A 57,671-nucleotide genomic window follows, 5' to 3' on the forward strand; every position below is an offset into this window, starting at 1 on the left:
CCGCCGCGTTGACTGGAGGGCATGCAGGTCCCCCCGCGCGCGATTCCCTTCCCCGGGACTTCCCCCCCGACGAAGCGAACCTAGACTCCGGGCTGCCATGGCCAGCGCTCCTCCCGCCCACGCGCACCCCCACCGCCGCCCGGTGCGGGAGTCCCTGCGCGAGTACGGCCGGGGCATCGCGGGCGGGCTGCTCTTCAGCCTGCCGCTGCTCTACACGATGGAGGTGTGGTGGGCGGGCTTCACCTCCCATCCCTTGAGCGTGCTGGGCTACCTCGTGGGCACGTACGTGCTGCTGCTCGGCTACAACCGCTACGGGGGCTTTCGCCGGGACGTGAGCTGGTTCGACGTCTTCACGGACTCGCTGGAGGAGCTGGGCATGGGGCTCGTCGTGTCCGCGGGCGTGCTGGTGCTCTGGTTCTTCGGCCGGTTCGCCGGCAACGGCCTGGGCGTCTGCATGGCGCAGGTGGTGGTGCTGGGGCTGGCGTCGACGCTCGGCGCGTCCGCGGGAAGGCTGCTCATCCAATCATGAAGCCCCCCTGGAACTGGCTGGAGGGCGTCGTCTTCACGTCCAGCTGCGTGCTCGTGGCGCTGGTGCTGGGCTACCTCGCGGTGGACACCTGGGCCCGGGGAGACAGCCCCCCGGACCTGACCGTCACCGTGGGCACGCCGGTGCGCGGCGCCAACGGGTGGCGGGTGCCCGTCACCGTGGCGAACCACGGCGACATCACGGCCGAGGAGGTCCTCGTGCGCGTGTCCCTGCGCGGCGAGGGCGCAGAGGAGGCGGAGTTCGTGCTGGCGTACGTGCCCCGTCATTCCCAGCGGGAGGGCTGGGTGGGCTTCCGCGAGGAGCCGCCGCCCGGCGGCATGGAAGCGCGCGCCGTGGGTTTCGCGACGCCCTGAGCCGTGCGCGGCGACCGCGCTGCTATCCTGGCCCCACATGCGAAAGCGGATGGGACCCAGGTGGCTGGCGGGCGCGGTCGTCGTGCTCGGACTGCTGCTCATGGCGCTCTTCCCGCGAGTGGACGAAGCGCCTGGGGAGCCGGCACCGCGAGCGCCCTCCTCGCGGGCGGGCACGTTGAACGCGTGGACCGCGGCGAAGCACTCCGTGCCCGCCCCCACCGGGAGCCTGCGCATCACCGGCGTGGTGCGCGATGCACAGGGGCCCGTCCCGGGCGTGCGCGTCACCGCCACCCGGGTGGACTCCGAGACGCTGTCGGAGCGGCCCTGCCCCGAGGCGCTTCGCGAGAGCCGCGCCTCCGGCGCACTCCGGCTGACCGCTTCCGAATGCACGGGAAGGGAGCTGGAGGTCACGCGACTCGTGGAGGCACGCGAAGGCGAAGCGCCTGTGTTCGCGGAGACGGTCTCCGCGCAGGACGGAACCTTCGCCCTGGAGGGACTGCCCGCCGGAGCCTTCACCCTCTGGGCCCTGGGTGAGCACGGCGCGGTGCTGCATCCGGAAGTCCCGGCGGGCAGCGAAGCCGTGGCGCTGGGGTTGGAGGAAGGCGTCCACATCTTCGGGAGCGTGACGGAGCCGATTGGCTCCCAGCCCATTTCCGGAGCGCGGGTGACGGTGGTGCACGAAGCCCACACCCGCTTCTTCGACGTGCTCGCGGACGAACAGGGACGCTTCCGCGTGGGTCCCCTTCCCCCGGGAAACTACCTGGAGGTCGCGAGCGCCCAGGGCTGGCGGGCAGGCGTCTTCGGTCATGAGGTCTGGCTCGACGCCGATGTGGAGGTGGCCCTCGAGCTTCACCCGATGCGCCAGTTGGAGGGCGTGGTGCTCACGCCCCAGGGACTGCCAGCGCCAGGGCTCACCGTGAACCTGTGGCCCCTTTTCGAGGGGGTGGACATCCGGACCGCCAGGACCGATGCCCGGGGACGCTTCACCTTCGAGGAGGTCCCGGCGGTCGAGCACCACTTCTGGGTCTGGAACCCGGAGCGGACCGCCTTCGGCGAGGCCACGACGGACAAGAAGACCTCGCAGGGGACCGTCATCCGGATGGAATCCGTTTCATTCCTGGAGGGCACCGTGCGGGATGAACAGGGCCGCCCGCTGGAGGGCGTGCGGTTGAGGGTGAACGGGCAGACCCTGGGCGACGCCCCGAATCAGGAAGCCCTCACCGACGAAGCAGGCCACTACCGGCTGGGGCCACTGCTGGCGTCCGCCCTGGACCTCTTTCTCACCCGCGCCCATTTCATTAACAAGGTGGAGTCCATCCCCCGGAGGGACGGCGTCGCAAGGACGTGGGACTTCACCCTGGCCCGCGCCCTGTCGGTCGAAGGCAGCGTGGTCGATACCGAAGGCAGGCCCCTCGCGGGGGTCGAGTTGAGGCTTTCACCGACCAGCGTCACCTCCAGCCGACACCGGGACGGGGCCTCCCAACTGGATGAGCACACCGTGTCGGACGAGGCAGGCCGCTTCCTGTTGGACACCGAGCAGGAAGGCCCGGGCCGGCTCTTCGCCAGGGCCACGGACTTCATCTCGACGGAGCTCGACGTGAAGGTGCCCTCAACGGAAGTCCGCGTGGTGCTTCAGCAAGGAGCCTCCGTGTCCGGCACCGTCGTGGATGCGAAGGGGCAACCCATGACGGACGTGACCCTCAAGCTCTGGGACACCACGCCGGCCAGCGGGGACGCACGCACCAGCACCGTGGACGGGCAGGGCGGCTTCTCGCTGCGAGGCCTGAAGGCCGGGCACCATGTGCTCGAGGCCTGGCGCAGGACTCCTGGCATGGCGCGGTCCACGTCGCGGCCCATCGAGCTGGAGGAGCACACCCAGGCCGTGGTGACGCTGCGCTTCGAGGAAGGTCGCACGCTCGAAGGAATGACGGTGGACACCTTCGGGCAACCGGTCCCGGGCGTCCTGGTCCGGGCCTGCCTGCCTTTGGACGACATTCCCCCGTGGCAGCTCGCCGTTGAAACGTGCGACCCGCGGAGCGGGGGCGGGGTGCGCTCCGGCCCGGACGGCCGCTTCGTCCTCAAGCACCTGGTGGCTCCGACATACCAGCTCGTCGCCTGGAAGGAGGACCAGGCCTTCGCCCCCGCGCGTTCACGGGGTGGAACGGCCGACGCGTCCTCGCTGCACGTGGTTCCAGGCGGGGCAGAGGTCCGGCTCGTTCTGGAGCGACGTTCGCGTCTCAAGGCACGCGTCGTGAGCGCCGACGGCAGGCCCCTGCCGTCTTCCATCTGGGTGCACCTCGACGGGCGCGAGAACGCCTCCGACGGCGTCTTCGACTTCGCGTTGCGGGACGCCACCACGTCTGTCGTGGTGAGCGCGGAGGGCTTCTTCGACCTTGAGAGGGACGTGGCGGTGAAGCCGGGTGAAGACGTGGACCTGGGCACCCTGGTGATGACCCGGAGCCGCAAGGCGCGCTTCATCGTTCGCGACGAAGCGAACCCGGGTTCCCTCGCGGGAGCCCCTGTCTCCGTGAGCCTGAGCTACGACGGCAACCCCCAACCCTTCAACAGCCCCGTTCCGCGCCCCTTCTTCGGCAGCCTCGACGCGGAGGGCGCGGTCGACCTGGACGGTCTGCCCTTCACGCCCATCGTCCTCACCGTCCAATTGCAACGGGACCAGCGCAGTCAGGACGTGGCCCTGGATGCCTCCCAGGAGGTCGTCACGGTGACGCTGCCCGCCCGTCCGCGTTGAGCACGCGCTTCGCGTTCACGGCTATCCTGGCCGCCGCATGCGCCAGGGGAATCGCCGGTGGGCACTCATCATCGCGGGCATCGTCGGACTGTTGCTCGTGACGTACGTCCTGCGCGGACACGGAGCCGCCTCGAACCGGGAGGCCCGTAGCGCCACCGCCGGGGCGTCTTCGGGCGGCTTCATCACCGGGCCGCGCGTCACACCCGTGCCCGGTGCGAGCCTGCGCATCATGGGGCTCGTGCGCGATGCCCGGGGCCCGGTCGCGGGGGTGAGCGTGTCCGCGTCGCGCGTGGAGCCGGAGGAGACGCTGTCGGAGCGCTCCTGTCCTCCGACCTACGAGTCCCCAAAGGCCCGGGCCCGACTGACGGATTGCTGGACCGACGCCCACGAGGAGCTGCTGGATCAGGTGAGCGCCCGGGAGGGAGAGGCGCGCATCCTCGCGGCGGCCACCACGGAGGAGGACGGTCGCTTCGTGCTCGACGGACTGCCGGAGGGCACCGTCACCCTCTGGGCCCTGGGACCCGAGGGCGCGGCGAAGCTCCCCGACGTGGCGGCGGGAAGGCAGGACGTGGTGCTGGCCCTGGAGGACGGGCGCGTCTTCGAGGGCATCGTCGTGCAGGACGTGCGCAGCCGGGAGCCCCTCGCGGGAGCCCGGGTGACCGTCTTCTCCCACGAGCACACGCGCTTCTTCCATGCGACCAGCGACGCCCGGGGCCGCTTCCACATCGGGCCGCTTCCGTCGGCCCGCTACGCGCTCCTCGCCACGGCCGACGGCAGGGGCCCGCGCATGTTCCAGGAAGCCAACCCGCTCGAATCCCAGGTGCTCCTCCTGCAGCGCCCTTCGCGCTACGCGGGCCAGGTGGTGTCCGCGCAGGGCACCCCCGCGCCCGGGATCCACGTCCGGTTGCTGTCGCCCTGGAACGACCTGGCCACCTACCGCACCACCACGGACGCGCAGGGGCGCTTCGACTTCAGGGTAGCGGGGAGCCACGAGAGCAAGCTCTTCGCGCAGACGGCGGCGCAGGACGCCTTCGCCATCGTCGACACCCGCCCCCGGGAGGACCTGGTGCTGACGCTCGAACCCGGGGTGCTCCTCCAGGGCACCGTGCGCGACGACGCGGGGAGGCCCATCGAGGGAGCGCGGCTCAGCGCGACCCGCATGATGGATGAAGAAGGCCTCTCCGAAACCACGCAGACCGTCACCGACGCAAGCGGGCACTACCAGTTGGGCCCCCTGCTCGCCGTGCGAACCCACGTGATGGCCCGGGCCGACCGACATCTCAAGGAGTCGACCACCCTCGACGTGGTCAGCGGGGACACGGAGCCGCTCGACTTCACACTCCCCCGCGCGGTCTCCGTGGAAGGCCTCCTCGTCGATGAAGAAGGCCAGCCGCTCGCCCACAAGGAGATCCGGCTTTGCCAGGGTCCGATGACGGACCCTCAAGCGGGGACCGTGCTGGCCGTGGCCCGCACGGACGAGGGCGGACGCTTCACCCTGGATGCGGAGACGGGAGGGCCCGGATGGCTCGACGTCTACGACTCGGACTTCCTGCCCGAGCGGCTCGCGGTCACCATCCCCTCCCAGGAGGTGCGGATGGTGATGCGCCGGGGCGCCAGCGTGTCCGTCACCGTGAGCAACGCCGCGGGAGCCCCGCTGGAAAGCCTGGAGGTGACGCTGTGGAAGCGCGACGCGCGCAATCGGAGCGCACGCACGGGAAGGACGGATGAGCAGGGTCGGGCCACGCTCCGGGGCCTGAAGCCCGGCCCCTATGTGGTGGAGGCCGTGAACCCGACGCGCGACGTGGATCAGCGCGCCTCGCGGCCGTTGGACATCGAGGAGGGAGTGAACCTGGAGGTGGCGCTGCGGATGGAGGAAGGGCGCACACTGCGGGGCACCGTCGTGGACACCCGGGGCCAGCCGCTCGCCAGAGCGGCCGTCCGCGCCCGTGTCCCGGATGGGGACACGCCCCACTACCGCGCCCATACCGACGACGACTACGACGTGGATGGCTTGGGGACGAATGAGGCCAAGGGCGTCCTCACCGACGATGAAGGCCGCTTCACGCTGCGGCACCTGAGCGGGCCCCGCCATGAGCTGTGGGTGGACCTGGAGGACCACCGCGTCGAACCCTCGCGCTGCCAGGGCGTCACCTCGCCCCGGAAGGACACGCTCCGGGTGGGGAGCGACGTGGACGAGGTCCGGCTGGTGCTGCGCCGCACGCCGCGCGTCCGGGGCCGCGTGGTCGCGGAGGGCGACGTGGCGCTCCCCACCTTCGCGGTGAATGGCGTGCACTCCCGGCTGCCCGACGGAAGGTTCGAGCTGGCGGTCAAGGAGCCGGGGGCCTGGAGGCTGCGGGTGGAGGCCCAGGACTTCGCGCCGCTGGAGCGCACCCTCCACCTGGACGACACCGACGTGGACCTGGGCCTCCTCACGTTGACGCGGGGCAGGACGGTGCGCGTGCTGCTGCGCGACGCGGAGACGGGCGCGCCGTTCAACGGGCGCGTGCGCGGCGACTCGGGGGCGCAGTTCACCTTGCCCGTCACGTACCGGGTCCGCGTGGAAGGCGCGCTCGAAGGCCCACCCTACCCGGGCAAGCGCAGGGTCGGGCCGGAGCAGGACGGAACCCTGGTGCTGAAGCACCTGCCCGCCACGGCGTTCACGGTCGAGCTGGACGTGCCCACGTTCCTGCCCCTGCGCGGGTCCGTGGGCGCGCAGGAGGAGACCTTCACGGCCTCGCTGAGCCGGGGCGCGCGGGTGTCGGGCCACGTCCGCGACGCGCAGGGCCGCCCCGCCCACGCGATGATCGTCTTCACGCGCCCCGATGGGACCCGGGACGAGCGCCATCCCCCTCCGGGTGACTTCAGCTTCGACTCCGTGGCCCCAGGCCTCTACACGGCGAGCGCCTATCCCGTCGAAGACTCCGACCCGACCTTCTTCCCCAACCAGACCGTGAACATTCCACCGGCCGGAGAGGTCACCCTCATGTTCGACGCGGCGGGAGCCAGCGTCACGCTCGCGCTGCGGACGGCGGGGGACATCGACACCGTCCTCCTGCTTCCAGGTCGGGTCCCCCTGCCCACCAGCGCGAAGGCCGCCGAGCGCCTGGAGATCCTCCAACATCCCTTCAAGCAATGGGAGGGGCTGTCGGTGCTCTACCGCCGCGTCCCCGCGGGCCACTACACGCTCCTCGGCCTGAACCGAGCGAAGGACCGGATCCACCGCGAGGAGCTGGACGTACCCGCCGAAGGCGCGCCGTCCCATGACGTGCGCCCGGTGTGGAGACCTCTGGCCCCCTGAGCGCCGCGGGCGTCCTGCCCGAAGCGACTGACGGCGTGACAGGGCGGCGGCTATCCTGTCGCGCATGGGGAAGCGCACCGCGGGGCTCTGGGCGTCAACAGGTGTGCTGGCCGTCGTCGTGCTCCTCGCCGTCCTCTTCTGGGGCAGCGGGGCCTCCCATTCCGAGCCTGCGCCGCCTTCGTCCGCGGTGTCCTCCGCATCCCGGATGCCGGCGCCGCACAGGCCGGTCATCACCACCGCGCCCCAGCCCGCCGGAAGCTCGCGCATCACCGGCCGCGTGCGCGATGCCCGGGGCCAGGTCGCGGGCGCGCGCGTCTCCGCGTCACAGCCGGAGCCCTGGCGGACCCTGTCGGAGCTGCCCTGCCCCGTCACCGTGGAGGGCCAGGAGGAGCTTCCCGTGGGGCTGCGCGACTGCGGCCTCGAATACCGGCGCATGCTGCTGGAGCTGGTAGGGGCGCGGCTGGGCGAAGCCCCCGTGTTCGCGGAGGTGACGACGGACGCGGAGGGCCGCTTCGTGCTGGAGGGCCTGCCCGAGGGCAGCGTCACGCTCTGGGCCCTGGCGGAGACAGGCGCGGGGGTGCTGCCCCACGTTCCCGTTGGCCGGGACGACGTGGTGATGGAGCTGGAGGAGGGGCGCTTCGTGAAAGGCAACGTCACGGCCCGCGACGGGACGACGCCCATTGCCGACGCCCGGGTGACGGTCATCGACCGCGAGCACACGCGCTTCTTCGACACCGTCGCGGATGCCCGGGGCACCTTCCATTTGGGCCCCCTGCCCCTGGGCCGCTACTCGGTCTTCATCTCCGCGGAGGGCTGGGCTCCGCGCTTCATCCAGGACCTGGACCAGGAGGGCCCGCTCGAACCCGTGACGCTCGCCCGCGCGTCCCGGCTCGCGGGCCGCGTGGTGGCCGTGGATGGAAGTCCCGCGGCGGGGCTCCGGGTCCTGCTCGATGGCGACAGCGAGCTGGCGACGGAGCAGCTCACCACGACCGACGGGGCCGGCCGGTTCTCCTTCGACGACGTGCCGGAGCTGCCGCATCAGCTCAACGTCGGCACGGTCCAACTGGGTGCGTACGCCACGCTCACCGTGTCACCGCCCGCGCAGGACGTGATGCTCCAGCTCCAGTCCGGCGTGTACGTCGACGGGACCGTGAGCGACGACACCGGCCGCCCCATCGCGGGGGCCAAGGTGAGCACCTTCCGGGAGGACGGAGGTCCGGCGTCCGCGGAGGCCACCACCGTGACGAGCGCATCGGGGCGCTACCGGCTGGGGCCCGTGCGCGCCGGGCCGCATGCGTTCAAGATCGAGGTGGCCCACCACCTGGACCTGGAGGTCGCGAACCAGTCCCTGGGCTGGGGACCGGGGCCGCTGGACTTCACGCTGTTTCGCGCGGCCTCCGCCGAGGGCACCGTCGTCGATGCGGAGGGCCAACCGATCGCGGGCATCTCCGTGGAGCTCCACTCCTGCGGCGACAGGGGCCGGGGCTGCTCGCCCGAGGACGTCACGCGGACGGACGCGGACGGACACTTCATCCTGGACGCACCGAAAGCAGGCTCCGGACGGATCATCGCCGAGGGCGACCCCTTCATCGCCAGTGCGCTCGAGGTCCAGGTTCCTGCCACGTCGCTGAGACTGGTGATGAACCGGGGTGCTTCGGTGTCGGGGCACGTCACGGATGCGCAGGGGCTGCCGGTGCGTCAGGCCTCCGTCCGACTGGTGCGGGAAGAAGAAGGCGACGACGCGGAGGGTGCGGAGACACGCCATGGCGTGACGGACGGCTCGGGCACCTTCCTCCTGCAGGGCCTCCTGCCCGGGCGCTACGTGCTGGAGGCGACCGTCTCCCGGGAGTGGATGAACGAGCGGGTCTCCCAGCGCATCGAACTCCAGGAGCGCGAGCGGTTGGACGTGACCCTTCGCCTGGAAGAGGGCCGCACCCTCTCCGGGGTGGCGGTGGATGGCTCGGGCCAGCCGCTCGCGAACGTCTTTATCTCCGCGACGGCGCCCGAGGACGACGACGCCTGGAACCAGTTCGACGAGGGTATCGGGAGCGTCCCGGGGCTCGCCGGCATCCGCTCGGGGCCGGACGGCCGCTTCACCCTGCGCCACCTGACGGCCCCTCGTTACGCGCTGGACGCGAGCCTGCCGGACCACGCCTTTCGCGCGGATCGCTCCCAGGGAGGCACCTTCGATAAGGAGGAGCAGCGATTCTGGGCGGAGGCCCAATCACAGCAGGTGCGGCTGGTGCTGGCGCGCCACGGCCACCTGAGGGGCAGGCTCGTGGATCCGGACGGCAAGGCCGTCACCGCCTTCAGGGTGATAGGGGACTTGAACTTCCGGGCCATGGAGCCGGAGACCCACGACGATGGCACCTTCGCCATCCCCGTCACCGGCTCTGGCACCCATGCCCTCACGCTGAACGCGCCCGGCTTCCCCCCCCTGCATCAGACCGCGACCTGGGAGGAAGGCCGGGACGTGGACCTGGGCACGCTGACCCTCCCCCGACCCTGGGCGTTGAGGCTCCACCTGCGGGACGAGGAGACCGGAGCCCCCGTCACCCAGACGAAGGGCCTCTACGCGCTGATCCGGGAGCCCGTCACGGGCGGAACCACCCGGCCCATGCGCATGCCCGCGCAGTCCGTCCTCTGCGAAGGGGTCCATGAGCTGCCCACCCTGCCGCCGCCGCCGTTCACCCTGGACCTGTCCATCGAAGGCTTCCTGCCCGTCAGCATCGAGGTGCGCTCCCAGGAGCCGCGCACGGTGTCCCTGGATCCCGCGGCGAGGGTGCGGCTGTGGGCACGGGACGCGAGCGGACAGCCCGTGCCCGCGCACTTCTTCCTGGCGCCCCAGGACCGGCGCCACCGGTCCTACGAAGCCACGTCGCCCTCGGGGAACGCCGTCCTGCGGGGGGTGGAGGCGGGAGACTACCTGCTGAAGACGCGCAAGACCGGCGGACGCGGCGGGAGCACCTTCCCAGTCCGGTCGGTGCGGATCCCCGAACGGGGAGAGGTGGACCTCACCGCCGAGGCCAGCGTGGCGCAGCCCTAACGGAAACACTGCGTCCGGTCCCGTTGAGACAGCGTCTGCCGCTCGCGGGTATCCTCGGGATGGGACAGCACAACGGGAGGGCGTTGATGCGCGAGGCGAACCACAGGTGGTGGCTGCCTGGCATCGGGGGCGTCATCGGGGTGCTGCTGCTGCTCGCGCTGCTGTACGGCTCGCGCGAGTCCGCGAACCCGGCCTCCCCCGCGTCCCCCTCCGCCGGGAAGTCGTCCGCCGGGCCCCGCGCCACGAAGCAGGCGGTGCGCGTGCTCGCCGAAGTCCGCGCATCACCGGCACCGTGACGAACGAACACGGTCCCGCGGCCGGCGTGCGCGTGTCCGCGTCGCGCACCGAGCCGGGAGAGACGCTGTCGGAGCTGCCCTGCCCCGCCGAGGCCACGGAGTCCTCCGGTCCCCGCGAGCGGTCCGGTGGCGGTCACGCTCGAGGCCTTGAAGGAAGGCAGCACCCTCCACCTGGGCATGGCGGGCGACATCGACTTCGCCCTGCTGATTCCAGGCCCGGTGCCCTTCCCGGAGTCCCTCCAGGCCGCGGCCTGGCTGCACCCGAAATCCCATCCCATGCAGTGGAGGGACGGCCCGCCCAGGGTCGCGACGTTCGAGCACCTCCCAGGGGGCCGCTACACCCTCTTCGCCGTGGACAGGGAAGGCAACCAACTCCACCGCGAGGAGCTGGAGGCCCCCACCGCGGGTGAGCACTCCCGGGACGTGCGCGTGGTGTGGCGTCCCCTCGGGCCCTGAGGCAAGCGGCCCGACGGGCGCCCTGGCTCAGGGGAAGAACGCGCTCCGGTCACACGTCAGGCTGCCGCCCGCGCGGTAGAGCAGGTCCTGGTAGACGATGGTGTTGCTGATGGGGGACGCGCTCGTCACCGTGGCCACGGTGACGCCGCCGCGCACGGCCCGGAAGCGCGGCGTGCCCTCCCGCAGCGGGATGCGGAAGGACTGGATGCCCGCGCCCACGTCCTTGCGCTGCACCGTGCCCGCCACCTCGATTTCGAGCGTCGCGGGCGCGGTGAGGAACGCCAGCAACTCAATCTCGTTCGCGGGCGTGGCCCCGTTGCGCACCTGGTAGACGGCGCGCTGCTTCGTCAGGTCCGGAGACGCGGTGGTCGCCTGGTTCCGGTGGAAGTAATACACCGCGTCCCGGGCGATGGCCGGCTGCACGCCCGTCTTGAACCACGCCGTGTAGTAGGCCGTCAGGTCGAACGGCGCCCACTGCGTGCCGTTGGACGGTGAGAACTCCGTGGCCTCCGAGTAGTCATTCCAGGTGATGAGCTGCACCCAGTCCGCGCCGCCCTGGATGGCCGCGTCCCACAGCGCCAGCAGCGCCTGGGAGTTGTTCGCCTCCGTGTAGACGAGGTCCTTGGGCCGCGAGTCCTGCACCGCCAGGGGCGCCATCCACTTCAAGCCCATGCCGTGCGCGGTGCCCGGGTTCGTCTTCTGCCCCGCCGCCCCCGACAGCGTGCGCGAGCCCCAGGTGGACGTGCCGTACAGGGGCACCTGCGCCTTCAGGCTCGTCGTCGCCGCCGCCCACGGCGACACGTACACCGGCCACAGCGCGGAAGGGATGCCGCGCGCGGCCAGGGCCTGGAGCGCGGAGGCCCACCACTGCGGCGTGCGCCGGTCCGCGGCGAACGGCGACAGCAGGAGCCGCCCGTCGTCCAGGTGGTACGTCGCCGGGTGCGCCGCCACCGACGCGATGGAGTTCACGAAGGCCGCCTGGGCCTCCGCGTCCGTGCCCTGGTACGTGGCCGTCATGTCCGGCATCAGCACGATGCGGAAGCCCGGGTCCACGGCGCTCGCGGCATCCAGCAGCTTGAGCAGCCGCGTCCAGTGCGTGCCCTGGTGGTTGAGGATGTCGTAGGTGAAGCCATCCAGGCCCAGCGCCGATGCGCGCCGCACCTCCACCTCGAAGTTCGCGCGCTCGTAATCCACGCCCGCCCCGCGGGGAGGCTGCGGCAGCGGACGCTGCTTGAGCAGCCCCCCGCAGTAGGCGAACTTGGAGTTCTCCCCCGTGGGCTGCAGGTAGTTGCGCGCGTAGTAGTCGACCGCCGGGTCCTTGTTGTCGAGCGACAGCGGATAGGGCGAGAAGTAGTGCGCGAAGACCTTCTTCGGTGACGCGCGCAGCGACGCCAGCGAAGGCATGTCCAGCGCGAAGCACGGCGTGGGCAGGGACGCCACGGTCGCCTTCAGCTCCAGGTCGAAGCCCAGGTCGGACGAGTTGAGCGTGGACTGGTGCACCTCCACCGCCAGCACGTTGGTGCCCGACACGAGCGAGCCCAGTGCAATGGAGGCGGTCAACCACGCCGTCTCATCCACCCCCGCGATGGTCAGGGGCGCCAGCGTCGTGGGCGTCACCGTGCCCGAGGGCAGGTTGGTGCGGAAGACCTCCGTGCCGTTCAGGTACACGATGGCGCCGTCGTCCCGCAGCAGCCGCAGCACGCCCGCGCTCACCCGCGACGCATCCGCCACGGTGAACGTCTTGCGGAACCACGTCGTCACGTGGCGGGCGGAGGCATTGGGGCCGTAGGACACCACGGTCGCCTCGTCCCCGTCGCCGTAGCCCAGCTGCGCGGCTCCCTGCGCCCACGCCGCGTCGGCGTACGCCACCGTCTTCCACTGCGCGCCCGGATCCACGCCGGTGTCCCGGTACTTCCACACGCTGCCCGCGGCCACCAGCGTGGTGGAGGTCCCCACCGCGGCCTGCGACGCCTCGGACACCCGTGCCTCTGACGGGACGGGCTCGGAAGGCTCAGCCGGACCGCAGCCTCCGACCAGGGCAACCCACAGCGATAGACATCCCACGCGAACGGAGGGTGACGACAGCAACGAAGACATGGAGCCTCGGGGGGAGGGGCGAAAAAGACAGACGGGGACCGCCTGCCCTTTATCTTCCCGAGGCATCAGGATGTTTCGGCCAAGCCCTGAATCACTGCTCTTTCCAGCCTTGACAGTGTTTTACATCCGATGCGACACGGGCCGCCCTTCCCAGGGGAAGGACGGCCCGGGACGGCTCAAGCGTCAGCCCCTGCTACGGGACGAGCTCCCACGCATCCGCCCAGGCGATGCCCGTGCCCGGCGCGTAGTAGGACGCCACGCCCTTGCACCAGCCGGAGTACGGGAAGGGCTTGCAGCGGTAGAGGCGGGAGTCCGTGCCCTCCACCAGCGTGCCGGCCGTGTAGCTGGAGAGGCCGGCCGGGTACTTGTACTGGGCCGTCTGCCCGGTGCCGCCGTCGGTGCCGCCGCCCGTGGAGGGCTTCTCGATGTCCACCTGGAACGTGTAGCCCGTCTCCTTCGCATACACGCGGTTGGCGAGCGCATCCTGGGCGGGGTTGATGCTGCCCGTCGTCTGGAGCACGCCCACCTGCACGCGGCTGGAGCCGGCGTTCACCTGCTGCGCCAGCCGGTAGACCCAGGTGGCAGCGGGGGTGGCCGCATCCAGCAGCAGCGGCCAGGACTCCGCGTCGCGGCCCGCGCCGTCGAAGAGGCGGAGCGTCACCTTGCTGCCCTTGGCCAGGTCCTCACGGGCCTGCACCTGGCCCAGCTCCTTCCAGGACACCGGCGGGGGCGGCGTGTCGCTGAACTTCACGTCGGTGCAGGCGTAGAAGGCCTCCGGGCTGTCCGCGCGCTGCCAGATGGCGAAGATGACGTGGGAGCCGGACCTGCCGGACGGGAAGGGGCAGTTGAGCCGGTAGCGGTTGTTCGTCGCGGAGACGTTCGTGACGTTGCAGAAGGGCGTGGCGTCCAGGTCCGACCACTTCAGGGGCAGCGCCGGGTTGTAGCCGGCCTTCGTCGCGAAGAGCTGGAAGTAGCCCGTGGCGTGCACCGCGGTGGCGTGGAAGACGAACTCGAACTTCCCGTTGGCGTCCGGGGTGATGAGCGTGGACGGCCAGTCCGTGCGCGCCAGGTCCAACCCCTTGTGACTCTCATTGGCGGCGCTGCACAGCTTGCCGTCGGGGAGGATTTCGCGGTGCCGGCCGTTGGCGGCGCCCTGCCGGACGCCGTTCCAGTCATACAGCGCCTGCGTACCTCCGGCCTGGACCGCGGCCTTGCAGGCCGCCGACCTGGGACTCTCCGGCCCTTCCTTGAAACAGCCGTACACGCGGCTGATGGGCACTTCCATGGAGCCGTGCGCCGCCGCCAGACTGGCGGACAGCAGGGAGACGGCGGCGAGCGACGCTGCGAGGGCCTTCTGGATTCCTGGGAACATCCCGACCTCCTTCTGTTCAATCCAGAGGGAGGCGGGGTGGAATCATTTCGGGTCAAACCCGGGCGCGGAAAAGACCAGGACGTCTCCTCCGCGCCCGCCTGCCGTCAGGCCAGCAGCTCCGTCAGCAGGCCCTTGGGCATCGTCGGGTCGCCGAAGTCATCCAGCGGGCCACCCGCCGCGTTGCGCAGGCCCACCGCGCTGCCAATGGTGTTGAGCAGCTTGTTGAGGTTGGGGTTGCCGCCGCCGGAGGCCGTCACCGCCACGCCCTGCTTGAGGTAGCCATTGCAGCTGCCCGCCAGGATGAAGGGGACGTTGCGCGCCGAGTGCGCGGGCCCGTTGCCCAGGTCGTTGAACCAGACGGACACGCCCTGGTCGACCAGCTTCTTCCCATCCGGCAGGGCATAGGCCGCCAGCCGGTCCAGCAGGTAGTTGAACGTCTGCGCGAACTGCGCATCCACCCGCGAGTGCAGCACGTCCGAGCCGGCGATGATGCCGCCCGACGCGTCGTGCGACGTCCGGCGGTGGGAGATGTAGTGGAAGTTCTCCATCAACTGCCCCGTCGCGGGGTCCCGGTAGCGCGTGGCGCTGTCGTTGCCGTTGCCCACCTGGATGGCCACCGAGCGCGTGGTGCCGCACGCCACCGCGAGCACCGCGATGTCCATGTGCAGGCGCACCGTGGCCAGCACCTCGCTGCCGTCCGTGCTGTTGTAGCCGGGCGCCTGCTGCTGGAGCCGCAGCTCCTCGTCCGCGCGGGCGCGGCAGGTCAACGCCACCTCCAGGTCGCGCACGTTGGACAGGTGCAGGTCCAGGCGCTCGTGGTCCGTGCGGCTCAGCTCCGGCCGCGACTGGAGCGCCTTGAGCTGGCCGGACACCAGGTCGTTGATGCTCTTCTGGCGCACGAGCAGCGCCTCGCGCGCCTCCGGCGTGAGGCCCCCGGGGCCGCCCACCATCGTCTGGTAGGCCACCCACGGGTCGTGCAGCGCGGCCCGGCGCGACGCGCTGCCTCGGTGGGAGATGCACGGGCCGCCCAGCCAGCCGCCGGACTGCCCCGCGTAGAGGTAGAGCGAGTCGCGCTTCTGCGGGTTCAGCTCCCGGCCGATGCGGTGGTCCAGCGACTCGCCGGACGCCTCGGAGTCGCCGCCCACGCCCTCCACGGCGGGGCCGCGCGCGGTGAGGGCCTGGAACGCGCCGCGCGCGTGGCCATCCCCGTAGTTGTAGTCCTTCATGTTGACGTTGCGCACCACCAGCAGGCGGGCGCGGTGGTCGGCCAGCTCCACCAGCGACTTGCCCGCGAGCGTCGCCGTGGTGAGGTTGCCCAGCGGCTCCGGCCAGAAGCGCTCCGGCTCGCTGCCCAGCTCCGACGTGCTCTGCGCGGCGGCCACGCCATCCGCCTGGCGCAGGAAGATGGCGAAGGGCAGCGCCCCGGGCTCCGCGGCCTGCGCCCTGCGGGGCAACAGCCCCTCCAGCACCGGCAGCCCCAACATGGCCCCACCCAGGCCCTGCAACATGCGTCGACGGCTCAGTTTCACGGCAGCTCCTCCGGGTGGCGGTTCACGAAGCCCACGCCCGTGACGACTTCGACGACCAGGTCCACGACGGACAGCTGGCCCGCCTGCGACAGCTTCCCCAGCCGCGACACCAGCGCCGAGTCCTCGTCGGCCGCCGGGCGTCCGCTCAGGAACTCCACCCAGTGGCGCGCGTAGCACTCGTGCACCGCCTGCGAGCTGGCGAGCACGTCCGACAGCTGCACGGCGTCGCGCACCGCGACCTTCTCCCCGCCGATGAACGGCGATGACGTGGCGTCCACCGGGTGCCCGTTGTCCGTCGTGCGGAAGCCGCCCACGGCGTCGAAGTTCTCGAAGGGGAAGCCCAGCGGGTTGATGAGGTTCGTGTGACAGGACGCGCACTGCGTGCCGGGCGCCTCCGTGTGGGAGGTGACGACCTCGCGGTTGGTGCGGCCATTGGGCGCGGGCAGCGCGGGGATGTTGGCCGGCGGCGCGCCAATCTTCTGGCACAGCAGGTGCTCCGACAGGTACACGCCCCGGTGGATGGGGTCCGGGTCCATGGACGTCGCGTGCGACGCGAGGAAGCCCACCTGCGTGAGCACTCCCCGGCGCTGCGTGGCGTCCAGCGTCGCCGGCACGAAGTCCGCGGTGAACGTCCCGGCGAGGCCGTAGACGCGCGCCAGCTCGTCGTTGACGAAGGTGTCGCGCGACGTGAGCAGGTCGCCGAAGCGGCCCTCCCGCTTGAAGACGACGTCCTCCACGAAGAGGGCGTTCTCCTTCGCGGCGGACTCGGCCAGCTTCGCGGTGACGTTGGGGAAGCGCGTGGTGTTGGGCCGGATGCTCGCGTAGCGGGGCACGTCGAAGACGACCTGGTGGTAGGCCCCCACCACGCCGCGCGCCCGCGCGTCCTTCATCATCCGCCGCGCCTGCTCCGCCACGCCCTCGCGCTTGCCCAGCGCGCCCTCGCGGGCGGCGGTGAACAGCGCCTCGTCCGGCATGGAGTCCCAGAGCGCGTAGCTCAGCCGCGACGCCACCTCATAGGCGTCCAGCGGCACCTTGCCGTCCGCGGCCTGGGTGCTCCGCTCCACGCGGTAGAGGAACAGGGGCGACTGGAGGAACCCCTCCAGCACCAGCCGCAGGCCCGCCTGGAACGGGGCCATGGTCGCGTAGGCCGTGGGGCCCTTGCGGTACAGGACCAGGTAGGACTCCACCTCGTCGGCCGTCAGCGGCCGGCGGTGCGCCCGCAGGCCGAAGGACTCCACGAACGCCTTGGCGCGCGCCTCGTCCGTGGTGGTGCCGGGGGGCAGGAGCTTGCCCAGCTTCGTCGCGTCCGTGGCCACCTGCCCGGCCAGGTCCGCCGCCGCGCGCTGGTACGCGCCCCACAGCGCCTCGTCCACCGACAGGGCGCGGGCGTCGTTGTCGAAGAGGAAGCCGCTCTGGGATGGATCCGCGCGGAAGCCCTGCGCCAGCGCCGTGGGCGCCGCGTCCAGCTTCAGCAGCTCCTTCACGCTGCTCAACCACTGCGGGTGCGTCAGCCGCGCGACGCGCACCGAGCGCGCCGGCTGCTCCACCCCCACGGGCGGATTGTTCGGGCCGCCGCCGCCCGGGCCCGGCTTCGCGCCCGGCTTCGCGGCATCCAATATCTGGCCTTCACAGGCCCCCAGCAGGCCCACGGAGACGGCGAGCAGCGCCGGGCTCCACCATCGTCGTCGTCGCGCCATCAAGCGTGCGCCTCCGTTCATTGGTGCTCATCCCAATGAGGAGACGTTGGAAAGTCAATCCGTACACCGGACAAACCGGACAGTCCCGTCACGCCGCCATTGAAAACAAATGTCGACACCGCATGCGGGGCGCCTATCCGGGGATGAGGAAGCGCGCGATGACGCGCTTGAGGCCCACGTCCCCGCCGAACTCCACCGTCACCTTGGCGTTGGGGCCGCTGCCATCCGTGGCGACGATGCGCCCGGAGCCGAACTGCTCATGGCGCACGCGCATGCCGCGCACGTCCCCGCTCACGGCCTCCATGTCGGAGGAGGCCTGTGAATAGCTGCGGTCGACGCGCGGGCCGGCTTCGTCCTCGTCCCAGGCGCGGCGGCGCGGGGCCATGGCGGCGGGGCGCGGGGGCGCGGGCAGGTCGTTCTCCTTGAAGCCGAAGAGCGCCTGCGGCACGTCCGCCAGGAAGCGGCTGGGCGGGTTGTACTTGAGCTCGCCGAAGAGGGAGCGGCACTGCGCCAGGCTCACGAAGAGCCGCTTGCGCGCGCGGGTGAAGCCCACGTAGCAGAGCCGGCGCTCCTCGGCCATCTCCTCGCCGCCGCCGGGCTCCTCGCTCTTGAGCGCGCGCGAGTGCGGGAAGACGCCGTCCTCCATGCCGGTGAGGAACACGGCGTCGAACTCCAGGCCCTTGGCCGCGTGCAGCGTCATCAGCGCCACGCGGCCATCCCCCACATCCGCGTCCGCTTCGCCCACCAGGCTGATCTGCTCCAGGAAGGCCTGCAGCGGAGGCACGTCGGCGGTGAGGGGCGCGGAGTCCACGCCCTCCGGGGCCTCCTCCTCGCGCGCCTCGGCGGCCATGGCGGAGGCCACCGCGTCGGACGCGCGCTTCAGGTCGAACTCCTGCGCGGCGCCCAGCAGTTCGCGGAGGTTCTCCGCCCGGGTGAGGGCCTCGTCGCTGCCGTCGGCGACGAGCGTCTCCACGAGCTTCGTCTCCTTGAGCATCTGATCCACCGCGCCCGCCGCGTCCTTCGCCGTCTGGGCGAAGGCGTTGAGCGACACGAGCAGCTGGTGGAAGCCGCCCAGCCGCTTCTGCGCCGTGGCGTTGAGGGAGGGGATGCGGTGGCGCTCGGCCAGGGCCTCGTAGAGGCTCAGGCCCTCCTGGTTCGCGAAGTCCGTCAGCCGCTCCTCGGTGGTGTCGCCAATGCCGCGCGCCGGCACGTTGAGCACGCGCACCAGGTCCGCATCCGAGCGCGGGTTCACCATCAGCCGCAGGTACGCGGAGGCGTCGCGCACCTCCGCCCGGTCATAGAAGCTGCGCCCGCTCACCAGCGTGTACGGCACGCGCCCCAGGCGCAGCGCCTCTTCCAGCACGCGGCTCTGCGCGTTGGTCCGGTAGAACACCGCCATGCTGGAGAACTTGATGAAGCCCTCGCGCTGGACGGCGAGGATGCGACGCGCGACCTCCTGCGCCTCCGCCCGCTCGTCGCGGTGGAGCATCAGCTCCAGGTTCTCCCCCTTGGGCCGCTCGCTCCAGAGCTTCTTCGCCATGCGGCGCGGGTTCTTGGAGATGACCTCGTGCGCCGCCGTGAGGATGTTCTGGTCGGAGCGGTAGTTCTGCTCCAGCCGCACCACCCTGGCGCCCGGGTACTGCTTCGGGAAGTTCAGGATGTTGTCCACGTCCGCGCCGCGCCAGCGGTAGATGGACTGGTCGTCGTCCCCCACCACCACCAGGTTCGCGGACGGGGGCGGGGCCAGCTGCCGCAGCAGCGCGTACTGCACGGGGTTGGTGTCCTGGAACTCGTCCACCAGGACGTGGGTGAAGCGCGTGCGGTAGCGCTCCAGCACCGCGGGCTGGTCGCTGAAGAGCTTCACGAGCAGCAGCAGCAGGTCCCCGAAGTCCACCGCGTTCGCCGCGCGCAAGAGCCGCTGGTAGGCCCGGTACACCTTCTGCACGATGTTGCCGCGCAGGTCGTCCTGCGCCACGCGCATGTCGTCCGGCAGGCGCGCGGCGTTCTTCTCCTGGTCGATGCGGTGCAAAATCTCCCGAGGCTGCATCACCGGATCCACGCCCGCGTCGCGCATGGCGCGCTTGACGACGTTCATCTGGTCGCCGTCGTCGTAGATGACGAACGAGCGCGTGAGGCCCACGTGCTCCGACTCGCGGCGGAGGATCATCGCCGCCGACGAGTGGAACGTGCTCACCACCAGGTCGTTCGCCTGGGCGCCCAGCAGCGCGAAGAGCCGCTCGCGCATCTCGCGCGCGGCCTTGTTGGTGAACGTCACGGCCAGGATGCGCCAGGGGAAGACGCGGCGCACCTTCACCAGGTGGGCGACCCGGCGGGTGATGACGCGCGTCTTGCCGCTGCCGGCGCCCGACAGCACGAGCAGCGGGCCGTCGCCATGGAGCACGGCTTCCGCCTGGGGCGGGTTGAGGTCTTCGAGGAGGGCGGATTCGTGGGGGTTCACGGGGCTTTCCACACAGGGAAGAACCCCGTCTTCTAACGCCTTTCGCCCGGCATTGTGGGGTCTTCCGCCGCGCCCCTCGCCCGCCGGGCCGTCCGCTCCCGGGACGGGCAGGGAGCGTGGGGTATAAAGCGGGCAGCCCCCATGTCCGACACCCCTGCGTCCCCCCCCTCCCAGGCCCAGCTCGACCGCTTCGCGGAAGGCTTCAACCAGAGTCTCACCCTGCGCCACTTCGGCGCCCGGATGTCCTTCCCGGAGGGCCTCAAGGTCGTGGTCACCCTCCCGGAGGTGAAGCCCGAACACCGGGGCGGCCTGGGCACCTCCGCCGTCAACGGCGGCATGCTCGCGGCCCTGTTCGACCTGGCCATCGGGTGCACCCCGGCGCTCCGGGACCCCACCCGCCGCTGCGCCACCATGCAACTGTCCATGAGCTTCGAGCGCCCCGCCACCGGGGACAGCCTCCACGTGGAGGCCGTCATCGACCACGGCGGGCCCACCACCGTCTTCGCGTCCGCCCGCCTCCTCGACAGCGAGGGCCGCGTGTGCGCCCGCTGCCAGGGCGTCGTGCGTGTCTCCTCCAAGCCCTGGGCCGCCGGCGACAGCCCCGCCACCAACTGACATTCCCCTACCCCGCGCCACCCTTGCCCCCTTCCGTCGATATGCCGGGCCAGGACGCACGTTTCCGGGAGGCACCGGGGCACACTGCGCCCCCGGCGGACCGACGTGCGCAACGGGAAGACGGCATGGATGCAGCCGTACAGGGTCTTGGGATGACGACGCTCCAGTCGCGTCAGGAGACAGACGAGGCCGTCAGGCCCGGGGCCGCTCCGGATGAGGAGAGCCTGTCTCGACGCGCGCTGGCCGGAGAGCGGGCCGCCTGGGACCTGCTCATCGCGCGCCACCAGCGCCGGGTGGTGGTGTCGCTGCTCGCCCGGGGCCTGCGGGTGGACCGGGCCCAGGAGCTGTCCCAGGAGACGTGGGCCCGCCTCATCCAGCAGCAGCAGCGGGGCCTGCTCACGGAGCTGCGCCTGCCCTACCTCGCGCTCGCCCAGGCGTCCTTCCTCGCCTCGGATGACGCGAGGCGCACGCGGCGTGAATCGGTGGACGGCACGGTGGAGGACCTGCCGGAGCGCCAGCAGCCGGTGGACCCCACGCAGTCCGCGGAGCGGCGCCTGCTCTCCGAGGAGCAGGTTGCCCGGGCCCGCGAAGCGCTCGCCCAGGTGTCGCCGGGCGCGCGCAATGTGTTCCTCCTGGCCTGTGACGGCCAGGGGCTCCCCCATTCCGAGGTCGCCACCCGCGTGGGATTGTCGGTCCAGCGCGTGCGACAGATTTTGTGCGAGGTCCGCAAGAAGCTGCGCACCGCGCTCGAAGAGGACACCCATGTCTAGGCCCACGCCCCACCTCACCCGCGACCGCACGGAGCAGTACCTGCTGGGCGCGTTGCCGCCGGAGGCCGCGGCGGAGCTGGAGGCCCACACCCTCACCTGCGACGCGTGCGCGCGCCTGCTCCAGGAAGAGGCCCTCCTGGACGAGCAGCTGTACGAGGTCGCCGCCGCCGCGTCGCGAGAGGCCGTCGTGCTACGCCCCGCGCGCTGGCACCGCCCCGTCGCCGCCGCGGCCGCCCTGATGGCGGTGGCCGCCTCCGTGTTCCTGATGCTGCGCCCCACCGAAGCCCCCCGGCCCGCCCCCGTCCTCCCCATCGCCGCGGTGCGCGAGGCCCCGCCGGAGGACGACGCGGAGCCCCGGGACATCGTGGTGGCGTGCCCGGACCTGGCCACGCAGGAGCACTGCCTGCGCTCCGCCAGCGCGCGCGGGCTGCTCGTCTACCACCCGGGTGGCCTGGGCGAGGTCCCCCGCTACGACGCCTCCACCCTGCGGCCCGAGGTCGCCCTGAGCTCGCGTCCGGCGGCCCTGTGAGGAGCTCCGCGATGAATCCGCGAACCCGCATCCTCGGCCTGCTCCTGTCGGGGTGGGCGTCACTCGCGAACGCCCAGTCGCCCACGGCCCCACCGGCCACGGCGGCGCCCGCGCCCGCCGCGACACCTCCACACGCCGCGACGACGACACCGCCCGCTGCGACGACGACACAGTCCGCCGCGACGACGACACCGTCCGCGACGCCTCCGGCCACCTCGCAGGGCCTGCCCTCCACCACACCCAGCGCCACGCAGGCGAAGCTGCCGCGGGGCTGGTACGTCACGGAGAGCGCGCCCCAGCACTACGAGGCCGGCGTGGACGCGAGCTCCCCGTGCGAGGGCAGTCGCAGCGCGTTCCTGCGCTCACGCACGCAGGCCACGGACAGCTTCGGCACCTTCATGCAGGCCTTCAGCGCGAAGGACTTCCAGGGCAAGCGCCTGCGCTTCACCGCCGCCGTGCGCCACCAGGACGTGAAGGGCTGGGCCGGGCTGTGGATGCGCGTGGAGGGACCCGACCCCAAGCAGCCGCTCGCCTTCGACAACATGCAGTCGCGCGCCCTGGTGGGCACCCACGGCTGCAAGCGCTACGACGTGGTGCTGGACGTGTCGAAGGAGGCCACCACCATCATGGCGGGCCTCATCATGAGCGGCACCGGCCAGGCGTGGTTGGACGGCGTGCGCTTCGAAGCGGTGGACGCGTCGGTGAAGACGACGGACCTGCTGAGCGCCCCGCAGGCGCTGCCCTCCGGACCGCAGGGCCTGGACGACGAGGGCCCGCCCATCTGGGGCCGCAAGAACATGCCCCTGGGCCGGGTGGGCCACTTCTGGTTCGACAGCGAGCGTGTGGAGACGAACACGCCGCTCGTGCGTGGCAAGGGCTCGACGTGGAAGGGCTCCTTCGGCGACGAGCTCTTCGAGCACGGCATCGAGGTGAACGGCACCTATGAGGTGCGCGAGCTGGAGGTGAAGGTGCGCGCCGGCGGCGCCGCGACCCTCATCGAGGGCTCCTGGGGGGGTTCGCCGGTCTACGTGCGGCTCAGCGCGGACGCGCTCGTCATGCGCTGGGGGCCCAGCCAGCGCACCCTGCGCCGTGATCCCGCCCTGTCCACGGAGAAGGGCTGCAACGCCTACGTCCAGGGCCACGGAGGGCGCGTGGAGGACCGGGTCGACGTGTGCGGCGTGGCGCTCGCCACCCGGCCACCCCTGACGCAGCTGGTGGCGGCCTTCCTGTCCGTCGGCTTCCGGGGGCGCTCGGATCAACCGCTCAACATCGACGTCAAGCCGCCGGTGCGCTCCCCGCAGGCCTATGACGACAGCAAGGGCTACATCCCGCCCTCCCGGCGCCAGTAGCAGGCCCGGGAACACGAAGGGCCGGTGGGAATCCTCCCCCGGCCCGTGCCTTCCGACGACGGCTAGAACGCGAAGTCGCGCTCCAGCGTCTCCTGTCCGGCCTGCACCGTGAGGTGCGCCGCGTGCGCGCCCGTGGCCAGCGCCGTGGACAGGTCGAAGGACAACCCCTCCGGCCCCTGCGTCGGCTTGAGCGACGGACGCCCCGGCGACAGGAAGACGGCGGCCGTCACGGCGCGCGTGCCCAGGGGCTGCACGAGCAGCCTCACCCGTTGACGCTCGCGCACCAGCACCACGCGGAAGTCGCGGCGCTCCTCCAGCACCTCGCGGTGTTCCGGCAGGCGGGCCGCCCCCGGGCGACGGGAAGCGTCCGCGCGGGAGTCGCGGGCCGCGCGCGGCACGGACAGCCCCTCCTCCTCCAGCTCCAGCGCCTCGTCGATGGCGGCGTCGCCCTCCTCCAGCGCCAGCACGGCCTGCGCGCACTCGCCGCACCACGCGGTGTGGGCCTCCACGCGCGCCTTCTCCTCGCGGCCCATCTGCCCCGCATCCAGGCGCCACAGCTCGTCCTCGGTGAGGTGCCGTCGGGGGGGCGTGTCCACCACCGCGGTCTCCGCCCGGTCCGCGCGGCAGCCGGCGCAGTCCTTCAGGTGCTCGGGGTCCTTCAGGGGCTTGCCCGTCCAGGACGCCAGCAGGTCGTCACAGCCCGCCCGCGCGGAGAACCACCAGGCGCCGGGGCGCTCCACCGGGTCCAGCAGGTCGCGCTCGGCGCGGCGCTCGGTGTTGAGGGGGATGAACCAGCGCGCCCGGGGGCGCAGCGCGGTGTCCAGGTGGCCCAGCGCCCCGAGGAAGCGCTCGCGGGCGGCGCCAGCGTCCCCTTCCAGCGGGCCCTTCAGCATCTCCCAGGTGGCCAGCGCGCGGGCGGCGGAGGCGGCCCGGTCGCGGGCGGCGAGTCCTTCCAGCGCGGAGGCGCGCCACACGTCGGCTTCGTCCCCCTCGTCGCCCAGCGCGGCCTCCATCGACTCCTCGGCGGCGCGCAGCAGGAGCGGCTGGAGCGCCTGCGGTTTCTGCGCGTGCACCCAGGCTTCCAGCTCCGCGCGGCCCAGGGCCTTCAGGGCCTCTTCCACCCCGTCGGTGCCAAGCCTGTCCGAGCGCCGTAGCACGTCCCCCACCGCCTCCAACAGCTCACCCACCGGAGCGGGACCCGCGACCAGGCGCGCGTGACGGGCCTGATAGCGGGACAGCGCGTCGCCCTTCATCGCGACATCCCGTGCGGGGCGGAGGACGGCATCCCTCCGGGGGCGTTCACGACGGCTCTTCCGGCTGACCGTCCCGCTGCAACTCCAGCAGGTACAGGCGCAGGTAGGCCTGGGCGCGGCTGACGCGCTTGTACGAATTCACCACGCTGATGTCCAAACGCCGTGCGCATTCCTCGTGATCCTCCACGTCCTCGTGGTGATACAGCTCCCATGCTGAAGCCTCCTTGGGGTGCTCCTGCTGGAGCCTGGCGTAGGCGGCCCAATACAGCTCCTGCGCCTCGGCGCGCTCCTCGCGACGCCGTGCGCCCTCCACCGCCCGGGCCACCTCGGACGGGGTCTCTTCCATGACGTCGTCGGGCGAGGCCGACGCGGGCGCCAGCTCCTCCCGGTGTCGCCGGTAGAAGTCGATGGCGACGTGCTTGACGATGCGCAGGAAGAACGTCTTGGGAGACGCGCTCCTGCCCGGCATCTGTTCGGACACGCCGCGGAACTGATCCAGGCCCCGGTCGAGGAACTTCCCCACCGCGTCCTGGAACAGCTCGTCGGCGTCCGCCGGCGAACCGCGCCCGTAGCTGCCTTGAATCCTGCTGATGACGTAGCGGGCCGGGCGCGCCCATCGCGCGCAGAGGGCCCCCAAGGGGTTGCCCACGGGCTCGCCCGTGGTGCGGCGGCGGGACACCTCCGCGAACAATTCCTCATCCGTGAGCTGCTCGTACACCGGAAGGCCCTGGAGGCTGCCCCGGGACAGGCGTCATCCCGGGAGGTTGGGTTACGGGGATGTGGCGCGGCAAGGTACCACGTTGGCATCCGCGGACAGCCTCCCATGAAGTCGTGGGCGCCCGCGGACCGGAACCACCGGACAGTCGGGAGCACCTGGAATGCCTCGACGCGGCCCCCCACGCGTTCCTGACGCCCCCTCCGCGAAAAAGTTCGGGGTGGCCGGCGCCCTACAAGGAGGCGCGAAAACCCACGGAAAGACCTGGGGAAATCCCCCGTCAGGAATCCGGCCGGGGAGGCGTCCAGGGGCGCATCGCTTTCGAGCGCCCGGCCGAAGAGGCCCTACAAGCCATGGTTCGACTCCATCTCCCCGCTCGAAAGGGCGGGGAGCCCGTCGGCGGTCCGACACTGAACCGTTAATTCAGCCTTCCGGCTTCCTCACTCGGGCGCTCACCCTTCCCTTCCACCCCTGGCTGCCCTTCCCGGGCATGCCTCCGTCCTTTGTCCCGACGTCCCGAAAGGGGACCGCCATGACGACGCGCACCCAGACGACCCTTCCGGAGACGCAGCGGGGACCGGCCGAGCGACTGCTCGACGTGGTGCTCGGTGGCTCCGCCCACCTGTGGCACCACCGCCCCGGCCTGAACGTGTCCGGCACCTGGGAGGCCGCGGCGCACGCGTCCGCCCAGGCCCGCGCGCGCTGGCCCAAGGTGGCGCCGGGCCTGTTCGTGCCCGCGGCGGTGAAGCTGTACGGCCAGTTGCTGGAGCTGTACCGCCTGAACCCCACCCTGATGGCGCACTTCGCGTCGTACGCGCTGACGCAGACGGACTGGCGCGACCTGAAGGTCGCCACCTGCGCGCTGATGCTGGTGCAGCAGCACGCGGGCCTGCCCGTGCGCGACGGCCAGGGCCAGGTGGCCTTCCACGACGACGACTACCGCGCCATTGGCGAGGCCATGGTGCTGCACTACGTGCGCCGCTCCACGCGCATGCTCACGCCCAAGGCGGTGCTGCGCGTGGCGGAGCTGCTGGAGGTGCCTGAGATCGCGCGCCTCAACCGCGAGGCGGGCTTCGGAGACCCCGCGTCGCACAAGCCGCCCCTGGGTCGCTGGAAGCGCGTGGCGCAGAAGTGGCTGGCCGCGCGCGAGGCGAACCTGCCCATGCTCCAGGGCCTGGTGAAGGCCGGCTACAAGGAGACGCTGAAGAAGCTGGCGCGCAAGGCCGGCTACAAGCCCATGTCGCAGGGCTTCTTCGAAGTGCTCGGCTGGAAGCAGAAGCAGGCGGACGCGGGGCACCGTGACGTGGGCCTCCAGGGGCTCACGCTGGTGAAGCGCGAGCGCTTCGACGGGCTCAGCGAAGCGGAGATCTGCGAGTGGATTGAACTGGAGCGCCTCTCCTACAAGGAGGTCGTGGGCCGCCTGCCGAAGGACGTGGGGCTCACGCCCGCCATCCTGGCGACGCTGCTGCCGTCGCTGTCGGACCGGGACCTGCGGCTGATGACGCCCACGCTGGAGGAGCTGGGCCTGCTGGAGGAGCCGAGCGTGAAGGCGCGCTGGGAGCGGGCGGTGTCGCGCGCCACGGATCAGCGGTCGCTGAACATCGCGAAGAACGTCCGGGGCGAGGACCTGCGCAAGAAGCTGGAGGAGGCGAGCGACAACGCCGCGCGACAGGCGGTGGCCCAGGCCACGGCGGAGCTGGACGTGCGGGTGATGTTCCTCATCGACAAGTCGGGGTCCATGGAGGGCGCCATCGAGCAGTCGAAGGAGGCGCTGTCGCGCATCCTCGCGGGCTTCCCGATGGACAAGCTCCACATCGCGGCGTTCGACACCATGGGCACGGTGCTCAAGCCCAAGGCGGCCAACCGCACGGCGGTGCAGCACATGCTGGCCGACCTGAAGGCTTCGGGCGGCACGACGCACGGGGCGGCGGTGCACGCGCTGCATCGCGCGGGCGTGCGCATCCCGGCGGAGGCGAAGCTGGTGGTGATGGTGGTGGGCGACGAGGCGGGCGAGGCGGGCGACCAGTTCGCCAAGGCCTTCCACGGGTGCGGCTACACCGTGGCGGCGATGGCGCTGCTGGTGAGCGTGGCGGGGGCGCGCGGCAACACCGTGCGCACGGGAGCGTCGCAGCTGGGCGTGCCCTTCAGCGAGGTGAGCGTGGGGCAGTTCGCGGACCCCTACCAGGTGCCGCGCGTGCTCCAGACGTTGATGGACGCGCCGCGCATGGCGGGAGCCCGCCAGTCCGGCTGGGTGGACCGGGTGATGAGCACGCCCCTCTTGAAGGTGGCGTGAAGGAGGCAGGGGCGTGGACTACCGGAAGCTGCTCGGGAAGGTGGAGTCGGCGGTGCTGCCGTATTTCGGCGGCGGGACCGTGGACGCGCCTTCACGCCGCCTGCACGTCACCACGCCCGTCGAACCGGGCTGGTGGCGCTTCGAGCTGAAGGGCCGTCAGGCCACCGCGCGCGAGCCGGCTTCCGCGGAGGGCCTGGAGGCCCGGCCGCGCGTGCGGGGCCACCTGTGGGGCACGCGGCTGGTGCGCGAGGGCGCGGTGGCGGAGCCCCTGGCGTTGATGCCGGAGGAGCAGCCGCCGCGCCTGTCCCCGGTGACGGCGCGCCGCTGGCATGACGGCACGCTCGTCTTCGAGGGCGTGGAGTTCGAGAGCGAGGCCGAGGAGCAGGCGCGGCGTGCGCTGGAGGAGGACCGTCCGTTGGGGGAGGCGCGCGGCGTGGGCGCCTCCCTGCGCGCGGCGTTCGGCTTCGCCCTGCTGGAGGTCGCTTCGCGCGGGACGGGCATCCCCTTCGCGCCAGCGGAGGCCCGCGCGCGCGTGCTTGAAGTCGCCCAGGGCGGGCGCGAGGGGGCGGAGGCGTGTCTGCGGCGGCTCGCGGACGCGCGCGCCCACTTCCTGCGTGCGCAGGCGCGGCAGCAGGCCCACCGGGACATGGAGGCCCTGTCGTTGGAGCGCGCATTGTCGGAGCGGGAGCGGACCCTCCAGGACCTCCGCTGGAACGCGGAGGCGCGTCGGTCGCACGAAACCTGGAGCGGGACGGCCCTCACGCCCGGCCAGCAGCGGCGCGCGGAGTCCGCATCCGGTGAGTGGGCGGAGCGCGCGTTGAACAAGGCCGGCGCGCGGATGCTCGACCACCGCCGGTTGGGTGGAGGCCTGATGGAGGTGGTCTACGGCTTCATGGGCGAGCGCTTCATCACGGTGGTGGAGATGGCGACGCTGCGGGTGCGCGACGCGGGCGTGTGCCTGGCGGGCGCGGACGCGCGGGTGACGCTGGAGAGCCTGCCGTCCGTGTTGAAGGAAGCCATCGACACGGGCTCGCTGGTCATCACCCGGCATGTCTGAGGACACACGGCCCCCGGGACGGGGAGGGATTCATGTCGACGCGTGAGGTGTGCCTGCTCATCGGGCCCGGGGACGCGGTGCTGTGGGGCGACTCGTTCGACGACCCCCTGGCGCTGCCGGACTCCCGGGCACGGTGGGAGGCCATCTGGAGCCTGCGGGATACGCTGGTGGAGGTGACCCACAGCCACCCCGAGGGGCCGCTCGGCTTCTCGTCGGAGGACGAGACGACGATGGCCGCGCTCCAGGCCGCGCTGGGCCGGCCGCTGCGCTTCTCGGTGGTGGCGCCCGACGGCATGGTGGCCCGGGTCCGTGGCGAGGACGTGCTCGTGCGGCAGGAGCCGCCGTGGGCCGCGCCGCTGCGGCTCGCGTCGGGGCTCCTCTACGGGCGGCCCCGGCGGCTCAGCCCGGAAGCAGGATGATGCGGGCAATCTCCGGCGGCGCGCCCACGCGCATGGGCGGGCCCACGAAGCCACAGCCCCGGCTGACGTAGAGCTGCGAGTCACCCAGCCGGCTCAGGCCCGCGTTCTGCTCGCCCCAGATGAGGTGCCCCAGCACGTTGCCGGGGAACATCTGGCCGCCATGCGTGTGTCCCGAGACCTGGAGGCCCACGCCTCGGCGGGCGACCTCCTCGAAGTTGGAGGGCTGGTGCGCCAGCAACACCGACGCGCGCTCCGGCCGCAGCCCGCGCATCGCCGCGTCCAGGTCATACCCGGGCTCGCCCAGCCTCCGGGCGCTCCAGTCGTCCACGCCCAGCAGGTCGAAGGAAGCGCCCGCGTCGCCAATGGACACGGAGCGGTTGCGCAGCACGTTGATGCCCAGGCCCTGCATGAACGCCACCCACGCATCCGCGCCCGAGTAGTAGTCGTGGTTGCCGGTGATGAAGTACGCGCCGTGCCGGGCCTTGAGCGCGCCAAAGCCTCCCACGTAGCGCCCCAGCTCCGTCACCGTGCCGTCCACCAGGTCCCCCGTCACCGCGATGAGGTCCGGCTTGAGCGCGTTGGTGCGCGCCACCAGCTCGTCCACGAAGCGGCGCTGCAACACCCCGCCGATGTGGATGTCCGTGAGCTGCACCAGCGTGAAGCCCTCCAGCGCCTTGGGGAGCCGGGGCAGCCGCACCGGGATGTCCCGCACGTCCGGAGGATGGAAGGCGCGCCAGGCGCCGTAGGTGCTCACCGTCGCGCCAGCCACCGCGGCGCCCGCCGCCACGCCCGTCGTGAGGAAGGCACGGCGCCGCGGTGACGCGGGCTCCGGCGCCTTGCGCACGCGGGCGAGGAGCCGGCCGCCCACGTCCAGCAGCAGCGTGAACATGAGCAGGTAGAGCACCAGCCCCATCCACAGCAGCAGCACGATGCCCACCGTCCGGGCCACCTCGGAGGAGAACATCGCGCCGAGCATGCGGGCCCCCACGGAGCCCACGAAGCCCCCGGCGAACAGCGCGATCCCGGCGCGGCGCAGTCCCCGGCGCGCGGTCACGTCCCGCACGAGGCGGCGGTACAGGTAGACGTGGGCCACCGCGAGCAGCGAGATGACCGGCACGAGGAACAACGCGAGGCTGAGCCAGCGGGGCATGGGGAGGAGCGACTAACCGCGCAGCAGCCGGTCCACCAGCGCCACGTACTGCTGCTTCGCGGCGTCCTTCGCCAGCCCCTTGCGCTTGTCCCAGGCGTCGTACTTCGCGCGGCCCTTGATATCGAGCATGCCGGGGCGCTTGCCCTGCACGTCCCCTTCGGTGCCCTGCTTGTAGAGCGAGTACAGCTCCAGCAACGTGTCGTTGGAGGGAGCCTTGGGCAGCGTCTTCACCCGGGTCTGGGCGGCGCTGAAGTCATCATCGAGGGCCATGGAATCTCCGGCGGGGTGCGCCGGAGACCTTAAGGCACCTGCTCCCCCCTGACACGCGCCACGTACCGCCCGCGTGCGAAAGGATGGAGCCCACCCGACACACCGTCGGGCAGGCCCCGCCTCACATCGTCGGCAGCCAGAGGTGGCGGATGTCCTGCGGCAGCTGCGCGCTCACGTCCTCCGCCTCGCCTTCGCTGATTTGATGGCGGACGGAGTCCATCACCGCGCGCACCACCGGCTCCACGGAGTCCGGGTGCAGGGCGAGGTCCTCCCCCACCTGCTTGAGCAGCTCATCGCGCCCGAACTTCTCCGGGCGGGATTCGGCGTCGTGGCGTTCGCACCGGTGCAGCAGCTCCGTCAGCTTGCGGGGGAGCTGGGCCTCCAGGTCGTGCGCCTCCTCCGCGTACAGCCGCTGCTCCAGTCCACAGAGGACGGAGACGGCCGCCTGTTGGGCGACGGCGGGCGACATGCCTCCCCGTTCGCACAGATGGTCGATGAAGCGGGCATAGGTCTGACTTGCTCGCATCGCACTGCGCCGCGCACGCCGCTCTTCGATGGACGGCTCGCGTTGCTCCTCCGCACGCTCCTCGCCCTGGGGTGCGCCCGAGCGGCGCTGCGGGTCACGGTCTTCAGCCATGGGGTCCTCCCTGTCGGTCCCGGTGGGAAACAGGGTGCCCATGCCCACCCCGGAGGGCACGCCATCGCGGCCTGCGGAACGGAGAGCCGTCTGCCCGGCTGCTAGGCAGCCACTCGCAGGCCGTAGGTCTCCCAGAGGGCGCCGAAGAAGAAGCTCCCGAAGCGGCCCAGCGCCTCCGCCCGCTGCATGCCGTCGTGGGCGTTGAGCACCCGCAGGGTGGTGAGCTGCCGGGTGAACTCCGCCGCCGACAGGCGCAGGAAGCCCCGGTGGATGCACGGCGCCGAGGGCCCGTCTCCCCGGTGCAGGGAGACGAGCAGCGTGGTGGTGTCCTTCCACAGGTCCGGGCCCGGATCGTCGTAGAGGTCCTTGTAGCCCTCCAGGTAGTACCGCTCGCCTGCCTCGCTGAGCAGGTTCATCAGGTACTCCATCCGCTGGCCGCCCGGCCGGGCGTGCTCGCGCGTCATCAGGCGCAGCTCTCCCTTCGTCACCACCAGCGGGCGCGGGGAGAGCACGGGCGCCGTCACCGTGCCCATCAGCTTCAGGGGGTGGTGCTCGTCGCGCAGCGTCGCCTCCAGGTCCTCCGCCGTCACGGTGAGGATGAAGCGCAGGGGCGTGGCGTCGTCGCGCTTCGGGTCCCCGGCCTCCAGGAACGGGGCCGCCACCGCGCCGGAGATGAAGCCGTGCATCGTCTCCGTGAAGCGCACGCCCACGGGCCCGGGGGCCTGACGGGTGTCGGCCTCCGGCAGCGGCGCGTAGTCGATGGTCCAGCCGTGGCGGCGGGCCATCAGCGCGCAGGCCCGCTCGGCGACCGCGGAGATGGTGAGCAGGGGGTTGATGCCCAGCGAGCGCGGCACCACCGAGCCGTCGGACACGTACAGCCCTTCGTGCACCGCGCGGCCGGAGGCCCCGGAGAAGACGCGCCCCTCGTGGTCCACCACGCCGTCCTCGGCGCGCTCGGCCATCACGCAGCCGCCCAGCGGGTGCGTGCAGAGCACCTCCTTGCCGAAGGCCTCCGTCCAGAGCGGGTAGCGCACGTAGGTGCCGCCCAGCGCGGCGGTGGCCCGGCGCAGGCGCTCCTCCACCCGGACCAGCTGGGGGTCGCGGCCCGCGTCCGGCCAGTGCAGGCGCACGCGGTCGTGCTCCAGCCGCAGCTCGCCCTTCGCCTCGTCGTGGGACATCACCATCAGCGTCTGCGTGTGCTCCACCGCGCCATGCTCCGGCCCGCGCACCAGGCTGTCCGCCTGACGGATCCGCTCCTGCACCCAGTCCAGGATGCCCTCGTCGGTGTCCTCGCCCACCATCGCGGACGCGCCCGCGAGCGCCGCGGGCATCAGCGAGGCCAGCGCGCCAGGGATGGCGCCCTCCTCGATGATCATCCCCTCGTCCAGCCGCGCCGTGTCGCGCTGGTCGATGGCGCCCGTGATGCAGGGGCCCACCGGGTCTCGCGTCTCGTGGTCCTGCTCCCCGTGGCCCACGCCGTGGACGGGCATGTCCAGGTTGTAGCCGAAGGCCAGCACGTCGCCGTTGCTGCTGAAGCGGTGGCCCAGCTTCGAGGACACGGACAGGCCCTGCTCGCGCGAGCGCAGGAGGATCTCCGCGGTCCCCATGGTGCCGGCCGCCAGGATGACCCGGTCGGCGGTGAGCCACGCGTCGGGCGCGTCGAAGCGCTCGCGGCCGGTGTGGTGGGGACGGTAGTAGACGCGCCACTTCGCGCCGTCCGGCACCACCGCGCGCACCGACACCTCCGTGAAGATGCGGGCCCCGTGCGCGTGCGCGTCCGGCAGGTAGTTCATCAGCACGGTGTTCTTCGCGCCGGTGTTGCAGCCGGTGGAGCAGTCGCCGCACAGCGAGCACCCCGGCTGCCGCACGCCCGCGGCGTTGACGCCCGCCTCGAACGTCACGGCCAGGGGCGGCCGCATCAGCCGGCCGCCCAGCTTCTGCGCGGAGATGCCCAGCGTCTTGAGCTTCTGCAGCGGCGGGTGGTCCTCCGGGTACGGCAGGGGCCGCAGCATCAGCTCCGCGTGCGCGAAGCCATCCTCCAGCAGGCCGTGCACGTCGGCGCGCAGGGCCTCGGGCCAGCGCGGGTCCTCGAACACGCGCGGATCCGGCCGCATCGTCACGTTGGCGTTGATGAGCGACGTGCCGCCCAGGCCGCACCCGTTGATGACGGACACGTCCCCGTTGCGGTGCACCTCGATGAGGCCGGTGGGGCTGCCAACGTCCAGGTCGCCCTGGCCCGGCGCGCAGTGGAGCTGGAACTCGTCCAGCGCCTGCTTGGGTGTGCGCGGCATCTCGCCGGGGTGCAGCTCACGACCGCGCTCCAGCACGCAGACCTGCTGGCCCGCGCGAGCCAGGCGACTGGCGGAGATGCCACCGCCATACCCGGACCCCACGACGACCACGGGGTAGTGCGACGCCAGCTCGCTCAACGGGGATGACAACCTGCGCATGCTCGCTCCTGACGGCCTGTCCGCCGCCTCATTTTCAAATGCCGCGTCCATTCCCGGGCGGGGCCGGGAAGACAGGGGCCGCATGCTGCGCGGTTCACCGGCGCGGATCCACTCCCCGTCCGGCTGGCGCCCACCCTGGCGGCACCAGGACGAGCCCCCTCCTGTCCGCCCGGGCAGCAGGCAGGCAACCCATGGAGGCAGGTCCCGCCGGACAGACGGCGAGCCCGTCCATCCTTGAGCTGAAAACCGCCCACGGCCGCCGAAGGAGGAGCGCCTAGAAGAACCGGCGCAGCACCCAGGCGCCCAGGCTGAGCAGCACGGACACGAGCAGCATGGACGTGAGCGGGGCGAAGAAGCGCGTGTGCCCGCTCTCCACGCGGATGTCCCCTGGCAGCCGGCCGAACCAGGAGAAGGCCCCGGCCCAGACGAGCACCCCCACGACCACGAGCCCCAGGCCCGCCACCACCAGCGTCAATCCCAGGGACTTCATCCGGGGCTCCCCTCCCCCAGCTCCGCCGCCTCGCCGCCGGCCCGGCGGAAGGCGTTGACCAGCCGGTGCGCGTGGCGCGTCGTCTCCGGCTCACGGTAGCGGGGACTGGCCTTCAGCACCCACTCCACGGCGGTCTCCAGGTCCATCCGGTGGCCAGGGGAGACGAAGACGGGGCTGACGCCCTGGCGCGTGCGGACCGCCATGCCCACCACCTCCCCCTTGTGGGTGATGGGGGAGGTGGCCCCCCGGCGCTCCGCGAGCCGGCCGGGCGTGCCCACCAGGAGGGACTTGGCGCAGCCGATGGAGGGCACGTCGAAGAGAAGCCCTCCATGACAGGCGATGCCCAGCCGGCGCGGGTGCGCGGTCCCCTGGCCGTCGAAGACGAGCACGTCGGGACGGACCGTCAGCCGCTCCCAGACGGCCGCCAGCACGGGCAGCTCGCGGAACGACAGCAGCCCCGGGACGTAGGGGAAGGACAGCGGCACCGCGGCCACCGCCCGCGCGAGGGGCAGCAGCGTCGTCGCGTCCAGCACCACCATGCCGCCATAGCCCGTGTCGTTGCCCTTCTCCGTGGAGATGTCCGCGCCCGCCAGCCGCGTGACCTTCAGGCCCGGAGGTGGCTGGAGGATGAGCTGTTCACGCAGGCGCTTCTGCAGCGCCACGGCCTCCGTGGGTGTCACGTTCCAGGGATGCTGTGCCGGGGGTGACTCCATGGGTTGTGCTCCTCCTGGAGCCCAACACTGTGCACGGCCCGGCGGCAAGGCGAGGGACGGAGGTCCACCGGGCACGTCGGGAATGAACTCGGACCGGACGCCTTCGCGGCCCCTTCGCACGGGCCGCCTGGCTGCTGGCACGGTCCAGGCCCGTCAGGAAGCCCCTGGCCGTGACGTCCCGGGCCCACGCGGTCCCTGCCGGACCGCGCTTCTTCCCGGAGGACGCCCACCATGGCCACGCTCAACATCACCTATGACGGCTTGTCGGCGGACGTGCCGATGGAGATGGAGCGCTACATCAGCGACGCGGACGTGCGGCGCATCGCGGTGGAGCTGGTGCGCTCCGGCGGCGTGCCCGGCCTGCACCGCATCCACCTGGGCGAGGACGCCTTCCAGCACTACGTCGTGGACCGCTTCCGGGGCGACCACGGTGAGGAGCGCATCTACCTGCGTCCGAAGGTGCCCTTCGGGGCGCGTTGAGGGCCACCATGCGCATCGTCTTCTGCGGAGTGGGGGCCATCGGCTCCACGGCGGCCCTGCTGTGTCGCAACCTGGATGCGACGCTGGTGTTCATCGACTTCGACCGCGTGGAGTCGAAGAACCTGTTGTCGCAGGCCTACGTGAAGCCGTCCGTCGGCAAGAACAAGGCGGAGGCGCTGAAGCTCCAGCTCCACAACCTGCACGGCGTGAAGGCGGAGTCCTTCGGCGTGCGCCTCACGCGCGACAACGTGGAGGCGCTGTGCAAGGGCGCGGACCTGCTGGTGGACGCCTTCGACAACCAGGACAGCCGCCAGCTGCTCAGCGACCACGCCCGGAAGGCGGGCACGCCGCTGGTGCACGGCGCGGTGTCCGCGGACGGGACGTTCGGACTGGTGCGCTGGGACGAGCGCTTCGTCCCGGACGCCGAGGACACCCAGGGGCAGGCCACCTGTGAAGGCGGCGAGCACCTGCCCTTCCTGGGCCTGCTGGCGGCCACGCTCGCCCGGGCGGTGCAGGACTTCAGGAAGCATGGGGTGAAGCGGGATGCCTTCGTGAGCCTCTCCGCCGTGACACCGGTCGCGGCGGAGTAGCGCGACTGGCACAGCCGGTTCCCACCTCCAGGCTGAGCCTTCCGCCCATCACACCGCCGCGGCAGGCCTTCTGCGTGGACGCCAGAACGCCACCCCCACGAGCCCCAATCCCCCCAGCACAGACAGGGCCAGCCCCACGCGGAAGCTCCAGGGCCGGTAGTCGAAGCGGACGACGTGGGCGCCGCGCGAAACCCTCACGGCCCGCACGGCGAGGTTCGCGCGATGCACCGGGACCTCCTCCCCATCCACCGTCGCGACCCAGCCCGGATAGTGGCTGTCGGTGACGATGAGGTAGCTGTCGTCACAGGCGTCCACCTTCAACTCCAGGCGCTGCGCGCCGTGGCGCTCCAGGCTCACGGAGCCCCCGCACCGGGGCCGCTCCAGCGCCTCGCCGGACGCCAGGAAGGCGGTGTCACGGAAGGGCTGGGCCGGGTCGCTCACCGCTTCGAGTGCCTGTTCATCCGTCACCACCCGGGCACGTTGCACCAGGAAGGCCTGGGGCAGTGCGGTGCCCGTGCGGGACAGCGTGGTGCCGTCCTCCACCTGGGAGAGCAACTCCAGGTCGTCGAAGGGAGGCGGTCCCCAGCGCACGTAGTGCGTGATGCCCACGAGGTCGTAGATGCTCCGCTTCCCCGCCAGGTGGAACTCCTCCGAGTACAGCGGCTCCGGCGCGCCGTTGCCCTCCAGCGCGGGCAGACGTGCCTCCACGAAGCGGTTGGGCATCAGCCGATCCAGGCTGCGCTCAATCGTGTTCGACGCCACGCCCAGCGTCGGGTCGGCGGGCCCGTTGACGTCCGTGCTGATGCGCCCCTGGAAGGGCTGGGGAAGCAGGGGCCGCATCGTCAGGGGCTTGAGCAGGGGCTCCAGGGGCGTGTACGTCGGGACGCCCAGCAGCGCGTGCGCCGCCGCCAGCTCCAGCACCGCGAGCGCCGCCAGCCCGTACCGGACCCGCCGGGGCCGCGCGAAGGCCCCGAGCGGCACGAACACCACGAGCACCGCCAATCCCAGACAGAAGGGCACCCACGGCGCCCCCGCCTCGGCCGAGGCCCGCATGGGAAGGAGGCGCGCCACAGGCCCGATGGCGGCGATGGCGCCCACCATGGCGACGAAGGCCACGGCCGCGTGAAGGCGCGAGGGACGAACGCGGCGCGCGAGCCTCGCCGCCGCGTCCAGGCCGAAGGCGGACAGCACGGCGAGACAGAACGCCGCCCCCACGAAGTACTTCGCCGGATAGCGGAAGAAGGAGAACGGGGGCACGCCCTGGAGCACCCAGGCCGCGGGCGCGAAGTTCCGGCCCAGGCTCAGCAACACCAGCACGAGCGCGCCCAGCGCGAAGGCCCTGCCGCGCCGGGGCCCGCGGACGGCCCCGAGCACCGCGAGCGCGCAGGACACGGTGCCCAGGAACAGGGTGAGGATGAACCACTGATCCTCGCCCCAGTACGCGCCCCGGGGCCAGTCCGCGAGCGGCCACAGCGCGGACAGCACCTGGGGCCAGGACATGGACCAGGTGAGTTGGCCGGCCCAGTCGCTGTGCAGGCGCGACGAGCTCCGGGCCAGCTCCGCGGTCGGCAGCAGCGCCACCGCCGCGAGCACCGCCGACAGCGCGAACCCTCCCGCCACGCGCACCACGGCCCCGGCGCGCTCACGCGGCACCTTGCGCGCGCCAGCCCCCGCCACCAGCACCGCGACCAGCCCCTGCCACAGCGTCGTTTCGGGCGAGCCGGTGAAGAGTGACAGCGCGGAGTACGCCGCGAGCCGGAGGAAGGGGCCGCGCCCCGGGCGGTGCGCGACGTCATACGCGGCGCACAGGATGAAGCCGCTCCACGCGGCGGCGTCGACGACGTTCTGCTGGGGGCCCAGCCCCGTCATCATGGGAGACAGGCCGAACATCGCGCCCGCCACCAGTGACGCGGGCCAGGACGCCCGCAGCCGGCGGCACAGGAGGAACACGCCCGTCGCAGCGAGCACCGCGTGGGCCACTTGCAGCACCGTCATGGACACGATGGGGCCGGCCAGCAGCACCGCCGCCCAGCGCGGCGGGTAGTACACCTGCGAGTAGAGCGTGGCCGCGAAGGGCTGGCCCAGGCGGATGTATGGGTTCCACAGCGGCAGCTCGCCGGAGCCCAGCGACTCCAGCAGGAAGGCCGAGTCCGGGAAGAAGATGCGGAACACGTCCCGGCTCGCGAGCACCTGTCCGCGCAGCACCGGGCTGTAGACGAAGGCGAGCATCGCCACCAGCCCGACGGCGGTGAGGAGCCCTGCCCTGCTTCGCGTTGCCGGCGCCGTCATGGATGCATCGTGGTGTTTCGCGTGCGGGGTGTCTCGCGCGATGTTGCCCGGAATCTCCGCGACCGTCACCCCCAGGTGCGGCACGGAGCCCCCCCGCGCCCTGCCTCGCTCGACGACCGCTCCCCCAGGGCCCCAGGCCCAGAAGCAGGCCTACGTGGATCTGCTCGCGAAGGCCCGGCTCCAAGCGCTGATGGATTCGGGCCCTGCCGCGCGGGAAGGTGCCGGTGCTCGTCCCGCCACCTCGCCGGGAGGCCGCAAGTACACGGTGAGGAACTACGTCTCCGGCGGCGTGCTCCTGGTCCAGCAGTATGAGATTGAGGGTATGGGCCACGCGTGGCCGGGCGGTAACGCCGCCTACCCGTTCGCGGACCCCGAGGGGCCCGACGGCTCCACCTTCATGTGGGACTTCTTCAAGCAGCACTCGCGCTGCGCGGCTCCGCATCCAGGGGACTTGTCAGGAACGGATTCGCGCGGCGTCAGTCATCCCCGAAAGGAGCGGTGACCATGACGATGCGCGACGAGCAGACCCCGAACCTACCCATCGACATGGACCCCGCCCCAGACAGCCTGGAGTTGGCGATCGCCTCCTTCCACGGCAGTCCACCCGGCACCTGACCCCGCCTCCCGGAAACCCGGGAGACGCAGGGCCAGAGGCCGGGCTCCCGAGGGGGGACCCGGCCTCAGTCATGTCCGGGTCCTCCCTCGATGGCTCACAACACATCGGGACGTAGCTCAGTCTGGTCAGAGCGCGCGCCTCGGGCGCGCGAGGTCGCTGGTTCGAATCCAGCCGTCCCGACTCTTCTCAGCATCACGCCGGGGTAGCCCAATCTTGGTAGAGGCGCCGCGCTCAGAACGCGGAGGTTGCGGGTTCGAATCCCGCCTTCGGCACACCGTCAGGCCCAGCAATCTCAACGGGTTGCTGGGCCGTTTTTCATTCTGTCAGCGTCATGTGCCCCCAATGTGCCCCTCCGGCGCCGGATGGAACCGAGGCACGGGCCTGTCGAGTTGCTGAACCGCGCTCTCCCGGGCTTCTGGAGCGAGGTGGGCATACCGCAGGGTCATCGCGATCTCCGCGTGGCCCATCAGCTCCTGGATGACCTTGAGCGGTACGCCGCGCATAGCGAGATGGCTGCCGTAGGTGTGGCGGAGATCATGCCAACCAATGCAGCCCTGCTCACGCGTGATGCCCGCGCGTCGCAGCAACCGAGGAAGCGGTGTGGAGTTGCCCCCGTCCAATCGAACAGCTCAGGGTTGAGAGTTAGCAGTACGGAACTCGCGGAGGACATCATCCGGTGCGCCATGTCCTACCGCTCCGTGGACGTGGAACGCGCGGCGGAGGGACTGTCCGTGCCCCTGCGCGACATCCTCCACACGCTGCTGAGGCCCGAGCCCTCGGAGCGCTTCGCCACGGCATCGGAGTTGGAGGGCCTCTTGCGCGCGCGGCTGGCGCAGTTGCCGCCCTACTCGGGGGAGGACGCGGTGAGGGAGGTCCAGCAAGCCCTCGTGGAAGCGGAGAACCAGCTCTGGGACATCGAAGTGCCGGACGATGAGGGCGGGATTGCCATACCCCTCCTCGACACGCCCCACCCGACGGACAAGGTTCCGACCGAACCCGCGAGTCGCGGAGGCTCACGAAAGCGGGCCCCGGCGACGCGCCACGCGGACGACGTGACGACTGTGCCAGGCCCTGGTGCCCGCCGGGTTGGGAGTCGCCTACCCACGCGCTGACGCCCCGACTTTCGCCTCCCGCCATGCTCTCGGGGGCATGCACCATCGTCCGGCTCGAACAACTGTCGAACTCAGCGGCTATACCGCGTTCTGCACACCGCACTGGTGTGCAGTCGGGAGGCGCAATCGCGGATAGGCGGCGCTGTGGCCATAGACTCCTCTGCATAACCAATGCTTCGATCTGTCTCTATTTGAATGGCTCATGCTATCAAAGAAGGCTTTCAAAGAGCGTCGCGGACAAAGCAACCACAGTTGCCAGCAGCCCTCTTGCTTGCTGAGCGCAAACACGAACCTCCTGAAGCGCGTGCATGCGCAGCGGGCCCAGGTCTAGAACGTCACGCGCGGGTCAGACTTGACCCAGTAGCCATCCCCTCCACACTCTAGTCTAGAATTCCATCCAGCTTGTTCAGCCACCTCCTCACCCCATACCCTATTCCAGTCCAGCCATCCCGGCGCCAAAGTCATCAGTGACCACCATGGACTCTCTCTCTCAGCTCATTACATTCGCAGCCACATTCGTAGCCGGAATCGCATCTGGCTATGGCATCAAAATCGCAGTAGACAACCGCCGTAAAAACTCCTCCGAAGCCACATCCACAACCCAAACGAACAACACCGTTGGCGGCCACCAAGCGGGGCGCGACATTAACGTTCAAGCCACAGACAAAAACGGGAGATGAATAGCCCGACAGAAGTCCGGCAAGAGGGAAACCAAGTAACCGGCCATCAGGCTGGCCGCGACGTCAACGTCTCGACGACGATTTATCAGCAACCACAGCAGGGCTCGCTAATGCGAACCCTGATTGCTCGATACAAGTCGGAAGTCGAGAACAATCCCGACTTCCGTCAAATCATAGAAGAGCTTCAGCACTACCTAACCAGCGCAGACGAGGACGGAGTCAAAGTTGTCGGTCTCGAAGTCAAACTAAAGACAGCGGGCCGCCAAGACGATGTGAGGCGAGCTGCTCGGCTGAAAGAAATCTTTTTCAAAAAACTCGAACGGCACTATTTTTCCGAGACGGCTCAGCATATCTATGCCTACATCCTGGGCCGCCTATTTCAGCTCTTCAACATCGAAGTCAGACCGCTGCTGTATGCTCAGGTCGAGCGATTCGCTATAGACCGAATTGTGCACGAACGAGTGTTGCAGCCAGTCTTCACCGAACTTGAAGACAACGTTCTCCTAATAAAGCACGATGAACTCTCAGGAATGCTCTATTTTTTGACTGGCAATTGCCACATAAGATGGACTGAATCGTGCTAACCTACCATCCAGCACTAGATCCTTACCATTCCGCCTTTCGCATCTTGCGTATTCTTTCAACAATAGAGTCGGGGCAATTAGAAACAGACAAGATTCGGATACTGGATTTTCTCCTTCTCTTCCCTCACCTGCTCCTTGAAATGCGATTGCCACAAAAAACCAAGGCCCAGGTACGCAAGCTGCCGATCAAACCCAACGCCTACAGTCTCACAAGCAGCCCCCGAGTTGTATTTGCAAGGATTGCTACACTTCAGCACCAAGCGATCAGAATCCTAGCAACGGCGGGCCTGCTAAAAATCGAGGATCCAAATCATCTTTTAATCAGCAAGACAGTCGCCAACAGTCCTCCGAGCCTAAAGAATGCTGTCGATGAGCGAAATCGTCAGGAGGCAGGAGTCATCCAGACCCTAGCCCGAGATATCGCGACAATCCCCCTGCTCGGCAGCGATGGATTGAAAGCCAGGACAAATTTAATGGAGTCTCGCTATGACCCGACTTGACCCAAGCCTAAAACTCTCCCGGCTACTGGTCTTCAAAGGCGGACACGCCGTATACGACGAGCGTTTCCATTCCGGCGTAAACATCATTCGCGGTGAAAATAGCAGTGGCAAAAGCACGCTTGCTGACATGATCTTCTTCGCACTAGGCGGAGAAAACATCCTTTGGAAAGAAGAAGCAGCCTCATGTGACACAGTAGTTGCTGAAGTACAGCTAAATGGCCGACCCGTCACACTAAGCCGCAGCATCTCCTCCCAGAAAGAGCGACCAATGCGCATATTCTGGGGAAACTACCAAGAGGCATCTGGTTCCGCTGAAGTGGGGTGGGAGCAATATCCTTACGCCCAAAGGGGCGCCAAGCAAAGCTTCTCTCAGGTGCTGTTTCGGGCTCTGGGTATTCCAGAAGTCCGAGGCGAACTTGCCTCACAAGTTACGATGCACCAGTTGCTACGCCTCGCCTACGCAGATCAGCGGACAGTTGTCGAAGAAATATTCAGACACGACGATTTCGACAAAAAGCTAGTCCGCGATGCTGTTGGTGCGCTTCTATGCGGATATTATGATGAAAAGCTATATGACGCAGAGTTTGGACTCAGAGATACAAAGGCAGAACTCGACCACATTCAAGGACAACTGAGCCAGCTCTATCAAATTCTTGGAGGGGATACCGCAGGGCTTGAACTGTTTTCCGTTGAAATACAGGAGCGACAGAAAGAGCGCAACACTCTATATGAGCAGCTCAAGACAATGCGCACCAAGCAAGTGTCTCCAGCACAGCTCACTTCAGACGCAGAAAGAATTACGGCAGAGACAAGCAAGAATCTCCGAGACACAACAGCTCGAATCAACGCCCTTGAGCGCCAACTGGCAGACCTTGACCTTGAGCTTGAAGATTCCAGTCAGTTTATTCAAACACTTCGAGACAAGGCGGAGTCTCTAAGGGATTCCCTGATCACACGCAATTCTTTTGGCGAGCTATCCTTCGATCACTGCCCCTCCTGCCACAATCCAGTTGCGCCCCCCAAAGAGCCAAACGCTTGCTCCCTCTGCAAGGCGGAGCTAACACCAGGGCGCGAACACTCTCAGTTACTCCGCCTACAGCAAGAACTTTCCCTTCAACTAAAAGAATCTCAGATGCTTCAGGATGAGCGTACCGCGATGCGCTCTGCGTTAGCTAAGCAACTGCCTCAACTGCGAGCTAAGCATCAGGAGTTCCAGTCCAAACTTGGGGATCTAACTGATACCGCCTCTCTCCAGCGAGACTCGGCGCTCGATGAAACCTATAGGCGCATCGGCTATCTCGATCGAGAACTTGAGGACCTACAAAAGCGTATCCAGCTAGCTGGCACTATTCGCCAGCTCGAGGATCGAAAAGCAGAGCTGTCCTTCGTCATTTCTAAGCTTGAGGACGAACTTAAAAAGCGTTACGCCCAAAGGGAAACCAGAGAGACGCATGCGAAGGCGGAGATTGGGAGATTCACTGGCATTCTGCTCAAGCAAGATCTGAAGCGCGAGCAACATTTCCAGGAAGTTGAGTCCGTCCGCTTTGACTTTACTGGAAATCGCGTGGAAGTGAATGGCCGAGCCAACTACTCTGCCAGCTCAATGGTAATAATCAAAAACTCGTTTCACCTAGCCTTACTTTTGGCATCCACAAAAAACGCCTTCTTCAGATACCCGCGCTTCGCGTTGTTCGACAATATCGAAGACAAAGGCATGGAAGAAGCTCGCAGCAAAAACTTCCAGAAGATTATCATCGAATCGAGCCGGGCCCTCGACATCGACCATCAAATTATTTTCACCACTTCGATGATAGCTCCTGAGTTCAATACCCCAGACTTGGTCGTGGGAGATTTCTATAAACGAGATCACAAGAGCCTACGGATGCCAGCAAGAATCTAGCTACCAGCATCGTGCCGCGATTATGCGGTATGTGCCCTCAATGTGCCCCTCCAGCGTGGATTGAAGGGGCACACCAGGGAACAACCTGGGACGATACGGGATGTTGAGTCCGAGAGAAGTCAGGGCGATGGCGGGTAACTGCGCGTCCTGCTTGAGGTTTCCCATCGCCCTGCCTGCGGGTTCGAATCCCGCCTTCGGCACATCTTCGGGCCCAGCAATCTCAACGGATTGCTGGATTTTTCTTTGTCCTCATTTTCTTCATGTGACCTCAGTGTGCCCATCAGGCGTCTCCAGCCCAAAGCGGCGCGCGGCTGGGGGGCTGGGCCGCTCCAGTTCCTGCACCGCGCTCTCTCGCGCCTTGGGCGACAGGTGCGCATACATTCTCGCCTCCTCACCTGCTTGGGGGCGCTTCGCCTCGTGGACAGCGAACGGATCGGTGCGCAGGGGATCCGGCTGACCTACGTCCCCGCCTGACACTCCCCGGCTTGGAAGCCTGCCGACGCTGGCGCAGGCCACCTGGCGCACTTGAGCTTGCCCGGTTTTCGTGGACAGGTGGGTTACGCAGCCAACGGCACCTGTGAGGCGGCCTTCTCGAACTCGACGGGGCTGACGTAGCCGAGCGAGGAGTGCCGCCGCTTGCGGTTGTAGAACACCTCGATGAACTCGAACAAGGCGGACTTCGCGGACTCGCGCGTCAGGAAGTCTACCTCGTGCACCAACTCCGTCTTCAGGGTGGAGAAGAAGCTCTCCGCCACGGCGTTGTCCCAGCAGTTGCCTTTGCGACTCATGCTGCACTGGATGCCGCGGGCGGCGAGGGCTCGCTGGTAGTCTTCACTGGCGTATTGGCTGCCGCGATCCGAGTGGTGCAACAGCCCCTTGGGGGGACGGCGGCCCTTGAGCGCCATGTCGAGGGCCGAGAGCACCAGGTGCCGGTCGATGCATCGGTCCATGGCCCAGCCGATGACGCGCCGACTGAAGAGGTCCAGCACGACGGCCAGGTACAACCAGCCCTCTCGCGTGGGCACGTAGGTGATGTCCGTCACCCAAGCCCGGTCGGGCTTGGATGGATTGAAGTCGCGAGCGAGCACGTTGGGTGCCACCGGCAGGCCGTGCTTGGAGTCCGTGGTGTGCACGAAGCGCCGGCGCCGACGGGCCCGCAGCCCGGCCTCGCGCATCAGCCGGGCCACGCGATGCCGGCCTACGTGCTGCCCCTGCGCCTTCAGCTCGGCGCGCACACGCGGGCTGCCGTAGGTGCGGCGGCTGTCCTGGTGCACCTGCTGGATTCGCTCCGCCAGCGCCGCATTGGCCTTCTGGCGGGCGGACGCCTCCCGCCCCTCCCAGGCGTAGTAGCCCGCTCGCGACACCTCCAGCACACGACACAGCAGGGCTACCGGGTAGCTCGCCTTCTTCTCCTGGATGGCCGCGAACCTCACGTGCTCTCCCTGGCGAAGAAGGCCGCCGCGTTTTTTAGGATTTCACGCTCCATCCGCAGCTGGCGTACCTCGCGGCGCAGCTGGGCGAGTTCTTCCTTCTCACCCGTCGTCAGCGCCCCGGACGGCCCCTGGCCTGCATCGGTTCGTGCCTGCCTCACCCAGGTTTCCAGGGCGCTGCGCGTCAGGTCCAGGTCCTTGGCCACCTGCGCCCGGGACTTGCCCTCCTCCAGCACCTGCTTCACCACCCGGGCCTTGAACTCCGGCGTGTACTTCCTTCGCTCTCGTCTCGGCATCGTCGTGGACATCCTTCGGTCACCTCATCTCGGGTGTCCACAAAACCCGGGGAGGCTCAACTTCTTCTCCTACGCGGCGGAGCGCGTCGCGCGCCTCACGCTCGCGGGCCACACCCGCGGCGGCCAGATGGCCTTCCTGGAGGCTCCACTGTTCAGCTTCGCCTTCAAGCACATGCTGGGCCGCTATCGCTTCCGAGACAGCCGCATCTACGTCTCCGGCGGCACGGGCCACTGGCTGCCGTTCCGCATCGGTGTGCCACCCGAGGTGACGCTGCTCACGCTGCGCAGCGCCTGAGTACCGGAGGTACGGGCAGGAGCCCCGGAGGACTCCGCCCGCCTGAAAGGCGTCTACATGCAGGAGTACCAGCCCGCCGAAGTCGTGGCGGACCGCACTCCCGTAGAGTCAATCACATAGACGCGGGGATCGATGTCCTGCCCCGCGGTTCCCCCCCCTGGATACGTGCAGGGGAAGAGGCTCTCCGCGCCTCCTGTATGGAATGGAAAGCTGTACGTCCTATTCGTGAGGTAGAGGTAGACCCGCTCGCCCCAATAATAAGTGTATGGAGGCACGCCGCCCGTCACCGAGCTTGAGCAATTCACCTCGTACTGGGCCTGAGCGCAGGCAATCGACACGACGGGGACGGAGAGCGTGGCGCGATTGGGTGCTACCTGCACATCGACATCATTTGGCGAAGGCACGTCCTCGTCAGAAGGCGGCCCACCGCACGCAGTGAGCAGCAAGCCTACGGACACCGGCAGCACGAACCAGCAAGGCATCAAGGCGGACTCCAAGTATTGAGAGGAAGGAATGCATGGCAACTCGATTCCAGATACGAGCTGGAATCAACTCACAGCGCATCCATCCCAGCTCCAACTCCCACTCTTTGACAGACGCGACTGGATTCTCAAAGACCCAGGCACCCTACCGCGCTGCCGCCCCCCAACAGCCGCAGCGGTGGCACGGGCCTCGTGCGGCGCAAGGACTGGGACAGCCTCTCGGACTTCGGGCAGATGGTGCGAGGCCTCAAGCTGGGCTCGAACGACGCGCCCGTAGGCGTCTGGTTCGGCGCGCTGGAGTCCTACAGCCTGCTGTCCGCGCACCTCGTGCGGCGCTATTCCAACCGGATCAATCCCGACTACCACTCGGCGGGAGGCTTCGTCACTGGCACGCTGGGGCCCCTCTACACGCAGGCGTTCGCATCGGACGTGCTGGGCGCGCGCCTCATGGGGGCGGAAGTCGCGCTGGACCTGGGGCACGTCTTCTTCGGCCAGTCCCGCGAACCGGGCCGCTACACGCTGGCACTTTCCGCCGTGCAGACTGGGGGAGGGGCGGCGGGCGCGCTCCTGCGGTGACGCTGGCGCATCTGGACGGCACCGCCGTGGTGGTGGTGCGGCCGGGCTTCGAGGCCCACCTGCTTGCCGGTTGGGGCGGACGGCCCGGTAAGGGCGGCGCATGGGGTGCGCTGGTGGGAGCAGGCGCGGATGCGTTGACGCCCACGCTGGACCTGCGGCTGCGGTTGGAAATGCGCAGGCAGCATGGCGGCTTTCGACAAGGCTTCTTCGGCCCGGACTACGAGCTGGCTCGCTTCAAGGCGGCGGGGCCAGAGGGAGTGCCGCTGGCGGAGGTCCCCTTCCCGGATGGGTACTCGGCCTATGGTGAGGCGGAAGTGGGCTGGGACGCGGTCCGCCATGGCGGCCTCTCCAAGCACCTGAAGGTGTCGCTGGGAGCGGAAGCCTTCTCGTGGGGCCGCTTCGACGTGGATGGGCGCGTGTCGGTGCAGCTCTTCGCGCGCTGCCTTGAAGTGGCGTTGAAGGGACTTGGGGTGGGCATGGGCCAGCCGGGAGCGCAATACCTGGGGTCCGCGGAGGTCCGCTGGCGATTGCTGGGCGGGAAGCTCTACGCGATGGGGGCTGGCGGCACGATGCTGTTCCCCACGTCGGAAGGGACGCTGCGGCCGGGGGCGTTCGCCTCGGTGGGCCTGGGGGTGGACGATGCGCGCTGACGCCCTCTTGCTGGCCCTGATGCTGATGGCCACGGGATGCGCCTCCGTGTCGCAAGCGCCTGGACGCGGCCGAAGCCTGGGTTACACGCCGCGTGGCACCTCCTCGGCCGCCTGGGTGGAAACCCCCAGCGACGAGCCTTCGCACGCCCGGAACCTCCTCCCGCACGCATTTGCTGAGCCCGAGCAACGGCTCCTGCGCCGCCAGCAGTCGCGTGACGACGTGGCAGCCGTGGGAGACGGCGCCGTCGGGGGCGGGGCCCGGAGCGCTGCATTGACTCGGCAGGCAGTCCTCGACGCCACGGACGAGGTCAAGGGCTCCCTGCGCAGCGTCGAGGCCGCGTTCACCCAACTGGCGGCCCGTCCTCCAGACCTTTGGGGCTGGAGCCTCACCGGCGTCTTCACGCGCTACCTCGACCAGGGCTCCAAGCAGGTGACGTGGCTTCAGGGCGCGCTTGGGAGTGCCACCGCGTTGACGAAGGTGGCCTCGGAAGTCGGCGACACGGACATGGGGCCAGGCCTCCTGCGCATGACGGGACCGAAGCTTCAGGCGGCCTGGTTCGGAACCCTCCTGCTGGCCACCTGGGTGGACTTCCTGCACCTCGCGGACGCTGTGCTTCGCAACTGCCCCATGTGCAGCGTCGAGAAGCTCTTCGCGGACCTGTATCGCGTGCAGGGGTTGATGGAGCCCACGCTGACGGACCTCGCCACACTGGAGCCAGAGCGGGTGGAGGCGGCGACGACCGCGATGCCCGAGCTGATGGGGAAGCTGACGCGCGAATTCGACACGCTCCAACGGGAAACCCGAGAGACCATGAAGTTGGGTGGGCAGGTCATCGCGGCGATGCAGGCGGTGGAGATGGTCACGATGATCTCCACGATGAAGATGGCCTTGCCGCGCGTGCCGCCCTCGGCCCCTGTGACGCTGAGCGTGGGCCTCGTGATGAGTTCGGGTGGGATCACGGTGGGCTCGCGGATCGTGGTTTCCGCAGAGTGGGTGGAAATGATGCGAAGGCTCGTGCAGGCGGGCGTCATCTCCGTTCCCGCCGTCGGCGCGGCCGTCCTCATTCAGGGCGGACAGGTCACAATGGCCCAGGCCCACCAGGACTTGCCCAAGGGCGTGCGGGACGCGCTGGGGGACAGCCCTGAAGTGCGCGGCATGCAGGTAACGAGCAGGGCTGGGGCAGGCATGTCGGACGCCCCGAAGCACCACGTGCTACCGCAAGAGCACCGCAAGTGGTTCGAGCAGCGCGGCTTCAAGGGCGACATGGACATTGACCAGTTCTGCATCCGGTTGGAGCAGGCCCACCACGAGGCAATTCACGGTGGAGGGAACTGGAGATTGGGGCGCATGTGGCCCGGTGAGTGGAACCGGATGATCATGGAGGCTCTGCACGAAGCTGAGATCACGGCAGGTCGGAGGTTGACGCGGAATCAGGTCCTGGACATCGTCGTGGAGCGTATGAAGGTCTACAGAGTCCCAATCACGTTCACGAAAGGGCGGAGCCGATGAGCGACGGACGTTCATGGCAGGAGAACTGGAAGGCCCGCTTATATGAGCGCGCCCGGGAGCGGGGCTACGACTCACTCACGGCTTTTGCCGAGGCCCGACCCACCGCATCGTTGGTGGCACTGGCCGAGGAGCTTGGTCCGGACGACGTTGCGGGAATCCAGGTGTACGATGGGCTGGTGGCTGAAGCGGTGCGAAGCAAGCAAGTGGCCCGTTTGGTACGTGGACAACTTGTACGCGAGCTGTGGGGGAGCATCCCTGATGGTTGGCCGGCCGTGTTGGATGACGACAACCGCTTCAAGGTAGCCAAGGCAGTTGGTCCCTGGATTGCCTATACCCCAGACACTCATAAGGAGCGCGCACGCCAATGCAGGACGTCGCTCCTCGCCAATCCGCCCCCTGCTGGCTGGCGTCCACTCGGTCCTGACGACGAACTGCTCCAGACGCTCCTTCCCGACGAGGAAGCTTGACCGGAAGCGGTGTGGAGTTAGCCCGTCAAGTTCGGACAGGTTGGCGGCTCGACTACGCACTTCTGTCACACCCGTTCTGAGAAACGCTTCTTCCACTCCGCTGGCAACGTGGGCGGGCCTTTCAACTCAAGAAGCTGCCGCAAGTCGTGCTTGAAGCCCCTGTGTCAGGAAGGTAGCGCACCGACACTCCGCCATCGGTTCCTGCCGCAGCTCGTGAACGCGGGGCGTCAGTCGCCGAGTGGAGGCGAATTCGCGGATTCACCGCATCTGTGTTCCAGTGGGTTCCCTTCCCCTTCCGTCCATGACCACCGAAACCCATTCGCCTCCTCATGAGCCGGGCATGCGGCGCGCGGTATCGCGCTGGGAAATCGTCGGGTTCTCCATCAACGACGTCATCGGCAGCGGTGTCTACCTGCTGCCCGCGGCGGCCGCCGCGAACCTGGGGTCGGCCAGCACAGGCGCCGTCATGCTCGCGGGGCTGGCGGTGCTGCTGCTCGTGCTCTGCTTCGCGGAGGCGGCCAGCTACTTCGACAAGCCCGGCAGCGCCTATCTCTACACGCGTGAAGCCTTTGGAGAACGGGTGGGGTTCCAGGTCGGCTGGATGACGTGGCTTGCGCGCGTCTCGTCCGTGGCCTCGTTATCCGTTGGCTTCTCCCGCGCGCTGGGCTTCCTGTGGCCAGCGGCGAACTCGGGCCTGGGCCAGGGATTGGCCATCGCCGTGCCCCTGCTCGCGCTCACGGCCATCAACGTCGTGGGCGTGAAGGGCGGCGCGCGCACCGCGGTGTTCCTCGCCGTCACCAAGACGGTGCCACTGCTGGTGTTCATCGCCGTGGGCCTCTTCTCCGTGTCCGTGCCGCTGGCGACGTCGGTGGCTCCCAGGGAGGGAGGCAACCTGGGGTCCGCGGTGCTGCTGCTGCTGTTCGCCTATGCCGGCTTCGAGAACACGGCGGCTCCAGCGGGTGAGTTCAAGAACCCACGCCGCGACGTGCCCTTCGCGCTCATCGTGCAGATAGGCGTTGTCACACTCATCTACACGGCGGTGCAGTGGGTGGCGCTGGGCACGTTGCCCGGGGTCGCGGACGCGCAGACGCCGCTCGCCAACGCCGCCGCGCGGTTCCTCGGGGGGTGGGGCGGGCTCCTCATGACGGTGGGAGGGGTGCTGTCCATCCTGGGAACCAACAGCAACACCGTGCTCGCCGGGCCGCGCTACCTGTACGCGCTGGCCCAGGACGGCTTTGGCCCCGCTGCGCTCGCCACGCTGCATCCGCGCTACCGCACGCCGACGGTCGCCATCCTCACGCAGACGGCCATCGCGCTGCCCCTGGCGTTCTCCGGCTCGTTCGAGGTGCTCGCCACGCTCTCCGTGGTGGCCCGGCTCGCCACGTACTTCGGCACGGCCCTGGCGGTGCCCGTGCTGCGCCGCAAGCTCCAGGCGCCCGCGAACGCGTTCCGCATCCCGGGGGGACCCGTGATTCCCCTCGCCGCCGCCGCACTGTGCGTCGTCTTCGCGCTGAGTGCGGAGCGCGCGAACCTCGTCGCCGGGGCCGTCGCGCTCGCGGTGGGCTTCGTGCTCTACAGGTTCCAGCGCAAGCCGGATGGGAAGGCGGCGCTCGGATAGCGCGGGATGTCGCTCAGGCCCTTCGGGAATTCAGCCCGTGTTGCTTCAAGGCAGGCTCATTCCCCTGCCTTTTTGCTCTCGCCCGTGCCGTGCCAGGCGCCCCGCTTCCGCGCTGCCGTGGCCGCCGAGCCCATCGGCGACCATGGCGCACCGGGCTCCGACGGCCCTGAAGTCATCCAGGGCTGTCCGTCCGAGCCGAGCACGTCACCGTACTGCAGCCAGGACTTGCTACAGGGGAAGTCCCATCTCCCGGCAGCGCAGGTACAGGAGATTGCGCTTCAACTCCTTGCTCGCCAGCGGGTTCGTGGCGCGCACGAAGTCCACCGTGGCCAGCTCCGGGTAGTGCGCGAAGAGGATGCCCGGGGCCCCCCAGCCTCATCCACGCGTAGTCCCCCGGCCGCTCCGGCCTCGACACGCAGAGCGCCGCGTAGTCGCAGGGGAGGAGCTGCGTGAGGATTCCCTGGGCGCGGGCCAGGACCTCGGTCAAATCCAATGAGCTGGAGAGTGCCCGGGTCAGCTCGAGCACGAGCACCTGTTCGTGCGCGGTAAGGTTCATCCCAAGGGCCCCCTTCCAAACGGTCCATGCAAGGACTTACAGTCTGGAAAGCCCGGAGGTCTGTCCCCCACAAGGGGTATGGACTGTCTTTGGGCCCTGGAGGCCGGCAACGTCTGCCCTTGAGATGTCTGTTGAAGCCGGGACGGCTCAGCGGGCCCCCAGGCTTTGCAGCAGCGTTACCATCTCCGGGCTTTTCCGGGCGGCCTCAAGCAGGCCCTCCCCCTCGGGCGTCTTGCGATCCACCCTCGCACCGTGCGCCACCAGGGCCCTGATGGCGAGTTCCGCCTCGGGCGAGTATTTCTCGTAGGCGGCGTAGATCAACGGCGTCCAGCCGCCACTGGAGACCTCCGCCGTGGCTCCCGCCTCCAGCAGGAGCGGAACGCACCGCAGTCCCCGGGTCGACCGGGTCGCGGCATGCAGCACCGTCTGTCTGTCCTGGCCCACCGTGTTGGGGTCGCCGCCCGCCTTGAGCAGGAGCGTCAAAGCCTCACAGGCCCCCATGCTGGCCGCATCGTTCATCGGACCGTTGCTTCGCTCGCGTCCCCTCCAGGAGAGGCCCCCCTCTAGCAGCGTGCGCACGAGTTCGAGGTCCGTCAACGCCAGCCGCAATGCCTCGGGATCCTGGGTGTCCCGAGGCATGTGGCGCATGAGGAGCGCGACCATGGGCGCGTCCTTGCGCTTCACGGCCTTTTGCAGCGCGGAGAAATCTCCGTCGGCGCTCGTGTTCGGGCGTGCGCCTCCTTCGAGCATTGCCTGGACACGGGCCCTGTCCCCTTGATCCACCGCCCGCAGGAGGTCCGGGTCGGTCTGGGCGGCGACGTCTTCCTTCCGCCGCTTCTCGATGCGCGCGTCAAAGTCGGGCTCCTTCTCGCGTGCCGTCTTCAGGGCCGTCGTGAGGTCCGCCAGCCTCGTGTCGGTGACGGGCCAGCGGTTACTGGAGGTCACCTCGAACCAGGTTCGTGCCTGGTTCCATCCTCCGGCGACGATGAACCGTTCCCCGAGCGCGGGGCCTGGAGCTGGCTCCTGAGCCCGTTGCTGAGCTTCCTCCATGGCGCCATTGCCGCAGAAGTGGTCCCCGAGCGACGCGCTGAAGACGGCTGGGAGGGGCTGGGTCTGCGGCTCCCCGAGGATGACCTGCTCCACGGTCAAGGCCACGCGTGGAGGGCGCTTGAAGGTCGCCCCCTGGTCATGCACCTCTAACACCCGGACTACGTACAGCTCACAGGTCGCGAGCGCCTTGGGGTCGATGCTCTCTTCTTGGACCATGTCGTCTGAGCGCTCCACGCGGTGCCATGACGCCCTCGTGATTCCCTGGCAGTGTTGGTCGCGCCAGTCCTTGGCTTCGGCTGGGAGTTCACGGGCGACGTCGCGCACGGGGACGTAGGCCCGGGGCCTGGTCTCCGCCACGCCGGACCGGCTCACCAGTACCAGGATGAAGACGAGCGGAAGGAATCCTCCCGCGAGGACCAGAACCCAGCGTTGGCGCATAGGCCGCGAACCTAGGCCATGGATCGCCCGGCCGTCACGACGCGGCCGGGCGGTTCCAGGCGCTTTCGCGTCAGTTGCCCGCGCTGCCTTCCACCGGCGGGGGGCGCGTGGAGGGGCTTGACGGGGCTGCCAATCTCCTTGTTCTCGTCCCAGGCCAGTGGCTTCACTTCCATCTTCGCCCCCTTGTTGCCCGGGGTGCCGGCGTTCGGGGTGCTCGGCTTCGCGGAGGCCGAGTGATCGCTGAGGCTGTTGCTCCCCTGCTCGGTGAAGTCGGAGCCACCCACGCCCTCATCGACGCGGTCCGGGTCCACGACGCTGTCCTCATCCGGGGCCAGGACGCCCGAGGACCCCGAGCCGCCCGTGGCCTTGTCCCAGCGCTTTGCGCTGTCCTGGGGCGCGTCCGTGGACAGCTCTTGCATGTGCTCGAGGGTTTCCTTGCGGCCCACGGCCTCGTCGTCGGAGTCCGCGCCCCGGCCGTGCGTCAGCTCGCGGATGGCGGCCACCGGGTCCCTGACCTTCACGTCCGTCGCGCCGAAGACCTTCGCCAGCTCCAGCTTCTTCGGGTGCACGTCCACCACGATGATGCGCTCCGCCCCCGCAGTCACCGCGCCCTGGATGATGTTCAGCCCCATCTCCCGCGCCGCTTCCTCTTGCGTCCCACCCTCCACCTGCCGCGCTCTCAAATACGCCACCGCCCGCGTGCGGAAGTCCTCGCCGAATCTCCACCGCGTCCCCCGGCCCGCTGAGCCTCCACCTCCTGCTTCAGCTTCGCTGCCAGCTCCTTCGACTCCATGCCCACGCGCTCCTCCTGCAACGAATCGAGCGCTCACCTGCGCATGTCATCCTCCTCCCGTCACGACGGGGTCGGGCGAGGAGTGACTCTCTGCCAACGTGAGTGAGACCGTCCGCACCCAGCAGTTTGGTGTGTAGGGCGAGCCAAGCAGGAACGATGAATCCGGTGGTGGAAGAGGCTCGGGTCCGGGAGACCGAGGTGGTGGAGAAAGCCAGGCGGCGAGGGCCAGGTCCTGTCCACGAAAGCGGCGGCTCTCCCGCACTTCGTGTGGACGAGGCGCTCAAATGTCGAAGCTGGCGGCCTGATGACGACCCACCCGGTGTCTCCACAATCCGGTGCGGTACACCCCTCGAACGCGAAAAGGAGGTGAGGAGGAAATACCGCCCCGCACGTTACTTCGAGCGGAAATGCAGAAACGCTTTCCGGAGCCCCCGCCCATCCTGGGCGCGGAGGCCTCAACCAACAGCATAAGGGGACAACACAATGAAGCGAGCGTCCATCGTTGTTTCGGCGGTGATGATGTCGGTCGGGTTTGCCAGCACGGCCCTGGCGGCCCCCATCACCGTGAATGGCTACGTCTGCGCGGCGACGTATACCCGGCAAGCCAACGTCACCTACGGCCAGGGCTACGTGGTCGTGCAGGTGAACACCGGGGCGAACTGCACAGGGAGCTTCGTCGGCAACTACTACTACCTGGGCTCGGGCGCCTCGTCCGCGGGCTACCAGTACAGCGAGGCCGAGCGCCTGGGCCTGTTCGAGCGCGCCACCCAGGCCGCCACCCAGGGCACGTCCGTCAGCCTGTACGTGGAAGGCGCGGGCATCGGCATCCTCAACACCACCTACCGCGGCAACTGACGGCGGATGGGCTGACGCATCGGGCGAAGAGGAGGCCTGTTGAGGGTGGGGGCTGGAGCAGGGGTGCCGAGGAGGGACGCTGACGGGTGCCGCCGAGCTGTGCGCCTGGCCGGTGCAGAAGCCGTGCAGCCCTCATGGGCGAACCACCAGGCTCTTGCTCTGGCCGTAGCCACCGGAGTCCTGCACCACGAGGCTCGCGGATCCGCCGAGCAGTTCCGCCGTGTCACGCGCCTCGCCCGCGCGCTCACGGGCATTGATGACGGTGATGGCGCCGGTGGGGTCGCGGCGCCAGGCGGAGTCGACGAGGGCGTCGGGGACGCCCTTCCCGAGGACCTCCACGGTGGGGAGGATGAACTCGGGAAGGGGCGTCTCGCGGGCCTTGGGCGCAGGCGTTTCCTGCCCGGCCCGTCCAGGAGGTCACCCCAGGCCCGTCAAGGCGCGGCCCGTGTGGCCACGGCTCACGGAGCCTGCTGGATGCGGATCAGGCGCGAGCCGTTCTTGTCCCGCACGCCGAGGAGCAGATCCGACCCGATGGCGGTCATATCGAACACCTGGGTGCACCGGTCCGGGAAGACGACAATGGGGTGCCGGGCGCCAGCGGTCACGGTCGCGCCAGCGTTCGTCACGCTGATGGCGAAGCGTGAGACGTCGCTATAATCAAATGCATAGGGGGAGTTGGGCCCGGGGGGGCCGATGCGAAGCACCGACACGCCCTCGCCGTGCCTCGCCAGGCGGGCGACGGGCGCCCCCGCGTCCAACACGGGCGCATCCGCCAGGGAGAACGGGATGCCGGAAGTCATTGCCTGGGTGATGGCCGCCGGGGCCACCACGCGGGTGACGAGGTTGAAGGAGGGGTCGTAGTAGCTCACCAGCACCACGCCGTGAGTGGACACGGAGATGGAGAAACTGCGCCGGTTCTCTGACGGGAACGTCGCCACCGTCGTCTGGGTGAGCGGCGCGGTGTCCGTCCTCAGCGCGACGAGGGTCTCCCTTTCTCCGGCCTCCCCCTCCCACGGGTATTCCCACGGGTCATTTCCCAAGGGCCTCGTGGTGAGCAGGAACGCGCCCGGGATGACCCCTGCGGCAGTGAGGTTCGTCAAAGGGATGAAGGTGGAAGCAGCGGGCGTGTCAATGTCATACACCGCCAAGATTCCCGGATAGTTCACACCGGCGATGATGCGCTGCCCATCCGTCTCCACGAAATCGTTTTTGTGATTGAAGCTGTCGGCAGTGGGCAGGTTCAGCAGCGGCGCCACACCCAATGACAGTTGAGGCCACATGCCCAGCGAGTACAGCGCATGCGGGCCGCTGTAGTTCTCCGACACCAACGTGTAGAGCGAGTACGTGGGGCCAGGAGTGACGCCCAACGGGCCCGTCCCCTCGGGCAGGGGCGCGGACTCAGCGGCCACGAAGCCTGGCTGGAGCTGGAGCGTGCCCAGCTTCGGGTCGTGCGGGGCGGGCAGACAATCCCCTGCGTCATGGCCCCAGCCCGCGTCGATGCCCGTGCCGGCGTCGGAGGTCGTGCCCGCGTCCGTCGCGGTGCCGGCATCGAAGGCCGTGCCCGCGTCGGACGCGAAGGCGGCCGTCAGCCCGCACTGTCCATCGACGCATGCGGTGCGCGGGTCCCGGCCGCTGGCATCAGCGACGTCTCCTTCACCGCAGCCCGTGCCGGTCAGCACCATCGCCAGGGTCGTCAGCACCCAGGCGAACCCCTTGAGTCCCTGTCCTGCCATCATCCACTCGGTCTTCATCCGTGATCGCTCCGGTGCCTTGCGCACATGTGGGACACGCCAAGCGGAGGGGGAGTCCGCCACTGCCTGGACCATCAGGGGCTGCATCAACGTCGCACCGTGCGGATGCGACACACCGGCAGTGCGCGAGGTAGGCATGAGGGGAGTGTTTGTCAATGCGGGTCGGGTCAATGCCTCACGGCACCGCGATGAGAGGGGGTTTGCACCCGACACCTGGCTCCGTGAGCTCCGGGCCTGCTCCCCCCGCGTCTCTCACCGCGCAAGACACGCGCTGGAGCATCCGCGCCCATCCCACGCATCGGGCGAAGAGAAGGCCTGTTGAGGGCGAGGGCTGGAGCAGAGGTGCCGAAGAGAGACGCTGACGGGTGCCGCCGAGCTGTGCGCCTGGCCGGTGCAGAAGCCGTGCAGCCCTCATGGGGCACACGCCCGCTCAGGCCGCGCTCCCCTCAGGGGCGCGGCAGGGGGTTTGGGCATGGGGGCCACCGCGGCCTGGCGCTCAACACCCCGCGCTCTGGGGTGGTCCCCGTGCTGGGGACATTCTCCCAGGCAGCGTGGGCCGTCCCAGGTGCTCCAGGAGGGCACGCACCCCACTGGGAGCGGATGCTCTCGCCGGTGGTGGTGTGCGTCGCCACCGGGCGCTTCTTGCGGTGGGCCTCCTCCACACCGGAGAGGGTGACGTACTCCTGCTCGATGAGGGACTGAGCCGGAAACTGGAGCGAGGGGAACTGCCCGCCCTGGGGGCGCGTGGCTCGGTCACCGCACGGTTGCCGCCCCATCTCGTGAAAGCAAGCTCCCCGCGGCCAAGACAGGTGCCTGCGATGCCATAGCAGAGCGCGGCAGGCAGGCCTGGAGACGCTCAGGGGGCTCCGCTGCCGATGACCACCAGCCCCAGTGAGCGCGGGCACGGGGACGGCCCGGGACTGGACCTGGGTGGAGGGCTGCTCGGGAGCCGGGGGCTCGGGAGCGCCGGCCCCGGAAGATCCTGGAAGCCTTGATACAGCGCCAGCCTTTAATTACAGCTTTTAATTGTAAGTTTACTTATACTAGGAGTTCTTGAATCCGTCACTAATCAAGGTGCTTTTCATGAGCAGAGCGATGTTCCCCCTCCGGGCCCTCTCCGTCGTCTCCCTCTCCCTCCTCGCGGCCTGCCAGGGCCCCTCCTCCGAGGAGGGCGACCACCTCGAAGCGGGCAGGGCGGCTGCATCGGAGCTCGTCTCGTCGAGCGTGTCTCCCAGCAGCGACGTCGCCATGAGTGGCATCTGGGCGGGTGGCGGAAGCGCGCCAATCCACGGCCTGATGGATGACGGGGTCTCCTTCGCGGCGAGCGATCGTGGCGGTTCGTTCGCGCGCAGCGCCCCCGCGCGGGCGTCATCGACCCTGACGTTGGGTTATGACACCGCGAAGTCGGGCGGCGCCTCGACGGTCGTCGTGAACTACGACGGGTGGGCAATCAATGGCGGTGCCGGCTCGCTCCTCGTGAAGCTCTACGACGGCGCGACCTTGCTCGCCACCAGTCCTGCCCACGCGCTCACCAACACCCCCGCG

Annotated in this window: 46 protein-coding genes, 2 tRNA genes and 2 pseudogenes (1 of these 50 only partly in view); 30 read left to right on the forward strand and 20 right to left on the reverse strand. The window is 69.4% G+C overall.

The window, feature by feature from the left end; translation table 11 throughout:
- The first annotated feature begins 97 nt into the window (after positions 1–97).
- From OV207_RS05725 to OV207_RS05755, 7 genes are all read left to right on the forward strand, one after another.
- Positions 98–529, forward strand: coding sequence for a DUF2391 family protein (locus tag OV207_RS05725; RefSeq protein ID WP_267553266.1), 432 nt, complete (start codon positions 98–100; stop codon positions 527–529).
- Entirely contained in the window at positions 526–900 is a 375-nt protein-coding gene (locus OV207_RS05730) for a hypothetical protein (RefSeq protein WP_267553268.1), read from the forward strand. Before OV207_RS05725 ends, OV207_RS05730 begins: the two co-directional genes overlap by 4 nt.
- A gap of 49 nt (positions 901–949) precedes the next feature.
- Positions 950–3,649, forward strand: a complete 2,700-nt coding sequence (locus OV207_RS05735; protein ID WP_267553269.1) for a carboxypeptidase-like regulatory domain-containing protein — start codon at positions 950–952, stop codon at positions 3,647–3,649.
- A 37-nt stretch (positions 3,650–3,686) separates the two neighbouring features.
- A complete protein-coding gene (locus OV207_RS05740) occupies positions 3,687–6,947 on the forward strand; it encodes a carboxypeptidase regulatory-like domain-containing protein (protein ID WP_267553271.1) in 3,261 nt (1,086 codons plus the stop codon).
- A gap of 64 nt (positions 6,948–7,011) precedes the next feature.
- Positions 7,012–9,993: a carboxypeptidase-like regulatory domain-containing protein gene (locus tag OV207_RS05745; protein ID WP_267553272.1), complete on the forward strand. Its 2,982-nt coding sequence runs from the start codon at positions 7,012–7,014 to the stop codon at positions 9,991–9,993.
- 86 nt (positions 9,994–10,079) lie between these two features.
- Positions 10,080–10,289: a hypothetical protein gene (locus OV207_RS05750; RefSeq protein ID WP_267553273.1), complete on the forward strand. Its 210-nt coding sequence runs from the start codon at positions 10,080–10,082 to the stop codon at positions 10,287–10,289.
- A 126-nt stretch (positions 10,290–10,415) separates the two neighbouring features.
- The gene (locus tag OV207_RS05755; protein WP_267553274.1) at positions 10,416–10,745 is read left to right on the forward strand and encodes a hypothetical protein; all 330 of its coding nucleotides are present in this window, start codon (positions 10,416–10,418) and stop codon (positions 10,743–10,745) included.
- 27 nt (positions 10,746–10,772) lie between these two features.
- Here OV207_RS05755 and OV207_RS05760 read toward each other — a convergent pair whose 3' ends face one another.
- The 5 genes from OV207_RS05760 to OV207_RS05780 form a co-directional block, all read right to left on the reverse strand.
- Positions 10,773–12,725: a glycoside hydrolase family 71 protein gene (locus tag OV207_RS05760; protein WP_267553276.1), complete on the reverse strand. Its 1,953-nt coding sequence runs from the start codon at positions 12,723–12,725 to the stop codon at positions 10,773–10,775.
- Between the two features lie 310 nt (positions 12,726–13,035).
- Positions 13,036–14,214 (reverse strand): lytic polysaccharide monooxygenase auxiliary activity family 9 protein, encoded by a 1,179-nt coding sequence (locus OV207_RS05765; protein ID WP_267553277.1) that lies wholly within the window; start codon positions 14,212–14,214, stop codon positions 13,036–13,038.
- Between the two features lie 104 nt (positions 14,215–14,318).
- Entirely contained in the window at positions 14,319–15,743 is a 1,425-nt protein-coding gene (locus OV207_RS05770; protein ID WP_193347286.1) for a DUF1552 domain-containing protein, read from the reverse strand.
- Complete coding sequence (locus OV207_RS05775; RefSeq protein ID WP_267553278.1) at positions 15,740–17,440, reverse strand: DUF1592 domain-containing protein; 1,701 nt, start codon at positions 17,438–17,440, stop codon at positions 15,740–15,742. The genes OV207_RS05770 and OV207_RS05775 overlap by 4 nt, the downstream gene beginning before the upstream one ends.
- 133 nt (positions 17,441–17,573) lie before the next feature.
- Complete coding sequence (locus tag OV207_RS05780; RefSeq protein ID WP_267553279.1) at positions 17,574–19,898, reverse strand: ATP-dependent helicase; 2,325 nt, start codon at positions 19,896–19,898, stop codon at positions 17,574–17,576.
- Between the two features lie 141 nt (positions 19,899–20,039).
- Between OV207_RS05780 and OV207_RS05785 the strand changes: the two genes are divergently transcribed.
- From OV207_RS05785 to OV207_RS05800, 4 genes are all read left to right on the forward strand, one after another.
- The gene (locus tag OV207_RS05785; RefSeq protein WP_267553280.1) at positions 20,040–20,513 is read left to right on the forward strand and encodes a PaaI family thioesterase; all 474 of its coding nucleotides are present in this window, start codon (positions 20,040–20,042) and stop codon (positions 20,511–20,513) included.
- Between the two features lie 125 nt (positions 20,514–20,638).
- Positions 20,639–21,283, forward strand: a complete 645-nt coding sequence (locus OV207_RS05790) for an RNA polymerase sigma factor (RefSeq protein WP_267553282.1) — start codon at positions 20,639–20,641, stop codon at positions 21,281–21,283.
- Positions 21,276–21,812 carry a zf-HC2 domain-containing protein gene (locus OV207_RS05795; RefSeq protein WP_267553285.1) on the forward strand — a complete coding sequence of 179 codons (537 nt, stop codon included), beginning with the start codon at positions 21,276–21,278 and terminating at the stop codon, positions 21,810–21,812. Before OV207_RS05790 ends, OV207_RS05795 begins: the two co-directional genes overlap by 8 nt.
- A gap of 11 nt (positions 21,813–21,823) precedes the next feature.
- On the forward strand, positions 21,824–23,161 hold the full coding sequence (locus OV207_RS05800) for an AraC family transcriptional regulator (RefSeq protein ID WP_267553288.1): 1,338 nt from the start codon (positions 21,824–21,826) through the stop codon (positions 23,159–23,161).
- Between the two features lie 62 nt (positions 23,162–23,223).
- On the opposite strand, the gene OV207_RS05805 is transcribed toward OV207_RS05800, so the two are convergent.
- Both OV207_RS05805 and OV207_RS05810 read right to left on the reverse strand, forming a co-directional pair.
- The gene (locus OV207_RS05805; RefSeq protein ID WP_267553290.1) at positions 23,224–24,414 is read right to left on the reverse strand and encodes a hypothetical protein; all 1,191 of its coding nucleotides are present in this window, start codon (positions 24,412–24,414) and stop codon (positions 23,224–23,226) included.
- A gap of 46 nt (positions 24,415–24,460) precedes the next feature.
- A complete protein-coding gene (locus tag OV207_RS05810; RefSeq protein WP_193347279.1) occupies positions 24,461–25,132 on the reverse strand; it encodes an RNA polymerase sigma factor in 672 nt (223 codons plus the stop codon).
- Positions 25,133–25,661: 529 nt separating this feature from the next.
- Between OV207_RS05810 and OV207_RS05815 the strand changes: the two genes are divergently transcribed.
- From OV207_RS05815 to OV207_RS05825, 3 genes are read left to right on the forward strand one after another with little or no spacing between them, the layout of a single operon-like run.
- Positions 25,662–27,422 carry a VWA domain-containing protein gene (locus OV207_RS05815; RefSeq protein WP_267553293.1) on the forward strand — a complete coding sequence of 587 codons (1,761 nt, stop codon included), beginning with the start codon at positions 25,662–25,664 and terminating at the stop codon, positions 27,420–27,422.
- Positions 27,423–27,435: 13 nt separating this feature from the next.
- The gene (locus tag OV207_RS05820) at positions 27,436–28,479 is read left to right on the forward strand and encodes a hypothetical protein (protein WP_267553295.1); all 1,044 of its coding nucleotides are present in this window, start codon (positions 27,436–27,438) and stop codon (positions 28,477–28,479) included.
- Between the two features lie 32 nt (positions 28,480–28,511).
- Positions 28,512–28,898, forward strand: a complete 387-nt coding sequence (locus OV207_RS05825) for a hypothetical protein (protein WP_267553297.1) — start codon at positions 28,512–28,514, stop codon at positions 28,896–28,898.
- Here OV207_RS05825 and OV207_RS05830 read toward each other — a convergent pair.
- The 6 genes from OV207_RS05830 to nfi all read right to left on the reverse strand — a co-directional run bounded on the left by OV207_RS05830 (position 28,879) and on the right by nfi (position 34,608).
- The gene (locus OV207_RS05830) at positions 28,879–30,048 is read right to left on the reverse strand and encodes a metallophosphoesterase (RefSeq protein ID WP_267553299.1); all 1,170 of its coding nucleotides are present in this window, start codon (positions 30,046–30,048) and stop codon (positions 28,879–28,881) included. The genes OV207_RS05825 and OV207_RS05830 overlap by 20 nt on opposite strands.
- Positions 30,049–30,060: 12 nt before the next feature.
- Positions 30,061–30,318, reverse strand: coding sequence for an acyl-CoA-binding protein (locus OV207_RS05835; RefSeq protein ID WP_267553300.1), 258 nt, complete (start codon positions 30,316–30,318; stop codon positions 30,061–30,063).
- A gap of 121 nt (positions 30,319–30,439) precedes the next feature.
- Positions 30,440–30,955: a DUF2267 domain-containing protein gene (locus OV207_RS05840; protein WP_267553302.1), complete on the reverse strand. Its 516-nt coding sequence runs from the start codon at positions 30,953–30,955 to the stop codon at positions 30,440–30,442.
- Positions 30,956–31,056: 101 nt separating this feature from the next.
- The gene (locus tag OV207_RS05845; RefSeq protein ID WP_267553304.1) at positions 31,057–33,405 is read right to left on the reverse strand and encodes a GMC family oxidoreductase N-terminal domain-containing protein; all 2,349 of its coding nucleotides are present in this window, start codon (positions 33,403–33,405) and stop codon (positions 31,057–31,059) included.
- A gap of 274 nt (positions 33,406–33,679) precedes the next feature.
- Complete coding sequence (locus OV207_RS05850) at positions 33,680–33,895, reverse strand: DUF2905 domain-containing protein (protein WP_267553305.1); 216 nt, start codon at positions 33,893–33,895, stop codon at positions 33,680–33,682.
- Entirely contained in the window at positions 33,892–34,608 is a 717-nt protein-coding gene (nfi, locus tag OV207_RS05855) for a deoxyribonuclease V (RefSeq protein WP_267553308.1), read from the reverse strand. Before nfi ends, OV207_RS05850 begins: the two co-directional genes overlap by 4 nt.
- 231 nt (positions 34,609–34,839) lie before the next feature.
- Between nfi and OV207_RS05860 the strand changes: the two genes are divergently transcribed.
- Both OV207_RS05860 and OV207_RS05865 read left to right on the forward strand, forming a co-directional pair.
- Positions 34,840–35,088, forward strand: coding sequence for a hypothetical protein (locus OV207_RS05860; protein WP_267553311.1), 249 nt, complete (start codon positions 34,840–34,842; stop codon positions 35,086–35,088).
- 8 nt (positions 35,089–35,096) lie between these two features.
- On the forward strand, positions 35,097–35,678 hold the full coding sequence (locus OV207_RS05865) for a HesA/MoeB/ThiF family protein (RefSeq protein WP_267553314.1): 582 nt from the start codon (positions 35,097–35,099) through the stop codon (positions 35,676–35,678).
- A gap of 48 nt (positions 35,679–35,726) precedes the next feature.
- On the opposite strand, the gene OV207_RS05870 is transcribed toward OV207_RS05865, so the two are convergent.
- Positions 35,727–37,967: a YfhO family protein gene (locus OV207_RS05870; RefSeq protein WP_267553317.1), complete on the reverse strand. Its 2,241-nt coding sequence runs from the start codon at positions 37,965–37,967 to the stop codon at positions 35,727–35,729.
- Between the two features lie 40 nt (positions 37,968–38,007).
- Between OV207_RS05870 and OV207_RS05875 the strand changes: the two genes are divergently transcribed.
- From OV207_RS05875 to OV207_RS05885, 3 genes are all read left to right on the forward strand, one after another.
- Positions 38,008–38,469, forward strand: a complete 462-nt coding sequence (locus OV207_RS05875) for a hypothetical protein (protein WP_267553319.1) — start codon at positions 38,008–38,010, stop codon at positions 38,467–38,469.
- Positions 38,470–38,688: 219 nt separating this feature from the next.
- Positions 38,689–38,763, forward strand: a tRNA-Pro gene (locus OV207_RS05880).
- A gap of 16 nt (positions 38,764–38,779) precedes the next feature.
- A tRNA-Leu gene (locus tag OV207_RS05885) sits at positions 38,780–38,855 on the forward strand.
- 57 nt (positions 38,856–38,912) lie between these two features.
- Here the strand turns inward: OV207_RS05885 and OV207_RS05890 are convergent.
- A pseudogene (locus OV207_RS05890) lies at positions 38,913–39,182 on the reverse strand (tyrosine-type recombinase/integrase); the annotation flags it as partial.
- Positions 39,183–39,266: 84 nt separating this feature from the next.
- Between OV207_RS05890 and OV207_RS05895 the strand changes: the two are divergent.
- The 4 genes from OV207_RS05895 (at position 39,267) to OV207_RS05910 (ending at position 43,359) form a co-directional block, all read left to right on the forward strand.
- Positions 39,267–39,695, forward strand: coding sequence for a hypothetical protein (locus tag OV207_RS05895; protein WP_267553321.1), 429 nt, complete (start codon positions 39,267–39,269; stop codon positions 39,693–39,695).
- A 676-nt stretch (positions 39,696–40,371) separates the two neighbouring features.
- Positions 40,372–40,959: an ABC-three component system protein gene (locus OV207_RS05900; protein WP_267553324.1), complete on the forward strand. Its 588-nt coding sequence runs from the start codon at positions 40,372–40,374 to the stop codon at positions 40,957–40,959.
- On the forward strand, positions 40,953–41,459 hold the full coding sequence (locus OV207_RS05905) for an ABC-three component system middle component 5 (protein WP_267553325.1): 507 nt from the start codon (positions 40,953–40,955) through the stop codon (positions 41,457–41,459). Before OV207_RS05900 ends, OV207_RS05905 begins: the two co-directional genes overlap by 7 nt.
- Complete coding sequence (locus OV207_RS05910) at positions 41,446–43,359, forward strand: AAA family ATPase (RefSeq protein ID WP_267553328.1); 1,914 nt, start codon at positions 41,446–41,448, stop codon at positions 43,357–43,359. Before OV207_RS05905 ends, OV207_RS05910 begins: the two co-directional genes overlap by 14 nt.
- A 557-nt stretch (positions 43,360–43,916) precedes the next feature.
- Here the strand turns inward: OV207_RS05910 and OV207_RS05915 are convergent.
- A protein-coding gene (locus OV207_RS05915) for an IS3 family transposase (protein ID WP_267552771.1) occupies positions 43,917–45,085 on the reverse strand; the annotation gives its coding sequence in 2 pieces (ribosomal slippage) (positions 43,917–44,830 and positions 44,830–45,085; 1,170 coding nt in all).
- A gap of 4 nt (positions 45,086–45,089) precedes the next feature.
- Between OV207_RS05915 and OV207_RS05920 the strand changes: the two genes are divergently transcribed.
- From OV207_RS05920 to OV207_RS05940, 5 genes and pseudogenes are all read left to right on the forward strand, one after another.
- Positions 45,090–45,380 (forward strand): hypothetical protein, encoded by a 291-nt coding sequence (locus tag OV207_RS05920; protein WP_267553331.1) that lies wholly within the window; start codon positions 45,090–45,092, stop codon positions 45,378–45,380.
- Between the two features lie 662 nt (positions 45,381–46,042).
- A pseudogene (locus OV207_RS05925) lies at positions 46,043–47,088 on the forward strand (hypothetical protein); the annotation flags it as partial.
- Positions 47,078–48,598: a DUF2380 domain-containing protein gene (locus OV207_RS05930; RefSeq protein ID WP_267553333.1), complete on the forward strand. Its 1,521-nt coding sequence runs from the start codon at positions 47,078–47,080 to the stop codon at positions 48,596–48,598. The pseudogene OV207_RS05925 and the gene OV207_RS05930, both read left to right, overlap by 11 nt.
- On the forward strand, positions 48,595–49,065 hold the full coding sequence (locus tag OV207_RS05935; RefSeq protein WP_267553335.1) for an NUDIX hydrolase: 471 nt from the start codon (positions 48,595–48,597) through the stop codon (positions 49,063–49,065). Before OV207_RS05930 ends, OV207_RS05935 begins: the two co-directional genes overlap by 4 nt.
- A gap of 340 nt (positions 49,066–49,405) precedes the next feature.
- Positions 49,406–50,683 carry an APC family permease gene (locus OV207_RS05940; protein ID WP_267553338.1) on the forward strand — a complete coding sequence of 426 codons (1,278 nt, stop codon included), beginning with the start codon at positions 49,406–49,408 and terminating at the stop codon, positions 50,681–50,683.
- Between the two features lie 703 nt (positions 50,684–51,386).
- Here OV207_RS05940 and OV207_RS05945 read toward each other — a convergent pair.
- Together OV207_RS05945 and OV207_RS05950 are read right to left on the reverse strand one after the other, a co-directional pair.
- On the reverse strand, positions 51,387–52,727 hold the full coding sequence (locus OV207_RS05945; RefSeq protein WP_267553341.1) for an ankyrin repeat domain-containing protein: 1,341 nt from the start codon (positions 52,725–52,727) through the stop codon (positions 51,387–51,389).
- An 11-nt stretch (positions 52,728–52,738) separates the two neighbouring features.
- Positions 52,739–53,359 (reverse strand): zinc-binding dehydrogenase, encoded by a 621-nt coding sequence (locus tag OV207_RS05950; protein WP_267553343.1) that lies wholly within the window; start codon positions 53,357–53,359, stop codon positions 52,739–52,741.
- A gap of 644 nt (positions 53,360–54,003) precedes the next feature.
- On the opposite strand from OV207_RS05950, the gene OV207_RS05955 reads away from it, so the two are divergent.
- Positions 54,004–54,375, forward strand: coding sequence for a hypothetical protein (locus tag OV207_RS05955; RefSeq protein ID WP_193347251.1), 372 nt, complete (start codon positions 54,004–54,006; stop codon positions 54,373–54,375).
- Between the two features lie 132 nt (positions 54,376–54,507).
- Here the strand turns inward: OV207_RS05955 and OV207_RS05960 are convergent, their stop codons facing one another.
- Together OV207_RS05960 and OV207_RS05965 are read right to left on the reverse strand one after the other, a co-directional pair.
- Positions 54,508–54,714, reverse strand: a complete 207-nt coding sequence (locus OV207_RS05960) for a hypothetical protein (RefSeq protein ID WP_267553347.1) — start codon at positions 54,712–54,714, stop codon at positions 54,508–54,510.
- 119 nt (positions 54,715–54,833) lie between these two features.
- Complete coding sequence (locus tag OV207_RS05965; protein WP_267553348.1) at positions 54,834–56,126, reverse strand: hypothetical protein; 1,293 nt, start codon at positions 56,124–56,126, stop codon at positions 54,834–54,836.
- 1,083 nt (positions 56,127–57,209) lie between these two features.
- Here OV207_RS05965 and OV207_RS05970 point away from each other — a divergent pair.
- Positions 57,210–57,671, forward strand: the start of a protein-coding gene (locus OV207_RS05970) for a PA14 domain-containing protein (RefSeq protein WP_267553351.1). The gene runs 1,434 nt beyond the window's last position; the window shows 462 of its 1,896 coding nt (coding positions 1–462); its start codon is at positions 57,210–57,212; the stop codon falls past the right edge of the window.

Origin of the sequence: Corallococcus sp. BB11-1 (assembly GCF_026626625.1) — a bacterium.
GTDB lineage: Bacteria > Myxococcota > Myxococcia > Myxococcales > Myxococcaceae > Corallococcus > Corallococcus soli.

Coding starts and splice junctions, on each gene's coding strand:
- OV207_RS05910 (WP_267553328.1), top strand. CDS start 41,446: ATGACCCGACTTGACCCAAGCCTAAAACTCTCCCGGCTACTGGTCTTC.
- OV207_RS05795 (WP_267553285.1), top strand. CDS start 21,276: ATGTCTAGGCCCACGCCCCACCTCACCCGCGACCGCACGGAGCAGTAC.
- OV207_RS05735 (WP_267553269.1), top strand. CDS start 950: ATGGGACCCAGGTGGCTGGCGGGCGCGGTCGTCGTGCTCGGACTGCTG.
- OV207_RS05840 (WP_267553302.1), bottom strand. CDS start 30,955: ATGGCTGAAGACCGTGACCCGCAGCGCCGCTCGGGCGCACCCCAGGGC.
- OV207_RS05945 (WP_267553341.1), bottom strand. CDS start 52,727: ATGCGCCAACGCTGGGTTCTGGTCCTCGCGGGAGGATTCCTTCCGCTC.
- OV207_RS05790 (WP_267553282.1), top strand. CDS start 20,639: ATGGATGCAGCCGTACAGGGTCTTGGGATGACGACGCTCCAGTCGCGT.
- OV207_RS05870 (WP_267553317.1), bottom strand. CDS start 37,967: ATGACGGCGCCGGCAACGCGAAGCAGGGCAGGGCTCCTCACCGCCGTC.
- OV207_RS05850 (WP_267553305.1), bottom strand. CDS start 33,895: ATGAAGTCCCTGGGATTGACGCTGGTGGTGGCGGGCCTGGGGCTCGTG.
- OV207_RS05865 (WP_267553314.1), top strand. CDS start 35,097: ATGCGCATCGTCTTCTGCGGAGTGGGGGCCATCGGCTCCACGGCGGCC.
- OV207_RS05725 (WP_267553266.1), top strand. CDS start 98: ATGGCCAGCGCTCCTCCCGCCCACGCGCACCCCCACCGCCGCCCGGTG.
- OV207_RS05935 (WP_267553335.1), top strand. CDS start 48,595: ATGAGCGACGGACGTTCATGGCAGGAGAACTGGAAGGCCCGCTTATAT.
- OV207_RS05875 (WP_267553319.1), top strand. CDS start 38,008: ATGTTGCCCGGAATCTCCGCGACCGTCACCCCCAGGTGCGGCACGGAG.
- OV207_RS05835 (WP_267553300.1), bottom strand. CDS start 30,318: ATGGCCCTCGATGATGACTTCAGCGCCGCCCAGACCCGGGTGAAGACG.
- OV207_RS05800 (WP_267553288.1), top strand. CDS start 21,824: ATGAATCCGCGAACCCGCATCCTCGGCCTGCTCCTGTCGGGGTGGGCG.
- OV207_RS05965 (WP_267553348.1), bottom strand. CDS start 56,126: ATGAAGACCGAGTGGATGATGGCAGGACAGGGACTCAAGGGGTTCGCC.
- OV207_RS05805 (WP_267553290.1), bottom strand. CDS start 24,414: ATGAAGGGCGACGCGCTGTCCCGCTATCAGGCCCGTCACGCGCGCCTG.
- OV207_RS05815 (WP_267553293.1), top strand. CDS start 25,662: ATGACGACGCGCACCCAGACGACCCTTCCGGAGACGCAGCGGGGACCG.
- OV207_RS05845 (WP_267553304.1), bottom strand. CDS start 33,405: ATGCGCAGGTTGTCATCCCCGTTGAGCGAGCTGGCGTCGCACTACCCC.
- OV207_RS05895 (WP_267553321.1), top strand. CDS start 39,267: ATGTCCTACCGCTCCGTGGACGTGGAACGCGCGGCGGAGGGACTGTCC.
- OV207_RS05745 (WP_267553272.1), top strand. CDS start 7,012: ATGGGGAAGCGCACCGCGGGGCTCTGGGCGTCAACAGGTGTGCTGGCC.
- OV207_RS05860 (WP_267553311.1), top strand. CDS start 34,840: ATGGCCACGCTCAACATCACCTATGACGGCTTGTCGGCGGACGTGCCG.
- OV207_RS05930 (WP_267553333.1), top strand. CDS start 47,078: ATGCGCGCTGACGCCCTCTTGCTGGCCCTGATGCTGATGGCCACGGGA.
- OV207_RS05900 (WP_267553324.1), top strand. CDS start 40,372: ATGAATAGCCCGACAGAAGTCCGGCAAGAGGGAAACCAAGTAACCGGC.
- OV207_RS05950 (WP_267553343.1), bottom strand. CDS start 53,359: ATGGGGCTGAACATCATCCAGGGCGCGGTGACTGCGGGGGCGGAGCGC.
- OV207_RS05785 (WP_267553280.1), top strand. CDS start 20,040: ATGTCCGACACCCCTGCGTCCCCCCCCTCCCAGGCCCAGCTCGACCGC.
- OV207_RS05730 (WP_267553268.1), top strand. CDS start 526: ATGAAGCCCCCCTGGAACTGGCTGGAGGGCGTCGTCTTCACGTCCAGC.
- OV207_RS05955 (WP_193347251.1), top strand. CDS start 54,004: ATGAAGCGAGCGTCCATCGTTGTTTCGGCGGTGATGATGTCGGTCGGG.
- OV207_RS05740 (WP_267553271.1), top strand. CDS start 3,687: ATGCGCCAGGGGAATCGCCGGTGGGCACTCATCATCGCGGGCATCGTC.
- OV207_RS05825 (WP_267553297.1), top strand. CDS start 28,512: ATGTCGACGCGTGAGGTGTGCCTGCTCATCGGGCCCGGGGACGCGGTG.
- OV207_RS05830 (WP_267553299.1), bottom strand. CDS start 30,048: ATGCCCCGCTGGCTCAGCCTCGCGTTGTTCCTCGTGCCGGTCATCTCG.
- OV207_RS05765 (WP_267553277.1), bottom strand. CDS start 14,214: ATGTTCCCAGGAATCCAGAAGGCCCTCGCAGCGTCGCTCGCCGCCGTC.
- OV207_RS05750 (WP_267553273.1), top strand. CDS start 10,080: ATGCGCGAGGCGAACCACAGGTGGTGGCTGCCTGGCATCGGGGGCGTC.
- OV207_RS05940 (WP_267553338.1), top strand. CDS start 49,406: ATGCGGCGCGCGGTATCGCGCTGGGAAATCGTCGGGTTCTCCATCAAC.
- nfi (WP_267553308.1), bottom strand. CDS start 34,608: ATGGAGTCACCCCCGGCACAGCATCCCTGGAACGTGACACCCACGGAG.
- OV207_RS05775 (WP_267553278.1), bottom strand. CDS start 17,440: ATGGCGCGACGACGACGATGGTGGAGCCCGGCGCTGCTCGCCGTCTCC.